At 64.8% G+C, this 56,797-nt stretch carries 48 protein-coding genes, 1 pseudogene and 1 riboswitch (2 of these 50 cut by a window edge); of the genes and pseudogenes, 27 read left to right on the top strand and 22 right to left on the bottom strand.

From position 1 onward, the window contains the following. The 3 genes from gyrB to dnaA all read right to left on the bottom strand — a co-directional run. Positions 1-1,133, bottom strand: partial view of a DNA topoisomerase (ATP-hydrolyzing) subunit B gene (gene gyrB / locus ISG32_RS12375; protein ID WP_194771311.1) — the beginning only. Its footprint begins 1,480 nt before the window's first position; the window shows 1,133 of its 2,613 coding nt (coding positions 1-1,133); the start codon lies at positions 1,131-1,133; its stop codon lies beyond the left edge, outside the window. A gap of 178 nt (positions 1,134-1,311) precedes the next feature. Further along, positions 1,312-2,418: a DNA polymerase III subunit beta gene (gene dnaN, locus ISG32_RS12370; RefSeq protein WP_194771310.1), complete on the bottom strand. Its 1,107-nt coding sequence runs from the start codon at positions 2,416-2,418 to the stop codon at positions 1,312-1,314. 172 nt (positions 2,419-2,590) lie between these two features. Beyond that, a complete protein-coding gene (gene dnaA / locus ISG32_RS12365; RefSeq protein WP_194771309.1) occupies positions 2,591-4,015 on the bottom strand; it encodes a chromosomal replication initiator protein DnaA in 1,425 nt (474 codons plus the stop codon). Between the two features lie 365 nt (positions 4,016-4,380). On the opposite strand from dnaA, the gene rpmH reads away from it, so the two are divergent. The 9 genes from rpmH to ISG32_RS12320 all read left to right on the top strand — a co-directional run bounded on the left by rpmH (position 4,381) and on the right by ISG32_RS12320 (position 13,215). After that, positions 4,381-4,515: a 50S ribosomal protein L34 gene (gene rpmH, locus ISG32_RS12360; protein ID WP_005798102.1), complete on the top strand. Its 135-nt coding sequence runs from the start codon at positions 4,381-4,383 to the stop codon at positions 4,513-4,515. Positions 4,516-4,605: 90 nt separating this feature from the next. Continuing rightward, on the top strand, positions 4,606-5,130 hold the full coding sequence (locus tag ISG32_RS12355; protein WP_194771308.1) for a ribonuclease P protein component: 525 nt from the start codon (positions 4,606-4,608) through the stop codon (positions 5,128-5,130). Next, complete coding sequence (gene yidD / locus ISG32_RS12350) at positions 5,127-5,432, top strand: membrane protein insertion efficiency factor YidD (protein WP_228529770.1); 306 nt, start codon at positions 5,127-5,129, stop codon at positions 5,430-5,432. Before ISG32_RS12355 ends, yidD begins: the two co-directional genes overlap by 4 nt. Next, positions 5,429-7,126, top strand: coding sequence for a membrane protein insertase YidC (gene yidC / locus ISG32_RS12345; RefSeq protein ID WP_194771307.1), 1,698 nt, complete (start codon positions 5,429-5,431; stop codon positions 7,124-7,126). The genes yidD and yidC overlap by 4 nt, the downstream gene beginning before the upstream one ends. A gap of 186 nt (positions 7,127-7,312) precedes the next feature. Then, on the top strand, positions 7,313-8,899 hold the full coding sequence (locus ISG32_RS12340; RefSeq protein ID WP_194771306.1) for an ABC transporter substrate-binding protein: 1,587 nt from the start codon (positions 7,313-7,315) through the stop codon (positions 8,897-8,899). A gap of 116 nt (positions 8,900-9,015) precedes the next feature. Continuing rightward, the gene (gene mnmE / locus ISG32_RS12335; RefSeq protein ID WP_194771305.1) at positions 9,016-10,419 is read left to right on the top strand and encodes a tRNA uridine-5-carboxymethylaminomethyl(34) synthesis GTPase MnmE; all 1,404 of its coding nucleotides are present in this window, start codon (positions 9,016-9,018) and stop codon (positions 10,417-10,419) included. 70 nt (positions 10,420-10,489) lie between these two features. Next, the gene (gene otnI, locus ISG32_RS12330; RefSeq protein ID WP_194771304.1) at positions 10,490-11,311 is read left to right on the top strand and encodes a 2-oxo-tetronate isomerase; all 822 of its coding nucleotides are present in this window, start codon (positions 10,490-10,492) and stop codon (positions 11,309-11,311) included. 230 nt (positions 11,312-11,541) lie between these two features. Beyond that, entirely contained in the window at positions 11,542-12,036 is a 495-nt protein-coding gene (locus tag ISG32_RS12325) for a Crp/Fnr family transcriptional regulator (RefSeq protein ID WP_194771303.1), read from the top strand. 132 nt (positions 12,037-12,168) lie between these two features. Beyond that, positions 12,169-13,215 carry a hypothetical protein gene (locus ISG32_RS12320; protein ID WP_194771302.1) on the top strand — a complete coding sequence of 349 codons (1,047 nt, stop codon included), beginning with the start codon at positions 12,169-12,171 and terminating at the stop codon, positions 13,213-13,215. 106 nt (positions 13,216-13,321) lie between these two features. On the opposite strand, the gene ISG32_RS12315 is transcribed toward ISG32_RS12320, so the two are convergent. Then, positions 13,322-13,879 (bottom strand): adenine phosphoribosyltransferase, encoded by a 558-nt coding sequence (locus ISG32_RS12315; protein WP_194771301.1) that lies wholly within the window; start codon positions 13,877-13,879, stop codon positions 13,322-13,324. Between the two features lie 33 nt (positions 13,880-13,912). Beyond that, a complete protein-coding gene (locus ISG32_RS12310; RefSeq protein ID WP_194771300.1) occupies positions 13,913-15,904 on the bottom strand; it encodes a monovalent cation:proton antiporter-2 (CPA2) family protein in 1,992 nt (663 codons plus the stop codon). Between the two features lie 49 nt (positions 15,905-15,953). Here ISG32_RS12310 and ISG32_RS12305 point away from each other — a divergent pair, with 49 nt between their 5' ends. Genes ISG32_RS12305 through ISG32_RS12290 form a run of 4 tightly spaced genes read left to right on the top strand, consistent with a single transcriptional unit; the run spans position 15,954 to position 19,014 of the window. Further along, positions 15,954-16,958: a KpsF/GutQ family sugar-phosphate isomerase gene (locus ISG32_RS12305; protein WP_194771299.1), complete on the top strand. Its 1,005-nt coding sequence runs from the start codon at positions 15,954-15,956 to the stop codon at positions 16,956-16,958. Further along, positions 16,958-17,545, top strand: coding sequence for a KdsC family phosphatase (locus tag ISG32_RS12300; protein WP_194771298.1), 588 nt, complete (start codon positions 16,958-16,960; stop codon positions 17,543-17,545). The genes ISG32_RS12305 and ISG32_RS12300 overlap by 1 nt, the downstream gene beginning before the upstream one ends. Beyond that, positions 17,542-18,198 (top strand): LPS export ABC transporter periplasmic protein LptC, encoded by a 657-nt coding sequence (lptC, locus tag ISG32_RS12295; protein WP_194771297.1) that lies wholly within the window; start codon positions 17,542-17,544, stop codon positions 18,196-18,198. The genes ISG32_RS12300 and lptC overlap by 4 nt, the downstream gene beginning before the upstream one ends. A gap of 27 nt (positions 18,199-18,225) precedes the next feature. Then, positions 18,226-19,014, top strand: coding sequence for an SDR family oxidoreductase (locus ISG32_RS12290; protein ID WP_194771296.1), 789 nt, complete (start codon positions 18,226-18,228; stop codon positions 19,012-19,014). Between the two features lie 91 nt (positions 19,015-19,105). Here the strand turns inward: ISG32_RS12290 and ISG32_RS12285 are convergent, their stop codons facing one another. Together ISG32_RS12285 and ISG32_RS12280 are read right to left on the bottom strand one after the other, a co-directional pair. Then, positions 19,106-19,573, bottom strand: a complete 468-nt coding sequence (locus ISG32_RS12285; protein ID WP_194771295.1) for an RNA recognition motif domain-containing protein — start codon at positions 19,571-19,573, stop codon at positions 19,106-19,108. Between the two features lie 270 nt (positions 19,574-19,843). After that, entirely contained in the window at positions 19,844-20,176 is a 333-nt protein-coding gene (locus ISG32_RS12280) for an RNA recognition motif domain-containing protein (protein WP_194771294.1), read from the bottom strand. A 342-nt stretch (positions 20,177-20,518) separates the two neighbouring features. Beyond that, positions 20,519-20,728: riboswitch (yybP-ykoY riboswitch) on the top strand. A gap of 14 nt (positions 20,729-20,742) precedes the next feature. Here ISG32_RS12280 and ISG32_RS12275 point away from each other — a divergent pair. From ISG32_RS12275 to ISG32_RS12255, 5 genes are all read left to right on the top strand, one after another. Beyond that, positions 20,743-21,324 (top strand): TMEM165/GDT1 family protein, encoded by a 582-nt coding sequence (locus ISG32_RS12275; RefSeq protein WP_194771293.1) that lies wholly within the window; start codon positions 20,743-20,745, stop codon positions 21,322-21,324. A gap of 124 nt (positions 21,325-21,448) precedes the next feature. Next, positions 21,449-22,579, top strand: coding sequence for a homoserine O-succinyltransferase MetX (gene metX, locus ISG32_RS12270; protein WP_194771292.1), 1,131 nt, complete (start codon positions 21,449-21,451; stop codon positions 22,577-22,579). Beyond that, entirely contained in the window at positions 22,576-23,163 is a 588-nt protein-coding gene (gene metW, locus ISG32_RS12265) for a methionine biosynthesis protein MetW (protein ID WP_194771291.1), read from the top strand. The genes metX and metW overlap by 4 nt, the downstream gene beginning before the upstream one ends. 103 nt (positions 23,164-23,266) lie before the next feature. After that, positions 23,267-24,754 (top strand): M20 family metallopeptidase, encoded by a 1,488-nt coding sequence (locus ISG32_RS12260; protein ID WP_194771290.1) that lies wholly within the window; start codon positions 23,267-23,269, stop codon positions 24,752-24,754. After that, positions 24,754-25,650, top strand: coding sequence for an alpha/beta hydrolase (locus ISG32_RS12255; RefSeq protein WP_194771289.1), 897 nt, complete (start codon positions 24,754-24,756; stop codon positions 25,648-25,650). The genes ISG32_RS12260 and ISG32_RS12255 overlap by 1 nt, the downstream gene beginning before the upstream one ends. 4 nt (positions 25,651-25,654) lie before the next feature. Here ISG32_RS12255 and ISG32_RS12250 read toward each other — a convergent pair whose 3' ends face one another. Next, entirely contained in the window at positions 25,655-26,410 is a 756-nt protein-coding gene (locus ISG32_RS12250; protein ID WP_194771288.1) for an SOS response-associated peptidase, read from the bottom strand. Positions 26,411-26,600: 190 nt separating this feature from the next. Between ISG32_RS12250 and ISG32_RS12245 the strand changes: the two genes are divergently transcribed. Continuing rightward, a complete protein-coding gene (locus ISG32_RS12245; protein WP_194771287.1) occupies positions 26,601-27,059 on the top strand; it encodes a hypothetical protein in 459 nt (152 codons plus the stop codon). Between the two features lie 147 nt (positions 27,060-27,206). Here ISG32_RS12245 and ISG32_RS12240 read toward each other — a convergent pair whose 3' ends face one another. The 5 genes and pseudogenes from ISG32_RS12240 to ISG32_RS12220 form a co-directional block, all read right to left on the bottom strand. Beyond that, a complete protein-coding gene (locus ISG32_RS12240; RefSeq protein WP_194771286.1) occupies positions 27,207-30,041 on the bottom strand; it encodes an ATP-binding protein in 2,835 nt (944 codons plus the stop codon). Positions 30,042-30,302: 261 nt separating this feature from the next. Then, positions 30,303-30,986: pseudogene (locus tag ISG32_RS12235) on the bottom strand (hypothetical protein); the annotation flags it as partial. Next, the gene (locus tag ISG32_RS12230) at positions 30,979-32,436 is read right to left on the bottom strand and encodes a hypothetical protein (RefSeq protein ID WP_228529769.1); all 1,458 of its coding nucleotides are present in this window, start codon (positions 32,434-32,436) and stop codon (positions 30,979-30,981) included. The pseudogene ISG32_RS12235 and the gene ISG32_RS12230, both read right to left, overlap by 8 nt. Then, positions 32,436-33,164, bottom strand: a complete 729-nt coding sequence (locus tag ISG32_RS12225) for a 16S rRNA (uracil(1498)-N(3))-methyltransferase (protein WP_194771505.1) — start codon at positions 33,162-33,164, stop codon at positions 32,436-32,438. The genes ISG32_RS12230 and ISG32_RS12225 overlap by 1 nt, the downstream gene beginning before the upstream one ends. Positions 33,165-33,214: 50 nt before the next feature. Continuing rightward, the gene (locus ISG32_RS12220; RefSeq protein WP_194771285.1) at positions 33,215-34,330 is read right to left on the bottom strand and encodes an aminoglycoside phosphotransferase family protein; all 1,116 of its coding nucleotides are present in this window, start codon (positions 34,328-34,330) and stop codon (positions 33,215-33,217) included. 113 nt (positions 34,331-34,443) lie between these two features. On the opposite strand from ISG32_RS12220, the gene ISG32_RS12215 reads away from it, so the two are divergent. The 4 genes from ISG32_RS12215 (at position 34,444) to ISG32_RS12200 (ending at position 40,166) form a co-directional block, all read left to right on the top strand. Then, positions 34,444-37,260 (top strand): LPS-assembly protein LptD, encoded by a 2,817-nt coding sequence (locus ISG32_RS12215; RefSeq protein ID WP_228529768.1) that lies wholly within the window; start codon positions 34,444-34,446, stop codon positions 37,258-37,260. Between the two features lie 84 nt (positions 37,261-37,344). Beyond that, the gene (locus ISG32_RS12210; protein WP_194771284.1) at positions 37,345-38,766 is read left to right on the top strand and encodes a peptidylprolyl isomerase; all 1,422 of its coding nucleotides are present in this window, start codon (positions 37,345-37,347) and stop codon (positions 38,764-38,766) included. A gap of 46 nt (positions 38,767-38,812) precedes the next feature. After that, the gene (gene rsmA / locus ISG32_RS12205) at positions 38,813-39,601 is read left to right on the top strand and encodes a 16S rRNA (adenine(1518)-N(6)/adenine(1519)-N(6))-dimethyltransferase RsmA (RefSeq protein WP_194771283.1); all 789 of its coding nucleotides are present in this window, start codon (positions 38,813-38,815) and stop codon (positions 39,599-39,601) included. A 376-nt stretch (positions 39,602-39,977) separates the two neighbouring features. Further along, positions 39,978-40,166 (top strand): hypothetical protein, encoded by a 189-nt coding sequence (locus tag ISG32_RS12200; protein ID WP_194771282.1) that lies wholly within the window; start codon positions 39,978-39,980, stop codon positions 40,164-40,166. Between the two features lie 215 nt (positions 40,167-40,381). Here ISG32_RS12200 and ISG32_RS12195 read toward each other — a convergent pair whose 3' ends face one another. From ISG32_RS12195 to ISG32_RS12185, 3 genes are all read right to left on the bottom strand, one after another. Next, positions 40,382-40,810, bottom strand: a complete 429-nt coding sequence (locus ISG32_RS12195) for a barstar family protein (RefSeq protein ID WP_194771281.1) — start codon at positions 40,808-40,810, stop codon at positions 40,382-40,384. A 143-nt stretch (positions 40,811-40,953) separates the two neighbouring features. After that, positions 40,954-41,382: a ribonuclease domain-containing protein gene (locus tag ISG32_RS12190; RefSeq protein ID WP_194771280.1), complete on the bottom strand. Its 429-nt coding sequence runs from the start codon at positions 41,380-41,382 to the stop codon at positions 40,954-40,956. Between the two features lie 154 nt (positions 41,383-41,536). Next, on the bottom strand, positions 41,537-43,846 hold the full coding sequence (locus ISG32_RS12185) for an NADP-dependent malic enzyme (RefSeq protein ID WP_194771279.1): 2,310 nt from the start codon (positions 43,844-43,846) through the stop codon (positions 41,537-41,539). A gap of 395 nt (positions 43,847-44,241) precedes the next feature. On the opposite strand from ISG32_RS12185, the gene ISG32_RS12180 reads away from it, so the two are divergent. From ISG32_RS12180 to ISG32_RS12165, 4 genes are all read left to right on the top strand, one after another. Then, on the top strand, positions 44,242-45,201 hold the full coding sequence (locus ISG32_RS12180) for an acetaldehyde dehydrogenase (acetylating) (RefSeq protein WP_194771278.1): 960 nt from the start codon (positions 44,242-44,244) through the stop codon (positions 45,199-45,201). Between the two features lie 14 nt (positions 45,202-45,215). Further along, positions 45,216-46,241: a 4-hydroxy-2-oxovalerate aldolase gene (gene dmpG / locus ISG32_RS12175; RefSeq protein WP_194771277.1), complete on the top strand. Its 1,026-nt coding sequence runs from the start codon at positions 45,216-45,218 to the stop codon at positions 46,239-46,241. Between the two features lie 269 nt (positions 46,242-46,510). Further along, positions 46,511-47,875, top strand: a complete 1,365-nt coding sequence (locus ISG32_RS12170; RefSeq protein WP_194771276.1) for an MFS transporter — start codon at positions 46,511-46,513, stop codon at positions 47,873-47,875. A gap of 63 nt (positions 47,876-47,938) precedes the next feature. Continuing rightward, positions 47,939-48,742, top strand: a complete 804-nt coding sequence (locus ISG32_RS12165; protein ID WP_228529767.1) for an IclR family transcriptional regulator — start codon at positions 47,939-47,941, stop codon at positions 48,740-48,742. A 600-nt stretch (positions 48,743-49,342) separates the two neighbouring features. On the opposite strand, the gene ISG32_RS12160 is transcribed toward ISG32_RS12165, so the two are convergent. The 6 genes from ISG32_RS12160 to ISG32_RS12135 form a co-directional block, all read right to left on the bottom strand. Beyond that, positions 49,343-50,668, bottom strand: coding sequence for an amidohydrolase family protein (locus tag ISG32_RS12160; RefSeq protein WP_228529766.1), 1,326 nt, complete (start codon positions 50,666-50,668; stop codon positions 49,343-49,345). 2 nt (positions 50,669-50,670) lie between these two features. Continuing rightward, positions 50,671-51,597 carry an ABC transporter permease gene (locus ISG32_RS12155; protein WP_194771275.1) on the bottom strand — a complete coding sequence of 309 codons (927 nt, stop codon included), beginning with the start codon at positions 51,595-51,597 and terminating at the stop codon, positions 50,671-50,673. Beyond that, positions 51,597-52,664 carry an ABC transporter permease gene (locus ISG32_RS12150; RefSeq protein WP_194771274.1) on the bottom strand — a complete coding sequence of 356 codons (1,068 nt, stop codon included), beginning with the start codon at positions 52,662-52,664 and terminating at the stop codon, positions 51,597-51,599. The genes ISG32_RS12155 and ISG32_RS12150 overlap by 1 nt, the downstream gene beginning before the upstream one ends. After that, entirely contained in the window at positions 52,661-54,229 is a 1,569-nt protein-coding gene (locus ISG32_RS12145; protein WP_194771273.1) for an ABC transporter ATP-binding protein, read from the bottom strand. The genes ISG32_RS12150 and ISG32_RS12145 overlap by 4 nt, the downstream gene beginning before the upstream one ends. After that, the gene (locus ISG32_RS12140) at positions 54,229-55,221 is read right to left on the bottom strand and encodes a BMP family protein (protein WP_194771272.1); all 993 of its coding nucleotides are present in this window, start codon (positions 55,219-55,221) and stop codon (positions 54,229-54,231) included. The genes ISG32_RS12145 and ISG32_RS12140 overlap by 1 nt, the downstream gene beginning before the upstream one ends. A 135-nt stretch (positions 55,222-55,356) precedes the next feature. Continuing rightward, positions 55,357-56,797 carry the 3' portion of a M81 family metallopeptidase gene (locus tag ISG32_RS12135; protein ID WP_194771271.1) on the bottom strand. Its footprint extends 56 nt past the window's final position, so 1,441 of the gene's 1,497 nt are visible here — the last part of the coding sequence; the start codon falls outside the window, past its right edge — the gene reads right to left on this strand; its stop codon occupies positions 55,357-55,359.

The following is a 56,797-nucleotide window of genomic DNA, read 5'->3' as shown; positions in this document are numbered from 1 at the left end:
GAGAGCACGCAGCACAGGCCTTCGCGCATGTCGTCGCCGGAGACTTCGACCTTGGCTTTCTTGGCGAACTCGTTCTGCTCGATGTACTTGCCGATCACGCGCGTCATCGCGGCGCGAAGGCCGGTCAGGTGGGTGCCGCCGTCACGCTGGGGAATGTTGTTGGTGAAGCAGAGCACCTGCTCGCCGTAGCTTTCGTTCCACTGCATGGCGACTTCGACGCCGATCTCGGTGCCGGGAATGCCGCCGTAGGTTTCGGCAGGACGCGAGCCGATGGCGTGGAAGGCCGTGGGGTGCAGCACTTTCTTGGTGCCGTTGATGTATTCGACGAAGCCCTTGACGCCGCCGGCGCCGGAGAAATCGTCTTCCTTGCCGGTGCGCTCGTCGTGCAGGCGGATGCGCACGCCGTTGTTGAGGAACGAGAGCTCGCGCAGGCGTTTGGCGAGGATGTCGTAGTGGAAATCGTTGTTTTCCTTGAAGATCTCGGTGTCGGGCAGGAAGCGCACTTCGGTGCCGCGCTTGTCGGTGGGGCCGACGATCTTCATCGGGGAGATCTCCGCGCCGTCGACGTTCTCGATGATGCGGTTCTGCACATGGCCGCGCGAGAAGTCGATCTGGTGGATCTGGCCGTCGCGGCGCACCACGAGCTTGAGCTTGACCGAAAGCGCGTTCACGCAGGAGACGCCCACGCCGTGCAGGCCGCCCGAGACCTTGTAGCTGTTCTGGTTGAACTTGCCGCCCGCGTGCAGTTCTGTCAGTGCGATTTCGGCGGCCGAGCGCTTGGGCTCGTGCTTGTCGTCCATCTTCACGCCGGTGGGGATGCCGCGGCCGTTGTCGATGACGCTGATCGAGTTGTCGGTGTGGATGGTGATGACGATGTCGTCACAGAAACCGGCCAGCGCCTCGTCGATGGAGTTGTCCACGACCTCGAAGACCAGATGGTGCAGGCCGGTGCCGTCCGAGGTGTCGCCGATGTACATGCCGGGACGCTTGCGCACGGCCTCCAGGCCTTCGAGGATCTGGATCGCGCCTTCGCCGTAGCCATCGCTGCCGGATGCCGCGGGTGCTGGCGCGGGCGATGCGCCGTTGTTCGCGGTGGGCTCGTCGGGGGTGGGCTGCGTGTTCTCTGCGGTCATGGAGGAATGCTTTCTCTCGTTCACCAGGCCGCCTTGGGAGGCGGTCCGTGTAAAAAATCGTTCAAAAATTCAGTCCATCAAATGATCAAATGGCTGCCATCGCTCTTGGTGAAGCCATGGCAGCCCTGATGAAATGATGCGTGGATCAGTGCGTCGGTGTGCGTTCCTGAACCTTGGGTCAGATGCGCATCGGCATCACCACGTACTTGAAGTGATCGTTGTCGGGGATGGTCAGCAGCGCGGAGCTGTTGTTGTCCGACAGGTCGACCTTGACCATGTCCTGGCTCATGTTGGTGAGCGCGTCGATCAGGTAGCTCACGTTGAAGCCGATCTCGATGGTGTCACCGCCGTAGTCGATGTCGAGCTCGTCCACGGCCTCTTCCTGCTCGGCGTTGTTGGAGGCCACGCGCAGCAGACCGGGTTCGAGGTTCAGGCGCACGCCCTTGAACTTGTCGCTGGTCATGATGGCGGTGCGCTGCAGGCTGGCCAGCAGTGGTGCGCGGCCGAGCGTGATGCTGTTCTTGTGGTTCTTGGGGATCACGCGGTTGTAGTCGGGGAACTTGCCTTCGACCAGCTTGGTGACGAACTCCATGCCGCCGAACGAGAACTTGGCCTGGTTGTTGGCGAACTGCATCTCGATGGCGCCGTCGGCATCCGACAGCAGGCGCTGCAGCTCGAGCACGGTCTTGCGCGGCAGAATCACTTCCTGTTTGGGCACTTCCACGTCCAGCGTGGCCGACGAGAACGCGAGGCGGTGGCCGTCGGTGGCCACGAGGCTCAGCGTGTTGCCTTCGGCGACGAACAGGATGCCGTTGAGGTAGTAGCGGATGTCCTGCACGGCCATCGCGAAGGAGACCTGACCCATCAGGTTCTTGAGCACCTTCTGCGGCACGCTGAACGCGGGGCCGAAACCGGCGGCTTCCTGCACCAGCGGGAAGTCCTCGGCGGGCAGGGACTGCAGCGTGAAGCGGCTCTTGCCACCCTTGAGGATGAGCTTGTTCTGGCTGGTCTCCAGGCTCACGGTCTGGTCCGAGGGCATGGTCTTCAGGATGTCGATGACCTTTCGCACGCCGACCGTGGTGGTGAACTCGCCCGTGTCGCCGCCGAGCTCGGCGGTGGTGCGGATCTGGATTTCCAGATCGCTGGTGGTGAGCTGCAGGGCATTTCCGGTCTTGCGGATCAGCACGTTCGCCAGGATGGGCAGAGTGTGACGGCGTTCGACGATGCCGGACACCGATTGCAATACTGCGAGGACCTTGTCTTGTGTTGCCTTCAGGACAATCATGTCTTCAACCTTGGTTGGTTTTGGTGTGCAAAAAGAAATGCGAAAAACGTGGCGGGGCGATTCGAGTGCATGGTTGGGGCTTGCTCCCTCTCAAGAGCCCGGCCCGTTCGCCCCACATGGCATTTTGCCTGCGATCTGAAACAAATTTCATGGCAATTCATCACGGATCGAATTACCCCTTGAGCGTCTGTTCCAGCACGTGCAGCTGCTGGTTGAGTTCGGTGAGCTGCTGACGCTCGCCGGCGATCTTGCGCACCGCGTGCAGCACGGTCGTGTGGTCGCGCCCGCCGAACAGCTCCCCGATCTCGGGCAGGCTCTTCTGCGTGAGCTCCTTGGCCAGGTACATCGCGATCTGGCGCGGGCGGGCGATGCTCGCGGGGCGCTTCTTGCTGTACATGTCGGCGACCTTGATCTTGTAGTAGTCGGCCACCGTCTTCTGGATGTTTTCCACCGAAATCTGGCGATTCTGGATCGACAGCAGATCACGCAGCGCCTCGCGGGCGAGCTGGATCGACACTTCCTTCTGGTTGAAGCGCGAATAGGCCAGGATCTTGCGCAGCGCGCCTTCGAGCTCGCGCACGTTGGAGCGCACGTTCTTGGCGACGAAGAAGGCCACTTCTTCGGGCATGTCCGCGTTCTCGGCACGGGCCTTGTTGATCAGGATCGCGACGCGCATTTCCAGCTCGGGCGGCTCGATGGCCACGGTGAGACCGGAGTCAAAGCGCGAGACCAGACGCTCGTGGATGTTGGCCAGTCCCTTGGGGTAGGTGTCCGACGTCATCACGATGTGGCTCTTCTTGGCGAGCAGGGCCTCGAACGCGTTGAAGAATTCTTCCTGCGTGCGGTCCTTGTTCGCAAAAAATTGCACGTCGTCGATCAGCAGCAGATCGAGCGAGTGGTAGCGGGCCTTGAAGTCGTCGAAGGTGCGGCGCTGGTAGGCCTTAACCACATCCGAGACGAACTGCTCGGCGTGAATGTAGAGAACTTTGGCGTCCGGCTTGTCGGCCAGCAGCTTGTTGCCCACGGCGTGCACCAAGTGGGTCTTGCCGAGACCCACACCGCCATAGATGAACAGCGGGTTGTAGAGATGTCCGGGCGACGCGGCGACGTGCATGGCGGCGGAGCGGGCCATGCGGTTGGCGGTACCTTCGACCAGCGAGTCGAAAGTCAGGGCGGGATTCAGGCGCGAGCGGAACGGGCCGGAGCCATTGTCCTCGGCGGCGCTGGCGGCGGGTTCGGGCGCGGCAACGGGTTCCGCCTGGGCCACTGGCTGGGGCGGAATGTATTTGCGGACAACGCTTTCACGCTGAGCGAGCGCCAACTCCAGTGGAATGGGCTGGCCGTACAGGCCTTCCAGTATGGCGGAAATGCGACCCGCGTACTGCGCACGGATCCAATCGAGCTTGAAGCGGTTGGCCACGAACAGGGTGACCTTGGAGAGGTCGGGCTCCACCTTGGCTGCGAGTGGTTTGATCCAGGTGTTGAACTGCATCTCTGGCAGCTCCTGAGAGAGCTGCTCCACGCATGCCTGCCACAGGCCTTGCCCGGCGTCGGAGCCGGACTCGTCGTGGGCGGTGTTGGAAGGTTCCTCAATCATTTCAGGGGAATTCTAGTTGTGGATAGGAGGAACATTGAAGGACCCCCATTGTACCTTCCGCGCGGAGTTATCCACAATTTCTCCGCACATCACCCACACATCTTCCTCATGTCTATTCACCGTTCTGGTGCGATCTGGTTGGCAAATTCGTGCGCCGTTGCGTAAAAATACGACAATTCCCGGGGATTGCAAGATTCTTTCAAGCCTGCAATAATCGCCGGTTTCCCTGAACCCGTTCAGGGTGATCCAGCCCGGGTGAACCATTTTGCTCTTTGAGTACGGAGTGATTTGCTTGGGGATGTCTGGCGGGCTGATCGGCCGATCGAAGCCGGGCCTGTAACTGAACTATCAAGGAATTTTGAATCATGAAACGCACATACCAGCCTTCCAAGACCCGCCGCGCACGTACCCACGGTTTCCTGGTCCGCATGAAGACTCGTGGCGGCCGCGCCGTCATCAACGCTCGCCGCGCCAAGGGCCGCAAGCGTCTGGCTGTCTGAGGTCTTGCTGACTGATGGGTTTGGCTCCTCGCGATGCCAAGCCCCGGTTGCAAGTCCCTCCAATCCGCGCAGGGCGTTGCTTTGGCGCTTATGCACCGGTTGAAAACCCGCCCCCAGTTTCAGGCTGCCATGGCGGGTGGAACTGTTTCCCGCACACCGCACTTCGCCCTGCATCGACTGGGTCTGGTGCTGCCGGACGGTGAAACCCCCAAGGCTCTGGCCGAAGAAACAAGCCAATCGTCAGACGGGTCTGGCAGCGTGCCGCGCGAGCAGCACGCCGCGCAGGCCCTGTTTGTCGTTGCGGCGCACGAAAACGCAGGCCCCTGGCTCGGCGCGATGGTGCCCAAGCGCTGGGCGCGTCGCGCCGTCACGCGCAACGCCATCAAGCGCCAGATCTATGTGGCGGGTGCCGACTTCGAGTCGCAGCTGCCCGTGGCGGCGCATGTGGTGCGTCTGCGCTCCACCTTCGACCGCAAGCAGTTTCCGAGCGCCACATCCGACGCTCTGAAGGCCGCCGTGCGCGACGAGCTCAGGCAGCTCTTCGCCTATGCCGTGCGGCCGCAGAAAAGTCCGAAAGGCCCCAAGGCGCAAAAAGCCTCCGGGGAGAATCCATGATCGTGCGCAACGCACTCATGGCGCTGGTGCGCGGCTATCGGCTGCTGCTTAGCCCTTGGCTGGGCTCGGCTTGCCGTTTCGAGCCCACCTGTTCGGTTTATGCTCTCGAGGCTTTGGAAATACATGGTGCAGCAGGCGGCAGCTATCTGACGATCGCCCGGCTTGCGCGCTGTCATCCCTGGTGTGACGGAGGGCACGATCCAGTGCCGCAGGAGCCACCGCGTGCGACGCGGCTGTTCTCGCGACATGTGCCGCCGCCTTCCTCCTCTTCATCCGCTTCCTCTTCTACGAAGACTTCATGAACGATATTCGCCGCACCATACTGTGGGTGATATTTGCCTTCTCGCTGGTTCTCCTGTGGGACAAGTGGCAAGTACATAACGGCCAGAAAGCCACCTTCTTCCCCGTTCCGCAGGCACAGACCGCCAAGTCGCCAGCGGATGCCGCCTCCGGCGCCGCAGACGCGACCGTGCCGACGGCTTCCGCCGCCGTTGCGGGCGCCGCCGACGTGCCGGGTGCCACCGCTGCGCCAGCCGCTCCCGCCGCCGCGCCGCGCCAGGACGTGGTCGTCGCCAACGACGTGCTGCGCCTGACCTTCGACAGCGAAGGCGGCACGCTCAAGCACGCCGAGCTGCTCCAGTATTTCGACAAGTCCACGCCTCCCCAGCCCGTGGTGCTGTTCGACGACTCGGCCACGCACAAGTATCTGAGCCAGTCCGGCCTGATCGGCGGCACCTTCCCGACCCACAAGACCGCGATGACCGTGCAACCGGGCGCGCGTGAGCTCAAGGACGGTCAGGATTCCGTGCAGCTGCGCTTTGAATCCGCCGAAGTCGGCGGCGTGAAGCTGGTCAAGACCTACACGCTCAAGCGTGGCGCGTATGACGTGGCCGTGCAGCACGACGTCGTGAACAACAGCGGCGCCGCCGTGAACCCGCGTCTGTACATGCAGCTGGTGCGTGACAACACGGAGTCCGGCGACCAGACCCCGTTCTACTCGACATTCACCGGCCCGGCCGTCTACACCACCGAGAAGAAGTACCAGAAGGTCACCTTCAAGGACATCGACAACAACAAGGTCAGCATCGAGAAGACTTCGGATGCGGGCTTCGTGGCGATGGTGCAGCACTACTTCGCGAGCGCCTGGCTGCTGGGTGACGGCACGCAGCGCGAGAACTTCGTGAACAAGGTGGGCGACAAGCTCTACGCCGCCGGCATGATCACGCCGGTGGGCACCGTGGAGCCAGGCCAGACCAAGACGCTCAACGCGCGCCTGTTCGCGGGCCCGCAGGTCGAGCCCGTGCTCGAATCGCTGGCGCCCGGCCTTGAGCTGGTCAAGGACTACGGCTGGCTGACCATTCTGGCCAAGCCGCTGTACTGGCTGCTGTCCGAGCTGCACAAGTTCATCGGCAACTGGGGCTGGTCGATCGTGGCGCTGGTGCTGCTGCTGAAGATCGCGTTCTACTGGTTCAACGCCAAGGCCTACTCCTCGATGGCCAAGATGAAGGCGATCAATCCACGCATTCAGGAAATGCGCGAGCGCCTGAAGGACAAGCCGCAGCAGATGCAGCAGGAGATGATGCGCATCTACCGCGAGGAGAAGGTCAACCCGATGGGTGGCTGCCTGCCTATCCTGATCCAGATGCCGGTGTTCATGGCGCTGTACTGGGTGCTGCAGTCGAGCGTGGAAATCCGCAACGCGCCATGGATCGGCTGGATCCATGACCTCTCGGTGCCCGATCCGTTCTTCATCCTGCCGCTGTTGATGATGCTGTCGTCGCTGCTGCAGACCGCGCTGAACCCCGCACCGCCCGATCCGATGCAGGCCAAGCTCATGTGGATCATGCCGCTGATGTTCTCGGTGATGTTCTTCTTCTTCCCGGCCGGCCTCGTGCTGTACTGGCTGACGAACAACATTCTGTCGATCGCGCAGCAGTGGATCATCAACACGCGCATGGGGGTGCCGCCCCAATTCAACCTGCCGAAATTCAAGTAGTTGAATGGCATGAAAAACGCTTGATCGCTTGAGCGTTTATCCCTAGCTAAAACGCACAAAGGCCGCTACGCGGCCTTTGTCGTTTTCGGTAGCATGCAAGTCTCTTTGTCCGAAATGGCACAACCCTTGCAAGCGGAGATGACTGCCAATTCACGGGCATGAACTCAACATCTAGGAGTCAGGGATATGAATCGAGGAGCGAGTTTCAAGCGGGGAATTCTTGCGGCGGCGCTGCTGGCGGCCATCGGCAGCTCGGCCAGCGCCGTGACCCTGCGCACGGCCGGTGCGAACGACATTCTCACCACCGACCCCATGTCGCAGAACCACCAGACCACGCATGCCTACATGCAGCAGGTCTACGAGAGCCTGGTGCGCTACGACGACAAGTACCAGACCGTCCCTGCCCTGGCCACCAAATGGACGCAGGTCTCCCCCACGCAGGTGCGCTTCGAGCTGCGCAAGGGCGTGAAATTCCATGACGGTGCACCGTTCACCGCCGACGACGTGGTGTTCTCCCTCACCCGCGCGGGCACCAAGCCGTCGAACATGATCGCCTCGGTGGCGAGCATTCAGGAAATCAAGAAGGTCGACGACTTCACCGTCGACCTGATCCTCAAGGGCCCCAACCCGACGCTGCTGCGCGACCTGACCGAAGCGCGCATCATGAACAAGGCATGGGCCGAGAAGAACAACTCGACGAAGTCGCAGGACTACGCGAGCAAGGAAGAAAACTTCGCCTCCCGCAACGCCAACGGCACCGGCCCCTTCCAGCTCGTGAGCTGGCAGCCCGACGTGAAGCTGGTCTTGAAGAAGAACCCGAACTGGTGGGATCAGCCCAAGGGCAACATCGACGAGGTGGTGTTCACCCCCATCAAGTCCGCAGCCACCCGCTCGGCCGCGCTGATCTCCGGCCAGGTCGACTTTGTGGTCGATCCACCTCCGCAGGATCTGGCCCGCATGAAGGCCAGCCCCGACATCAAGATCATCGAAGGCGCGGAAAACCGCACCATCTATCTGGGCCTCGACCAGTTTCGCGACGAGCTCCCCGGCGCCGGCACGCCGGGCAAGAACCCGCTCAAGGACAAGCGCGTGCGTCAGGCCCTGTATCAGGCCATCGACATCGCCGGCATCCACGACCGCACCATGCGTGGCCTGTCGGTCAACGCGGGCGTCATGGTCGCGCCGATGGTTCATGGCTCGACCAAGGAACTCGATGCGCGGGCCTCCAAGTACGACGTCGAAGCCGCCAAGAAGCTGCTGGCCGACGCGGGCTATCCGAACGGTTTCTCGCTGAACCTCGAGTGCCCGAATGACCGCTACGTCAACGATGAAGCCATCTGCCAGGCCGTGACCGCGATGTGGACCCGCATCGGCGTGAAGACCAACCTCAAGACCGCGCCGATGGCCCAGTACGTCACCCGCGTGATGAACGCCGAAGTCAGCGCCTACCTGTTCGGCTGGGGCGTCGCGACCTTCGATTCGCTGTACTCGCTCGACGCGCTCATGGCCACCAAGGATGGCAAGGGTGTGGGCACTTACAACGCCGGCCGCTTCAGCGACGCCAAGCTCGACGGCATGATCAACCAGATCAAGGTCGAGATGGACGCCGGCAAGCGCGACGCGCTGATCCACGATGCGCTCAAGCTGGTCAAGGACGAGTACTACTACCTGCCCGTTCACCACCAGATCCGCCCCTGGGCCATGCGCAAGGGCGTGACCACCCAGCACCGCGCGGATGACCGTCCGATGCCGAATTGGACGACGCTCAAGTGAGCATCACCTGAGCCGCCCGTCGGCTATGCTTGCAAAGCCCGCGAAAGCGGGCTTTTTTCATGCGCTGGCTATGATCGCTGCCAGCATTTGCGCCCATTCGATTTCAGACTCTCACCATGCTTCCACGCCACGCCGACCCCATCGTTGCCATCGCCACCGCTCCAGGACGCGGGGCCGTGGGGATCGTGCGGGTGTCGGGCAAGGGGCTGGCGGGATTCGTTGAGCGACTGCTGGGCCGCAAGCTCAATGCGCGCGAGGCGCACTACCTGCCGTTTCCGGATGCGGCCGGGCAGGCCATCGATCGCGGGCTGGCGTTGTTTTTTCCTGGCCCGCACAGCTACACCGGCGAGGACGTTCTGGAGCTGCAGGCGCATGGCGGCCCGGTGGTGTTGCAGTTGCTGGTGGCACGCTGTATGGAACTTGCGCGCGAGGCGCTGCCGCAACTGCGTCTGGCCGAGCCGGGCGAATTCACGCAGCGCGCTTTTTTCAACAACAAGATCGATCTGGCGCAGGCCGAGGCGATCGCCGATCTGATCGACGCGAGCACCGAGGCGGCTGCGCGCAGCGCGGGGCGCTCGCTCTCGGGCGCGTTCTCCAAGGAGATCCATACGCTGCGCGATGCGCTGATCCATCTGCGCATGCTGGTCGAGGCAACGCTGGACTTTCCCGAAGAGGAAATCGATTTTCTGAAGAAGGCCGACGCAGCCGGGCAGCTGGAGCGCCTGCAGTTGCAGCTTGGCGCGGTGATGCAGCGAGCGCAGCAGGGCGCGCTGCTGCGCGAGGGCATCAAGGTGGTGATCGCCGGTCAGCCGAACGCGGGCAAGAGCTCGCTGCTCAATGCGCTTGCCGGGGCGGAGCTTGCCATCGTCACGCCGATTGCCGGCACGACGCGCGACAAGGTGCAGCAGACCATCCAGATCGAGGGCGTGCCGCTGCATGTGATCGACACGGCCGGGCTGCGCGAGAGCGATGACGAGGTCGAGAAGATCGGCATCGCGCGCGCGTGGGAGGAAATCAAGGCGGCCGACGCGGTGCTCTTCCTCCATGACCTGACGCGGATGAACGACGCTGGCTACGTGGCCGTGGACGCGCAGATCGCCGCCGAGCTGGCCGAGCAGCTGCACGAGAAGGTGCCGGTGATCGATGTGTGGAACAAGACGGACGCGGCCAGCGTGACCGCGCCCGCCGAACTGCAGGCAGGGCGCATGGCGCAGGTGCGGCTCTCCGCACGCACGGGCGACGGGCTGGAGGAGCTGCGCCGCAAGCTCCTGGAGATCGCGGGCTGGCAATCGGCGCCGGAAGGACTCTACATCGCGCGTGCGCGCCACATTGCCGCGCTGCGCGAAGTGGACGCGCACCTGATGGAGTCGGCCGCGCAGATCCACGCGAACAGCCCGGCGCTCGATCTGCTGGCCGAAGAACTGCGCCTGTCGCAGAATGCGCTCAACACCATCACCGGCGAGTTCACGTCGGATGACCTGCTCGGCGTGATCTTCTCGTCGTTCTGCATCGGCAAGTGAGCCGGCGGCCCGCCGCCTGCTGCCCACCGCCCGCTGCCTACTCGCTTGCACCACCATCAGGAGACCGCGCATGCCGCGTTTTGCCGCCAACCTGTCCATGCTCTACAACGAGCTGGATTTTCTCGACCGCTTTGCCGCGGCCGCCGCCGATGGTTTTCAGGGCGTGGAGTTCCTGTTCCCCTACGCCTTCGCGCCGGAGCAATTGGCCGAGCGACTGAGGCGCCATGGGCTCACGCAGGTGCTGTTCAATGCTCCGCCCGGCGATTGGGACGCGGGCGAGCGTGGCACGGCCTGCCTGCCGGGGCGCGAGGCGGAATTTCGCGAGGGCATCGAACGGGCGGTGCACTATGCGCGCGCGCTGGACTGCCCGCGCATCCACGTGATGGCGGGGCTGGTGCCAAGCGGCCTGGAGCGGGCCGAGGCGCACCGCCTCTATGTGAACAACGTCCGTTGGGCCGCACGGCTTGCCGGTGAGCACGGCATCCGCATCCTGCTGGAGCCGATCAATGGCCGCGACATGCCGGGTTACTTCCTGTCGCGACAGGACGATGCCCACGCGCTGGTGGCCGAGATTGGCGAGCCGAACGTGCTGGTGCAGATGGACCTCTACCACTGCCAGATCGTCGAGGGCGATCTGGCGACCCGGATCCGCCGCCATTTGCCGACGGGCCGTGTCGGCCACCTGCAGATCGCCGGCGTGCCCGAGCGGCACGAGCCCGACGTGGGGGAAATCAACTACCCGTATCTCTTCGCGCTGATCGACGGTCTGGACTTTGACGGCTGGATCGGCTGCGAATACCGCCCCGCGCGCGGCGCGGTGGCGGGGGGGACGAGCGCGGGACTGGGCTGGATGAGCGCGTCATGTGCCGACACGACAGCGTCTCGTGCGTGAGCCGACTCCGTCGCGCTCGCAACATGTTCCTGGAGGGCGGCATGCACATTGAATCCGGTCCGCACAAGTGCCGGAAATCATGCGATGCTTGAGTAATCCGCAAGAACTGATTAAATTGTGGGCAAACGTTTCATCATTCGCGCGAATTCGCGTGCTGCGCACCGTGTGGAGACCATTCCGGGTGCGGGCAGGCGGGTGCGATTTTTTACAATCAATTTAGCTTCCATGCCATGAATACGATAGTTACAAGAAGCGATGGCAAGGTGGATCTGCATGGACTGGTGCAGGCCATCAGTCACGCCAACGCGGATGACAGCCTGAACAATGTGCTCAATGCGGAGCAATGGGATCTGCTGGCTCCCTATCTGCTGCCGGTGTCGTTGCCGGCGGGACAGGTGCTGTTTGCGCAGGGCACGAGCGATCGCACGCTGTATCTGCTGGAGAGCGGCACGCTGAGCGTGCACTTCGAGGACGAGAAGCAGCGTCTGCGTCTGGCCATCGTCGGCCCCGGCTCGGTGGTGGGTGAGGGAGCGTTCTTCTCGCACCTGCCGCGCTCGGCCACGGTGCAGGCGGGATCGCCGTGCAAGCTCTGGAGCCTGCCGGCGATGCGTTTCACCGAGTTGTCCAATCGCCAGCCAGCGGTGGCGCTGCACCTGGTGATGGCGGTGGGGGCGGTGCTGTCTAAGCGCCTGGGCAATCGCAAACGCCGTGTGGCCTCTACTTGATTGATAGATATTTGATTTAACTCACATCAAAAAAAGACTGGCTAACTTCTTGGCTGACCAGTAGCATGCGCTTTAGGGTAGCGCTGTACACTTATTTGCGCATTTTTCAAAGCGCTTCATTTCAGGTGCGCCATGTCTTTTTTCAGTTGGTTCTCACGAAGACCCTCTCCGGGCGCTGCGCCGCGCAAGGCGCAGCCAAGCCCGTCCCAAGCGGCCGCCGCTGCGGCTCAGGCACAGGCTCGCGCGCCCAAGCTCGCTGAGCAAGCCGAGCAGTTGGCGCGCAAGAACGTTCGCATGGAGCGTCGCGAGGCGCTCTACATGGTGGTCCGCGACGCGATGGCGCGTGCCGGTGTGTTGTCGGCAGGCTACAAATTCAAGGTGCTGTCGCTTGACCAGAATGGTCAGCAGTTCGTAGTCATGATCGATCTGGCCCGCGAGTACGGTGCCAGCACGGCCCGGCTGGGCGAAATCGAAAGCCTGATCACCCAGAGCGCCAAGGCGCGCTTCGAGATTCTGGTGACCGCCGTCTATTGGCGCATGCACGACAACACGGCCGCGGGTCTGGGCCTGGGCCTGCGCATGCGCCGCGCGGCGGACAAGGAGTCCGCACCGGCCACTGCTTCTGCCACTCCCCACACGATTCGTGCGCCCGTCATGCCGGTGGGCTCATATGAGGCACGCACCTCCGCGCCTGCGCCGCTGCGCGGCAATTCTGGCATGGCTCCGCTGCGCGGCAACTCGGGCTTGTCGCCGCTCAACAGCCTGCGCAGCCCGCTGCTGGACAGCGCGCATGCGCCACTCGCGCCCGTCCGCTCGGCGCCAGTGGCTGCCTCCCGCAACGGCGTCAATGGAGCCAATGGCCTCAATGAACTCAATGGAGTGAACACGATCAACGGCAGCCATGGCGCGAGCGCCGCCGGGGGACTCGGCAACTTTGACCCCATCGAGGACGACGAGGTCGCGGCCTTCAAGCGTGCGCTCAGCGGCACCGGAGCTTCCAATGGCGCGGCGCGTCCGGCGTCGGCTGCCGAACGTCCGGGAACGACCGTGCGCAGCGGACCGATGTCCCGCTCGCCGCTGCTCCAGCCTTCGATTGCTTCCGGCTTCGCGGACACGGAGATGCCTGCCGATTCGGCCAGCTCGGACCTGAGCGCGACCCAGTACGGCGATCTGCAATGAGATCGCAAGCACGCTCTGACGGTTGCTGTGACCTGGGCTGAGCGCAAAACGCAAAGCGTAAAAAGCAGAACGCCGACGATGAGGTCGGCGTTTTGCTTTGTGGCCGTCAGTGGCCCTCGAAATCCACCAGATTGAAGATCTTCAGGCCCGCATCGCGCAGTCGTCTGGAGCCGCCGAGTTCCGGCAGATCGACGATGACCGCGCCCTCGGTCACGGTGGCGCCCAGACGCTCCAGCAGCTTCTTGCCGGCCATCATCGTGCCGCCCGTCGCGATCAGGTCATCGATCAGCAGCACGCGGTCACCGGGCTTGACGGCGTCGGAATGCAGCTCGACGGTGGCGCTGCCGTACTCGAGCTCGTAGGTTTCCTCGACGGTGGTGAAGGGCAGCTTGCCCTTCTTGCGGATCGGCACGAAGCCGACGTTGAGCTCATACGCGATCACCGCGCCGATGATGAAGCCGCGCGCATCGAGCCCGGCGACCACGTCGGGGCGCAGGTTCCTGTCCATGTAGCGGTGCACGAAGGCGTCGATGAGCACGCGGAACACCTTGGGGTCCTGCAGCAGCGGCGTGATGTCGCGGAACTGCACGCCGGGTGCGGGCCAGTCGGGCACGGTGCGCATGTGTTGGCGCAGGTATTCGTTGACGCTCAAAGGATGCTGCATGGTGGGGTGTGTGGTGTTGGGAGGTGGCGGGGATCACTTGCCGCGCAGCAGCAGGTCTTCGGTGAGGGCCAGCGCCTTGGGCAGGCCGCGCAGCACGAGTGTATCGCCTTCGGCCAGCAGCGACGGGTCGGTCGCGTCGGCGCTGACCGAGCCATTGGCGCGGCGCACGGCGACGAACTGGACCTCGCGCGTGCCCAGCGCCAGCTCGTGCAGCGCGCGGCCGAGAGCGGCGGCGCCCGAGGGCAGGGTGAAGGACTTCAGGCGCTCTTGATCGAGCTCGGCGGGGGTGTCGTCGTCCGCGCCGTGGAAGTAGTCACGCAGCAGCTGGTAGCGGCCCTCGCGCTGCTCGCGCACGAGGCGGATCACCCGGCGCATGGGCACGCCGACCAGCGCGAGCGCGTGGCTCGCCAGCATCAGCGAGCCTTCGATGGCCTCGGGCACGACCTCGCTCGCGCCCGCGAGCTGCAGCTTGTCGAGATTGGCGTCGTCCACCGTGCGCACGATCACCGGCACGTTGGGGGCGTGCTTCTTGATGTTGGCGAGCGTCTTGAGCGTGGCGTGCGTGTCCAGATGGGTGACGACCACCGCGCTCGCGCGGCCGAGACCTGCGGCCATCAGGGCCTGCAGGCGGGTGGCGTCACCGTAGACCACCGATTCGCCGCCAGCGGCCGCCTGATGCACACGGTCGGGGTCGAGGTCGAGCGCGAGGTAGGGGATGTGCTCGATCTGGAGCAGCCGCGCCAGATTCTGGCCCGAACGGCCATAGCCGCAGATCACGACGTGGTGATCGGTGTTGATGGCCTGGCGGGCGATCTGCGTCATCTGCAGCGACTGCATCATCCAGTCGCTCGCGGCGAGCCGCATGACGATGCGGTTGCTGTACTGGATGAGCAGCGGCGTGATCAGCATGGACACGACCATCGCCGCCAGAATCGGGTTCATCAGCGCTGGCTGGATGAGCCCCTGCGCCGAGGTGAGCGTGAGCAGCACGAAGCCGAATTCCCCCGCCTGCGCCAGATAGATGCCGGTGCGCAGCGACACCCCCGCCGCGCCGCCCATGAAGCGCGAGATCGCGAAGATCACCAGCGCCTTGAGCAGCATCGGCACGGTCACCATCAGCAGCACCAGCGCCCAGCGCTCGAGCAGGATGTGCCAGTCGAGCTGCATGCCGATGGTGATGAAGAACAGGCCCAGCAGCACGTCGTGGAAGGGGCGGATGTCGGTTTCCACCTGGTGCTTGTATTCGGTCTCGGACACGAGCACGCCCGCGATGAACGCGCCGAGCGCCAGCGACAGTCCGGCCATCTCGGTCAGCCACGCGAGACCGAGCGCGAACAGCAGCAGGTTGAGCATGAAAAGCTCCTCGCTGTGCCTGCGCGCGACGAGGTTGAACCACCAGCGCATCAGGCGCTGGCCGCCGGTCAGCAGAATGGTGATCAGCGCGGCGGCCTTGAGCATTTCGAGCGGCAGCGCCCAGATCAGCTTGTCGGGCGCGGCGCCGAGCGCGGGAATCAAAATCAGCAGCGGCACCACGGCCAGATCCTGGAACAGCAGAATGCCCATCACGCGGCGGCCGTGCTCGGATTCGAGTTCCGCGCGCTCGGCCATCATCTTCACGACGATGGCGGTGCTGCTCATCACCAGCGTGCCCGAGAGCGCCACGGCGGTCTGCCAGCTCATGTCCCAGACGCGACCCACGAAGCGCGACAGCAGCATCAGTCCGATGAACGACAGCAGCATGGTCACGACCACCTGCATGAGGCCGAGGCCGAACACGAACTTGCGCATCGCGCGCAGCTTGGGAAGGCTGAATTCAAGGCCGATGGCGAACATCAGGAACACCACGCCGAACTCGCCCAGATGGCGCACGCCCTCGGAATTGCTGGCCAGCGCAAGCGCATGCGGCCCGATCAGCACCCCTGCCGCCAGATAGCCCAGCATCGGCGGCTGCTTGAGCGTGCGGCAGACGACGACGGCCAGCACGGCGGCAAGCAGATAGAGCAGGGTGAGGGCCAATGAGGACATGACTGATGCTAAACGAGCGAAGGGCGGGTGCGCCCTATAAAATTCCCGAATGTCTACCTCTTTACCAACTTCCACCCGTTCGTTCGACCACGACCGCGCCCTGCATCTGGCGCGCGAGGCGCTGCGGGACGAGGCCCACGCGCTCGTGGCTCTCTCCGACCGTGTGGGAGCGTCGTTCGTCAATGCGGTTGCCCGCATTCTTGCCACTCCCGGCCGCGTCGTGGTCATGGGCATGGGCAAGAGCGGCCACGTGGGCCGCAAGATCGCCGCGACGCTGGCATCCACCGGCACACCGGCCTTTTTCGTGCACCCGGCGGAGGCCAGCCACGGCGATCTCGGCATGGTCACCCAGGGTGACCTGGTGCTGGGCATCTCCAACAGCGGCGAGGCCAACGAACTCACCGTGCTGCTGCCGGTGCTGAAGCGCCAGGGCGTGCCGCTGATCGCGATGACCGGCGGGCTCGAATCGTCGCTCGCCAAGTACGCCGACGTCGTGCTCGACTCCGGAGTCGAGCGCGAGGCCTGCCCGCTGAATCTGGCGCCCACCACCAGCACCACGGCGCAGATGGCGCTCGGCGATGCGCTGGCCGTGGCGCTGCTCGACGCGCGCGGTTTTCGCGCCGAGGATTTCGCGCGCTCGCACCCTGGCGGTGCGCTTGGGCGCAAGCTGCTCACGCTGGTGCGCGACGTCATGCGCTCGGGCGACGAGCTGCCGCGCGTGTCGGCCGAGGCGTCGTTCAGCGAGCTGATGCGCGAGATGAGCGCCAAGTCGCTGGGCGCCTCCACCGTGGTCGATGCGCAAGGCCACCTGCTGGGCATCTTCACCGACGGCGACCTGCGCCGCCGCATCGAGTCCGGCGGCGAACTGCTGGGCGCGAAGGCGGGCGAAGTCATGCACACCAAGCCGCGCACGATCCGCCCGCAGGCCCTGGCCGCCGACGCGGCCGCGCTGATGGAGCAGCACTCCATCACCAGCGTGCTGGTCACCGACGAGCAGAATCAGCTGCTCGGCATGGTGCATATCGGCGATCTGATGCGCGCAAAGGTCATTTGATGAACCCATCCCAAGGCGCTGCGGCCCCATCGCAGACAACGGCGCTGCAACCGACGCTGCGGATCGATCCCGAACTGCTGCTCAGAGCGCAGCCCGTGCGCGTGGTGTTCTTCGATGTGGACGGCGTGCTGACCGATGGCGGACTGTATTTCTCGGAGCATGGGGAGACGATCAAGCGCTTCAACACGCTCGACGGTCATGGCCTCAAGCTGCTGCAGAAGGCGGGCATCACGCCCGCCGTGGTCACCGGACGCGACTCCCCCGCATTGCGCCTGCGTCTGAAGGCGCTGGGCGTGGTGCACGCGCGTTTCGGCACAGAAGACAAGCGCCCGGCGGCCGAGGCGATTCTGGCCGAGCTGGGACTCGACTGGAGCCAGGCCGCCGCCATGGGCGACGACTGGCCCGATCTGCCGGTGATGCGCCGCTCGGCCTTCGCCTGTGCACCGCTGAACGCGCAGATCGACGTGAAGGCCAACGCGCACTACATCACACAAGCGGCGGCCGGACACGGCGCGGCGCGTGAACTCTGCGACCTGCTGCTGGTGGCCAGCGGCAAATACGCGCAACTGCTGGCGGAATACGCATGACCTTCAACGAGCGCATGCGCCGCGTCTGGGAGATCTTCTCCATCTATCTGCCCATTCTGCTGATGGGTCTGCTCGCGCTTGGCACCTGGTGGCTGGTGCGCAACGCCCCCAAGCCTACCGAGCAACCGCAGCAGCGCGAGGTGTCGCACGAGCCCGACTACTACATGCGCGACTTCTCGATCAAGTCGTTCGACGCCACGGGGCGTCTGCAAAGCGAGATCCAGGGCGAGACGCTCAAGCATTTCATGGACACCGACACGCTCGAGATCCAGAAGGCCCGCATGCGCTCGATCAGCCCCGACGGCCGCGTGACGCTCGCGACCGCGAACCGCGCGCTCTCGAATTCGGACGGCACGGAGGTGCAGCTCTTCGGCGACGCCGTCGTCACCCGCGAGGAATTCCGGAAGACCGGCGCCAAGTCGGTCCCGCCGATGCAGTTCCGTGGGGAGTTTCTGCATGTCTGGCCGAACGACGAGCGGGTGAAATCCCATCTGCCCGTGACGCTCACGCGCGGCCCCGACCAGTTCACCGGCGACGCCATGGATTTCGACAACTACAGCCAGGTGCTCAACATGCGCGGCGACGTCAAGGGCAAGATGCAGCCGAGCCGCGTCACTTCGACGCTCACGCCACGCAACAACAACCGGCCCTGAAGCCGGTCCAACGACGGGAGAGCCGCCTTGAACTCCGCACCCCTGGTCTTCATCACCGGCGCCTCCAGCGGCATCGGCCAGGCGCTGGCCCTGCACTACGCCAAGTTGGGCTTCCGGCTCGCGCTGGTCGCACGGCGCGTGGACCTCATGCAGGACTGGGCACGCTCGCAGGGGCTGGGAGAGGAGCGCTGCCGCTGCTATGGGGCCGACGTGGCAGAGATCGACAGCATCGTCGGTGCGGGCGAACGCTGCATCCAGGAACTGGGCCTGCCCGACGTGGTGATCGCCAACGCGGGCATCAGCGTGGGCGTGGACACTGCCGAGCGCGAGGACATCGACCAGATGGCGCGCGTCTACGCGATCAACAACGTGGGCCTGGCAGCCACCTTCCAGCCGTTCATCAAGCCCATGTGCGCACGCGCCAGCGGCACACTGGTGGGCATCGCCAGCGTGGCGGGAATTCGCGGCCTGCCCGGGCATGGGGCCTATTGCTCCAGCAAGGCGGCCGTCATCAGCTATTGCGAGAGCCTGCGTGGCGAGCTGAACACGCAGGGTGTATCGGTGGTGACGATTCTGCCGGGCTATGTGGACACGCCGCTCACGCGGGAGAACCGGTATTCGATGCCGTTTCTGATTTCCGCCGAGACCTTCGCTGAACGCGCGTTCCATGCCATTGCGGCACGCACCAGCTACCGCGTGATTCCGTGGCAGATGGGCATCGTCGCCAAGCTGCTGCGACTGCTGCCCAACTGGGCCTTCGACAGGGCCTTGCATGGGCGCGAGCGCAAGCACCGGGGCACGTCGCAGCCCCAATGACGCTTGGCGCATTGAAGGTAATCATGAAAAAAGGCTCCCGAGGGAGCCTTTTTGCTGGATGGCCTGCATCCCGGTTGCCCGGGACGAGACATCAATAACCGTTGTTGCCGCCGCCGTAGCCGCCGCCACCGCTGCGACCACCGCCGCCGCCACCGTTGCGCGAACCAGCGCCGTAGGGGCTGCGGAAACCGCCTTCGCCGCCACGACCACCGCCGCCGCCACCACCGTAGCCGCCGCCACCACTGCGGCCACCGCCGCCGTAGCCGCCGCCACCGCCGAAGCCGCCACCACCGCTACGGGGGGGGCGTGGCTCCATTGGGCGAGCTTCGTTCACGACGACGCTGCGACCGCCCATGGGCTGGCCATTCATGCCGTTGATGGCAGCTTGCGCTTCTGCGTCGCTGGCCATTTCGACGAAACCAAAGCCCTTGGAGCGACCAGTGTCGCGCTCCATCATGACTTTGGCGCTGGTCACGGCGCCGAACTGGCCGAAGGCCTGTTCCAGATCGCTATCGCGCACCGAGTACGGCAGGTTGCCGACGTACAGTTTGTTGCCCATCAAGGGACTCCTCAAGAACTAAGAAAAAAGTGATGGAGACTCGAAACCGCAGTCGGCTAATCGCACATGTGCTTGGTGCACAAATTTGACGGACCACCGCAACTTTGGCGTGAAAAATACCCCAGCCAAACCATTATGCGCCACAACTTCGAAAAAAATGCAAGATCATGTGAGGCGGAAATCCGAAAACGGAGCATTCCTACAACCTCATACCGACATTTTGAAATCGATGAGATCCGGACTGTCAGCAGCCCGGATCAGCACTGACAATCAGTAGGCGCGGTCGTAGCCGCCGCCATTGCCGCGGAAGCCACCGCGGTCGCCACCGAAGCCGCCGCTGCGGGGTGGGCGTGGTTCCATCGGACGAGCGATGTTGACCACCAGATCGCGGCCACCGAAGTTTTGGCCGTGGGCGCCTTGGATGGCGGCCTGTGCTTCGACTTCATTGCCCATTTCGACAAAGCCGAAACCCTTGGAGCGGCCAGTGTCGCGCTCCATCATGACCTTGGCGCTCAGCACGTTGCCGTATTGACCAAAAGTTTGTTCCAGATCGCCATCACGGAAGGAATAGGGCAGGTTGCCCACGTACAGTTTGTTGCTCATAAAACGAGGCTCTAAGAAATTTTCTGAATAAGAAGCGATGAGCCAACGCAGCCAACAAACCCATAACGACTTCAATGATGCGAAATCGACTAACACCGCAATCGCATATCTGTAACACAGAATGCTGAAACTATTATCAAGCATGACTTCAAGGAAAAAAGCACGCGTTGGCGCGGCTGCAACACTTTGGATGGGGAATTACCCGAGGAAGCGCCTCTTTTTAGGGGTATCTGACTAGAAAACCACCAGCCCGGGAGGCTTTAGGGCGTTTCTCCGCGGCTCTTCATGGGGATTCGGTACTCTCGATGCTCCTCGGCATGCATGGGGGCGTCGCGATACAATCGCGCTGTCTTTGGGGAGTAGTCCGTTTTTGCGGCAACGCAAAAAGGCATGCATCAACAGACTTGGGCCCTCACGGCCTATGGTGCATGAGGCTGGGGTGAAGCAATTTCACCCCCTGGCTGGACGAGACCATTGACTACGTACCGATCCAACAACATTTGGGCCGGAGCCGGTGCGTGGTCAATGCGTTTTGCACTGGTGTCTCCGGCCGAAACACCCACGTCATGGAAGCCTTTCTGATCTCCACCTCCGTCGTCGCGCTCGCCGAGATGGGGGACAAGACCCAGCTCCTCTCGCTCGTGCTCGCCGCGCGCTTTCGCAAGCCGCTGCCGATCGTGCTCGGGATCTTCGTCGCCACCATCGTCAACCACGCGCTCGCGGGCGCGGTGGGTGCATGGATCACCAACTATCTGGGGCAGAACGCCCTGCAGTGGATTCTGGGGATCTCGTTCATCGCCATGGCCGTCTGGATGCTGATTCCCGACAAGCTCGACGAGGATGAGATGGGCGGTCACTCCAAGTGGGGCGTCTTCGGCACGACGGTGGCCGCCTTTTTCCTCGCCGAAATGGGCGACAAGACCCAGATCGCGACGGTCATGCTGGCCGCCAAGTACGTCGGCTACTACTTCTGGGTGGTGGCCGGAACGACGCTGGGCATGATGCTCGCCAACGCGCCGGTCGTGTGGCTCGGCGACAAGATCGTCAAGAAGGTGCCGATCCGCACCGTGCACATGATCTCCGCGGTGATCTTCCTTGTGCTCGGTCTGCTTGCGATTTACAACCCCGTGAAGCAGCTTTTGGCATAATCGAGTCTTCACGCGCCGATTTGCTACAGCTTGCGGGCGCTTTATAAATCCAGCTAAAGACCCGTCCGACGACACGCGACATGCAATCGACCCGGCCTCGTTTTTAGCGATGCCGGGTTTTTTCATGTCCTTCATCGCCACACCACAATTCATGCATTTCGACGAGGCGCTGCCGCTCACCAGCGGTGCCTCGATACGCGACTACACGCTCGCGTACGAAACCTACGGCACGCTGAACGCCGACCGGTCCAACGCCGTGCTCGTGTGCCATGCGCTCAACGCGTCGCACCATGTCGCCGGCGTCTACGAAGGCCAGCCCAAGAGCGAGGGCTGGTGGGACAACATGATCGGCCCCGGCAAGGCGGTCGACACCCACAAGTTCTTCGTGATCGGGGTGAACAACCTCGGCTCCTGCTTCGGCTCGACCGGGCCGATGCACACCAACCCCGACACCGGCGAGATCTACGGCTCGAGCTTTCCGGTGGTGACCGTCGAAGACTGGGTGAACGCCCAGGCGCGGCTGCTGGATCGCCTCGGCATTGAGCAACTCGCGGTCGTTCTGGGCGGAAGCCTTGGCGGCATGCAGGCGCTGTCGTGGACGCTGCAGCATCCGGACCGCATGCGCCACGCCGTCGTGGTGGCGAGCGCGCCGAATCTCACGGCAGAGAACATCGCCTTCAACGAAGTGGCGCGTCGCGCCATCGTGACCGACCCGGACTTCCACGGCGGCGACTTCTACGCGCACAACGTGATCCCCCAGCGCGGCCTGCGCATCGCCCGCATGATCGGCCACATCACCTATCTGAGCGACGACGTGATGAACGAGAAGTTCGGCCGCCAGCTGCGCGAGGGCATCGACCTCAAGTACAGCACGCAGGACGTCGAGTTCCAGATCGAGAGCTATCTGCGCTATCAGGGCGACAAGTTCAGCGAGTACTTCGACGCCAACACCTATCTGCTGATCACGCGCGCGCTCGACTATTTCGATCCCGCGAAGGGCACGGGCGACAACCTCACGCTGGCGCTCGCCAATGCACGCGCCAAGTTCATGCTGGTGAGCTTCACCACCGACTGGCGCTTCTCGCCCAAGCGCAGCCGCGAGATCGTCAAGGCGCTGCTCGACAACAAGCGCGACGTGAGCTATGCCGAGATCGACGCGCCGCACGGGCACGATGCCTTCTTGCTTACCGATTCGCGCTACGTCGGCGTGATGGGTTCCTATTTCGACGGCGTTGCCAAGGAGTTCGCAGCATGACCGAGAAGACCACCTTGCAGGCCATCGCCAAGCTCGTGCCACAGGGCGCCCGCGTGCTCGATCTGGGCTGCGGCGACGGGGCCCTGCTGTCCCATCTGCTGCGCGAGCGCGGCTGCACCGGCTACGGTGTGGAGATCGACGACGCCAATGTGCATGCCTGCGTCAAGCGCGGCGTGAACGTGGTGCAGCTGAATCTGGACGAAGGGCTGGCGATGTTCGAGGACGACTCGTTCGACGTCGTCCTGCAGATCAACACGCTGCAGCATCTGCGCAATGCCGAGGTGATGCTGCGGGAGACCGCGCGCGTGGGCAAGACCGGCATCATCGCCTTCCCGAACTTCGCGCACTGGCCCAACCGCCTGTCCATCCTGCGCGGGCGCATGCCCGTGACGCGGCGTCTGCCCTACCAGTGGTACGACACGCCGAACATCCGCGTCGGCACGTTCAAGGACTTCGAGGTGCTGGCGCTCAAGAACAGGCTGAGCGTGGCGGACGCCTTCGGTCTCAACGAAGCCGGCGACGTGGTGCGCACGCTGCCGAACTGGTTGGCGAGCACGGCCGTGTTCTGTCTGGAACGACAGTAAGTCCGTCGCCAATCAACGCGTCGCTGGCGTGGCTGGGCGGTGTGCGGGACAATGGGGGATCGGCCTGCCGATGCGCAGGCCCCGTTTTTGAGGAGTCGCCACCATGAACGCCCGCACCCCCGCCCAGCATCTGCTGCAAACCGCCGATGCGCTCTCGCACATCAGCCAGAAGTGGGACGATGACATCGTCCGCCAGCTCACCGACTACATCGCGATTCCCGCCAAGTCCCCGGGTTTTGCGCCGGATTGGGAACAGCTCGGCTTCATCGATACCGTGGTGCGCAACGCGGCCGCCTGGGTCGAGGCGCAGAAGGTCGCTGGCCTCAAGCTCGAGGTCGTGCGTTTGCCCGGCCGCACGCCGGTGATCTTCTTCGAGGTCGAAGGCACGCAGCCCGGCTCGAACAACGCGTCCGCACAGACCGTGCTGATGTACGGCCACCTCGACAAGCAGCCCGAGTTCGAAGGCTGGCGCAGCGACCTCGGCCCCTGGACGCCCAAGTACGAGGACGGCCGACTCTACGGCCGCGGCGGCGCTGACGACGGCTATGCGGTCTATGCGAGCGTCGCCGCCGTGCAGGAGCTCAAGCGCCAGAACGTCATGCATCCGCGGATCGTGGGCCTCATCGAGACCTGCGAGGAAAGCGGCTCGGGCGACCTGCTGCCCTATGTCGATCTGCTGAAAAAGCGCCTGGGTGACGTGGGTCTCGTGATCTGCCTCGACTCGGGCGCGGGCAACTACGACCAGCTCTGGCTCACCACCAGCCTGCGCGGCATGGCGAGCGGCACGCTCAAGGTCGAGATCCTCACCGAGGGCGTGCACTCGGGCGATTCGTCGGGCCTCGTGCCATCGTCGTTCCGCATCATGCGCATGGTGCTCGACCGTCTGGAAGACAGCAAGACCGGCCGCCTGCTGCCCGAGAGCTTTCACTGCGAGGTGCCTGCCGACCGCATGCAGCAGGCGAGCGCCACGGCGCAGATTCTGGGCGATGAGCTCTACAAGCGCTTCCCGTGGGCCCACTATGACTGCGGCGGCGCGACCACCTTCGCGCTGCCGACCACGACTGATCCGCTGCAGGCGCTGCTCAAGCGCACCTGGGAGCCGACGCTGAGCGTCACGGGGGCGGACGGCTTTCCGGCGCTCAAGGACGCGGGCAATGTGCTGCGCCCCTACAGCGCGTTCAAGCTCAGCCTGCGCCTGCCGCCGCTGGTGGACGCGGTCGCCTGCCTCGACGAACTCAAGACGCTGCTCGAAGACAGCGCGCCGTATCAGGCCAAGGTCACCTTCAAGCCCGACGGAGCGGCCAGCGGCTGGAACGCGCCGGGCATCGACCCATGGTTCGAGACCGCGCTCAACGCCGCCAGCAACGCCCACTTCGGTGCGGACTGCGGCTACATCGGCCAGGGCGGCACCATCCCGCTGATGAACATGCTGAGCAAGGGCTTCCCGACCGCGCAGATGATGGTCTGCGGCGTGCTCGGCCCCAAGAGCAACGCGCACGGCCCCAATGAATTCCTGCATGTCCCGTACGCCAAGAAGCTCACGGCCGCGGTGGCGCAGGTGATCGCCAGCATGCCGGTGTCGGCGGGCTGATGGAGACGAGCGCGCCCTCGTCCTCGGTCTGGTTCACCGAAAGCGGCGGCGCGCGGCTCGCGGTGCGTGACTGGCTGCTGCCGAACGCCCCCAGGTCGGCCCCCGCGTCGGACCCCACATCGGCATCCGCGCGCGGCATCGTGCTGGTCGTGCACGGCCTTGGAGAACATTCGGGGCGCTACGACCGGCTGGCCGCGCAACTCGTTTCTGCAGGTTTTTGCATGCGCGCCTACGACCAGTATGGCCACGGCCAGTCGGACGGCCCGCGCGGCGGCATGGACCATGCGAAGCGCTTCACCGTCGACCTTGCGCATGTGCTCAACCAGACCATCAGCGGTCTGTCGTCCGACCTGCCGCTGATCCTGCTAGGTCACAGTTTCGGCGGACTGGTGGCGGCGTATTTCATCGCCGAAAAGCGCGCCAGCGTGCAGGCGCTGGTGCTGTCCTCGCCCGCGCTGGATCCGGGGCTGAGCGCGGTGCAGAAGGCGCTGGTGTCCACGCTGCCACATGTCGTTCCCAACCTGCGGGTGAACAACGGTCTCCAGCTCGAATATCTGTCGCACGACGCCTCGGTGATCGAGGCCTATCGGGCCGATCCGCTGGTGCATGCCAAGGTGAGCGCCCGGCTTGCGCGGTTCATTGCGGACGCCGGGCCCGCCACGGTCGCCAAGGCAGCGCAATGGACCGTTCCCACGTTGCTGATGTGGGCGGGTCAGGACCGGCTCGTCGCGCCAGCGGGCAGCCGCGCTTTCGCGGCCAGCGCGCCGGCAGCCGTTGTGCGCTCAAGGGAGTTCGGCGATCTCTACCATGAAATCTTCAACGAGCAGCACGCGGATCCGGTTTTCGCCGAACTGCTCGGCTGGCTGGATGAACGCTTTCCCGGAGCGCAGTCCTGATGGATCAGGTGCGCGGATTGCGCACCACCATGCCGAGGCCCAGCGCGTCCTTGCGGCCCTTTTTCTCGACCGGATTGGCAAGCAGCTTCTGCGCCGGATAGGGGCGCAGAAATTCCTTGGCCTGCGAGGCTCGCGCGTTGAGCCACGCGTCGTAGGCGCCTTCGTTGAGGATCGCGGGCATGCTCTTTTCGCTGCCCGGCGCCTGATAGCGGTTCATCAGACCGTGGGCGTTCGCGTTGATGGTGATGATCGCAAAGCTCAGCAACTCCGACCCATCTTCCGCATTGCGCCAGCGCGACCACACCCCTGCCACGCCCATGGGCAGTCCATCCACGCGCGCGATGCGGGTGGACTGCGGCTTGCCGTTGCGGTAGTCGTCGGTGAAGAACGCCATCATCGGCACGATGCAGCGCTGGTTGCTGAGCCAGGCGTCGCGGAATGCCGTGCCGGTGGACGCGTTGTCCGACTTCACATTGACCAGCTTGACCGCGCGCAGCTGACCGTCCGAAGCCGACTTGGCCCAATGCGGCACCAGACCGAACTGCGCGGGCACGAGCACGCGGGCGTTCGTGGGGAATTCCTCGCCGGCGGCCTTGCGCTCGGCGATCTCGGCATCGGTCGCGCCCGCCAGCGTGCGGGCAATGAAAAAGGATGGCTTGCGCGGCGTGATCAGGCGCTCGCCCAGCTCCGCAGGCGGCTCCACGCGAAACGCGGTGGGGTAGAGGTCGGGCTGCTTGAGGGCTTCGAATAGGGTGCTCATGGCCGTGATCGTACTTGGATGGTGGGCGACTCGGATTTCCGATTTCGCATAAAATCCGCGTTCGGGCTGCCAAGGACGCCCTTCTCGCAAAAGCAAACGCACCTTTTCATCGTCAGCGCAAGCGTCATCCGACCCGCTTGCATACCCTCCAGGCCTCAGCGAGCACGGCCTATATCTCCAAGGAGCTGGTATGCATACCGAAACCGTTTCTTCAACGTCTCCCGAGCGCTGTGCGCTTGAATCCCTGCTGCGCGCCGCCAAACGCCTGCACCGTCAGGCCACCGGCGAATCGCTCGCGCAGTCTCTGCCGGTGCTGCGCAGAATCATCCACACCCACACCATCCGCGACGTGAGCCTGCCCGAGCTGCGCCGCCGCCGCGAGCTCGTGCAGCGCAAGCATGTGCTGCGCATGCTGGCGGCCGAGGCCGGTCATGAGAGCTGGGAAGCCTACCGCCAAGCGGTGCAGGCGATGGGCCCCGACGAACTGGCGCAGCTCGATGTGCTCTCCAGCCATGCGGGCTATCCCAATCACTGGTTCGCCAGCTTCGAGGAAGCCGAGCGGCATGCCGCCGCGTACGGAGGCCGCGCGGTGCGCGCGGGCGTGCAGGGCGTGGTGCTGGCGGTCCAGGGACCCTCTGCGCAAATCTGATCGACGCGTGCCAGCGCAGCCTCGGGCAGTCTGCTGCGTTGAAAATCCTCGTGATAGCTACGACTATCACTGCGGTTTTCGCCTTGAATCCCATCCCGATCTGCATCTGGCCGCTTGACGATCGATTCGTGCAGAGGCTCCCAGACGTTACGCCGGCAATTCGCCGAGCTCCGGCACTCCGCGCCGCTTGGCCACCGCGATCGGCGGGGCCCAGCGGCTGCCCTTGGGCTTCTTGCTGGTGACCAGCGTGATCTCGGCGGGCTCGAAGACTTCGAGGTTGTGGGTGATCGGCGTGGTGAGCACGTATTGGGCGCGCGTGGAGCGCAGGAAGTGGCCGACGAGCTGGATGTTGCGCACGTCGAGGTGGGCGAACGGCTCGTCGATGAACACGAAGCCGCCCGAGCCGCTCTCCTCGTCCTTGAGCAGACCGACCAGCAGGATCAGCGACTTGATGACCTGCTGGCCGCCCGAGGCCTCGCCGTCGTTCAGGCCGATGGTGCCCTTGCCGTCGAACGCGAAATTCACCTTGAGGCCCGCCTGGGCGAGCACGGTGTCGTCGTTTTCGAGCAGCGGCAGATCGGCGGCGACCTCCACTCCGGCGAGGCCGCCGAGTTCCTGAATGTTCTTGCGGTAACGGCGCACGGTGCTGCGCAGCACTTCAATGTAGCTTTCGCGCGCGTTGAGCACTGCCGCTCCGGCCTGCACGTTCTTCACTTGATGGTCGGACAGATTGGCCGTCTGTTCGCGCACCGTCACGTCCATTCGGCGGTGGCGTTCCTCGACCGTGTCGTCGGTCTCCCACGAGCTTTGCTCGAGTTCCTGCTCGACGGAGTGCAGGCGCAGCTTGGCCTGCACTTCGTTGATGTACTCGTCGACCAGCGCGTCGATCTTCGCGGGCGCGAGCCAGCGTGCGGGAAACTGCGAGCGCTGCGACTGGCTGCGCGCGACGCTGCCCAGCTGCTGCTTGCGGCGCGAGGACCAGTCCTGCGCGGCGCGTTCGGATTCGCCACGCGCGCGCTGCAGATCCTTTTCGACGCGGCGGTGTTCGTCGACGAAGGCGCGGTGGCGGTCATGTGCGCGCGTGGTGTCGGTCTCGAGCTGCTGCCAGCGGGCGGCGGCGGCCACGCGGGCCTGCTTGGCGGCGGGCAGGGCGGCTCGGGCCTCGGCGAATTCGTCGCTGCGGCGCGCAAGCTCCTCGGCCGCGCTGTGGCCTTCCAGCGCGCGACGCGTGTCGGCGATCTGGCGCTTGATCGCCATGACCTCTTCATGCACCGGCGCGAGCTGGGCGTCGATGCGCGAGACTTCCTTCTCGGCCGCCGCACGGCGCGCCTGCACGGCGGCGGCGCCGAACTGGTGTTCATGCGCGTCAACCCACATCGAGCGCGCACCGCGCCCGTCATGCATGTAGGCCTGCGGCGTGATCCAGGTGCCGCCAAGTCGCTTGCCCTCGGCGGGGTTGGCGACGCAGCGCAGCTGCTGCATCTGCTGCACCAGCCAGCGCGGCACGGGCGCGGTGAACTTCACATGTTCGAGCAGCGTGCCCGCATCGCCCTTGAGCACCGGCTGGCCGGGCTCGACGATGTAGTGGCGGTAGCGCTCGCGCTCGCCAAGCTCGTAGGCCTCGGCGAGGTCCTTGTCCTTGTCGAGCAGCACTACCCAGCGGTGACCGCGCAGCACGCCCTCGATGGCGTGGCGCCACTTCTCGTCGAGCACTTCGACGACCTCGGCGACCAGCTGATGGCCAATGCCCGCGCCGTTGAGCGCGCGGCGGAATTTCATCACCTCGGGCGGCATCGGCGGCAGGTTCTGGCCTTCCAGAGCGTTGAGCGCCTCCTGCGCGGCCTTGCGGCGCTGCTGCAGGGCGGAGCGCCGTTCGATCAGATCGGCCTCCTTCGACTGGAGCTCGGTGAGATGCGCCTGCAGCTCGTCGGCGTTGCTGCCCTTGTCGACCAGCGCAAGCAGTTCCTGTTCGCGCTGGACGATCTTCTCGAGCGGCGCTTCGTGGCGCTGCGCGGTGTCGAAGGCCGTGCGGGCCTGATCGCGCTCCACGCGCAGCTGCTCGGCTTTCTGCTCGGATGCCGCGCTGTCCTCGAGCAGCGTCAGCAGGCGCTTGTTCTGCACCACGATGTCGGCGAGCGCCGTGCGATGCTGCGTCTTCTGCCGGCGCAGTTCGCGCGACTGCTTGACCAGCGATTCGCGTTCGCTCCACCACGCGAGCACGGGCACGACTTCGGTCGCGAGGCGCTCGCGTTCGGACAGGCGCAGACGCCAGGTCTTGTAGTTGTTCACGCGGTTGGCGAGCTCGGTGAGCTGGGCGCGGCTGTGGTCGAGTTCGTGCTCGGCCTGCGCCATTTCGCGCGCCAGTTCCTGCTGGTGGCCGCGCGCCTTTTCGTAGGCGTCCAGCACCTCCTGATCGCCGAACACGTCGAACACGAGGCGCAGCAGCTCGCGCGGGCTGAATTCGCACAGGCGGTCAGTCTGGCCCTGTTCGAGCGAGAGCACGCGGGCGATGGCGGGCGAGAGGCCCGCGCCCGAGAGCACGCGTCCCCAGTTTTCCACGCCTATGAAGCCGAGGTCCTTCTCGGGCATCTCGCGCAGCTGCTCGATGCTCACGTCGCCTTCCACAAGGCAGTAGCGGCGCTGCCAGTCGCCGCCGTTCTTGTCGATGCGGCAGACCAGCGTGACCTGGTCGCTGTAGATCAGCCGGCGCGCGAAGGGGCGGCTCGAGGTCTGGCGGCCCTGCGGACGGTTGTCCACCACGGCGCGCAGCCATGCGGTCTGCGCGCCTGCGTGGCGTGCGTAGGTCTTGTAGTCACGCGGGGCCGAGCAGCGCAGGCCAAGCAGCGTGCGCATCGCGTCGAGCAGCGTGGTCTTGCCCGAACCGTTCGGTCCGGCGATGGTGATGATGGAGGCGTCGAGCGGCAGCGCCACGCGCTGGCAGTAGTCCCAGTGAACAAGCTCCAGAGTCTGCAGATGGAACATGGTGCGTCAGAACTCCCCGGGGCTGGGTTGGGTGGCGGCGCGCTCGTCGTCGAGATCGTCGATGGCGGCCTCCATGGTGTCGACCACGTCGGGCTCGGGCGGTGGCTCGGTCACGGACTGCTCGTAGGAAGCGCTGGATGTGGCGTGCTCGGTTGGCACTGGAACGGGTGGCACCTGCTGCACCTGCGGCACGACCGGGGCCAGCGCCTGCGGGGCGGGCTCGACCGCTGGAGCGGGTTCGGCGGTGGCCGCAGCCGCGGTGGCGGTGGCGGTGGCGGTGGCGGTGCTCTTCTGCGCCGCTTCCTCGGCTTCCTTCTGCAGCTTTTCGCGGGCCAGCACGTCGGCCAGCGCACCGTCGAGAATGCGCGGCGCGAGCACGTCGTAGTCGAGCAGCACGTCGAGCAGCGGTCCTTCGCCGATCTCGTCCTGGCGGCGCGTGATGAAGCCGTGGCGCTCGAGCAGCTTGAGGTTGCCGTCCAGCCGCATCTTCTTGCCGAGCTGCTGACCGTAGTCTTCAAGCAGCGCCTTGTACGAGATCGTCGGACTCACGAGGCGCGCGACCGGCAGCGGCTTGGCGCCGGGGAACATGTCGTTCTGGCCGACCTCGGGCTCGTCCATGCGGCTGGTCTGGCGCTCGCGCTTGGGCAGAATGATCAGTGCCCACAGCACCACCAGCAGGGCCTGCGCGTCGCGCGGCAGATCGATGTTGTTGTTGCTGTTGAGCCCCGCCTCGCCGAGCACGCTGTTCTGCGCGGCGGGCAGCAGCGCGACGCTCACATGGTCGGCGTAGATGCTGTCCATGAAGCGCAGCCCCGACTGGGCGAGGCGTTGCTCGACCTGCGCGAACAGCTCTGCGTCCACGAGCGCGCGCTTCACGCGCGGGTGGTTGCGGGGCAACCAGCGGCGAGCCAGCAGCTCGGCGATCAACAATGCGGCGTCATCCATAGCGTTTCTTCGGTTCTTTCTTTGCGGGCGCGTGATCTGTCGCCTCGTGCGCCGCATCGTTGTTCGATGTGTCGGTGAGATCGACGAGCGCGCTGGCAGGCACCAGCGTGCCCTGACTGAGCAGCTCGACCTGCGGGTGCCTGATGCGCTTTTGCGTGGCAAGCCACTGCACGCGCCACGGCTGGCGCGCGAACTCGCCGGTCGCGCCCGGCAGCACTTCGGCCTGCGGGTCGCCAAGCAGCGGCATGAGCTGCGCGCGGTAGGCGATCTGCGCGTAGCGCGCGTCGGCGGGGTTGCTGCCGAGCAGCGCATCGGCCACCGTGTGCGCGCTGTCATCGCCCTCGGTGTGCCAGGCGGCGAGCAGCATGTTGAGATCGGCGAGTTCCTTGGGCAGCGCGACGGCCTTGAGCGAGCCTTCGGGCGCTTCCTGGGATTCGGGCAGGGCCTCGTCCTGCAGGGGGGCGGGGCGGTCGCGTTCGAACTCGGCCTCGGTCACGTCGAGCAGCTCGTGCTGCGCGAGCGTGGCAAGCGACGTGCTCATGCCCACGGCGCCGTCGATCAGCAGATGCAGATCGGGCGCGGACTGCAGCCAGCGCTTCACGTCGGTGCTGGTGATGCCGGTGGTGCCGAGCGTCACCCGCTGGCGGTCCATCTGCTGCAGCGCGCGGTTGAACTGGCTGGCCATCGCGAGCAGCCGCGACTGCGCCTGCCCCATGCCGCGCGCGGCGCGCTCCAGCGCGATGTGGCCGTGCGCGTTGGAGATGATGGCGGTGATGGCTTCCGATGCGCGGTCGATCAGCAGCGCCGCGCGGTCGTAGCGCTTGCGCGCCTCGCGCAGGCGGAATTCCGAACCACTGGCGATCGCGTCGGCGAACTCGCCATGCATGCGCGCGAGCTGCGCGTGCAGCAGCTTGACCTGTCCGGCTTCGACGGCGCCGAGCTGGTTCGCTCCGACCACCTGGCCGAGCAGGGCGGCGAGCTCGGAGCCGTCATCGTCGTCATCCGCGGAGGTTTCGTTCGCGAGCGGCGCAAGCATCGCCGCCACGCGCTGCGCGACTGCGGGCAGGGTGTAGCTGCGCTGGCTTTCGTCCCAGACCAGCAGACCCACGTCGCGAAAGCGCTTGAGAACGGTCTCGAGTGCTTCGGGCCGCAGCGCGTGGAACATCTCGTCGATGTGCTCGCGCGGCAGTTGTGCATTGCCCTGGGCGGCCAACTGCAGGAACACCCAGACGCGCAGTTGCACCAGCGCCGCGTTGCCGTGGAACAGGCCGCTCAGCGCGTGGGTGATCTGGGGCTGGCGCGTGAGGTTCCACAACAGCGGCGAATCGGAGGCGGCATCGGCATCGCGAAAGAACTCTGCGACCACGCCGACGTTGTTCGCAAGACCTTCGCCGGGAAGTTCCACCGCCTCCGCCAGTGCGGCGGAGGAAAAATCGGGATCGCTGCGCATCAGGAGAAGACCAGTTGGGAGAGCGAGGCGATGGCGGCGGTTTCGGCGCGCAGCACGCGGTTGCCGAGGCTCGCGGGAGCGAAACCGGCGGCGATGGCGGCGTCTTCCTCTTCCTGAGTGAGGCCGCCTTCGGGGCCATGGAGGATCCAGACGTCCGTGGCGCCGCTGGCCAGTTCGCGCAGCGGGCGATTGCCCTCTCGCAGCGAGAGCACGACGCGCACCGCGCCCGGCGCGAGCGCCTCGGCGGGTTGCTTTTTGACCCACTCGGCGAGCGATACCGGGGCGTCTATGACGGGCAGGCGGTTGCGGCCACACTGCTCGCAGGCCGAGACGGCGATGGCCTGCCAGCGCTCCTTGCGCTTGTCGGCCCGCTCGCCCGAGAGCTTGATCACGCTGCGCGCGGCGGCCAGCGGCTGCACGCTCGCGGCGCCGAGTTCGGTGGCCTTTTCGACCAGCCAGTCCATGCGCTCGTTGGCGGGCATGCCGCTGATCAGATGCACGGCGACCGGGGCCTCGCGCTCGGTGGCGGTGTGGGCGGTCACGTGCACGTCGACGTCGCTGCGGCCCATGCGGGTGACGGTGGCGGTGTATTCGCCGCCTCGCCCGTCAAACAGCGTGACTTCGTCGCCCGGCTGCAGGCGCAGCACTTGCACATGGCGCGCGGCGGTGGGCGGCAGGCTGATGTCGGCGCCTGTGGCAAGTGGCAGAGAACAATGGAAACGCGGCATGGACTTCTGTGGAACCGGGGTGTCGGGGCGGGCGGCTGCTGTGGGCTTCTTCACATCCGCCCGTAGGCGAAACCGTAGGCGGGCTGGGTGCCCTCCACTTCGTCGATGAGCCGCAGCAGCGGCGTCAGTTCGCGATAGCGCGAGGCGGTCTGGCGGATGTAGTGGATGAAGCGCGGCGCGTCGGCCAGATACTTGGGCTTGCCGTCACGCAGCGTGAGCCGCGCGAAGATGCCCGCGACCTTGAGGTGACGCTGCAGCGCCATCCAGTCTACCGCGCGGTAGAACTCGCCGAAGTCCGCACCCCAGCCGCTGGCGCTGTTCGCGCCGAGAATGCCCGCCTGACGCGCTTTCTCCCAGTAACGGACGGTAATGTCGATGACGAAATCTTCTTCCCAGCTGATGAAAGCATCGCGCAGCAGGCTGGCGATGTCATAGGTCACCGGGCCATGGACCGCGTCCTGGAAGTCCAGCACCGCGAGCTTCTGCTCCGGGGTGACCATCAGGTTGCGGGTCATGTAGTCGCGGTGCACGAAGACGGTGGGCGCCTCGAGATTGGTCGTGACGATGGCGTCGAAGGTCTTCTGGATCGTCGCCTGCTGCTTGTCGTTGAGCTCGACCTTGCGGTGCTGGCCCAGATACCAGTCCGGAAACAGCTGCAGCTCGCGGCGCAGCAGGGCGTCGTTGTATTCGGGCAGCACGCCGGGGCGCGAGGCCTTCTGCCAGTCGATCAGCGTGTCGACCGCCTGCAGGTACCAGCCGTGCGCGGGCGTGGGCTGCTCGGGGTGCAGCAGTCCGATCAACGTCTGGTCGCCGAAGTCGGTGATCAGCATGAAGCCGTGCGCCTCGTCCCAGGACAGGACCTGGGGCGAAAGCACCCCGGCTTCCTGCAACAGTTTTTGAACATGAATGAACGGACGGCAGTCTTCCTTGTCGGGAGGAGCGTCCATAATGATGTAACTTGCGCCGCTGGCGCTTTGCACACGCAGATAGCGGCGAAAGCTGGCGTCGGCGGAGGCGGTGCTCACCGTATCGACGAGCAGGCCGTGTGCGGGAGCCAGCGCTGCCAGCCATTGATTGAACAGCTTCTCACGCGCCGGATCGGACCAGGAAACTGCTTTGGAGAGGGCTTCAGTGCCCGCCTGAGTGGGGTGGTTGGGTTGGCTCATGGATAATCCGATTCTACAAACCCGGCCTGCCGGATGCTGATGACCCGGTGCATGCTCCCGCGCGCCGCTGTCCTTCTGACACCTTGGACTGACTTGCTTTGCCCGACGATTTGATGACTCCCGATTACCTGCCCACAGGCGTCAGCGCCTCTTTGGCGGGCACAGCCGCGTCCGCGACCGGCCTGCAGCGCTTCGAGCGCCGGTTGCTCACCCGTCTGGTGGCGGCCGCCGTCTGCGGTGTCGCTTCCGCACCCGTGCTGGCGCAGGATCTGCATTCCATGCAATGGAAGGCCAAGGACGGCTCCCTCGTGACCGAGGCGTTCGAGATGGCGGCCCCGTCGGCCCCGCCAGCGGTGGCGCCGAACGCCGCTCCTGACGCCATTCCTGTCACTGAATCCGCGCCTGCACGGTCGCCGTCGCCGTTGGTGTCCCCGCTGGCCTCGCCCGTGGCGGATGCCGGGGCTGCGCAGACCGTCCAGCTCGCTCAGTCCGACGCCGGCAAGAAGCAACCTGCCAAGGCGACCGCGACCGCGACCGCGACCGCGACCGCCAAATCCGCTGCGCCGGCTCCCGCACCCACGGCCCAGACCACGCTGACCACCCAGCCGGCGGAGGACTCGGAGGTCCTCCCCGCCACTTCGGGCCTGCCGCCTCCGGTGCTGCGCTCGTCCCCGGTGCTGCAGGAGGACATTCCTTCCGCCGTGCGCCCGCAGCTGCCGGTGTTCGTGACCGGCGACCAGGTGACCGGCCAGCCCGACATCAAGGCGGTGATCGACGGCAACGCCGAGCTGCGTCGTGGCGACACGGTGATCCGCGCCGACCGCATGGAATACGACGTGCCCGAAGACCGCGCCATGGCCGAGGGCAATGTGCACATCAACCGGGCGGGCAATGTCTATCAGGGCACGCTGCTCGACCTGAAGGTCGACGCGTTCTCGGGCTTCTTCAGCGACGCGCGCTATCGTTTTCTCGACACCGGCGGCCACGGAGAGGCCTCGCGCGTCGACTTCATCGACAACGACAACTCCATCGTCTACAACAGCACCTACACGACCTGCGAGCGCACCAACGAGGACAGCTGGCGACCCGACTGGATCCTGCGCGCCCGCAAGATCACGCTGGACCGCGGCGAGGACGTGGGCGTGGCCGAGGACGGCATTCTCGAGTTCAAGGGCGTGCCCCTGCTGCCGGTCCCCAGACTCTCGTTCCCGCTCTCGGACAAGCGCAAGTCCGGTTTCCTGCCGCCGACCATCGGCCTGAGCAGCAACAGCGGCGTCGAATACGAGCAGCCCTATTACTGGAACATCGCCCCGAACCGTGACGCCACCATCACGCCGATGCTGATGTCCCGGCGCGGCGCGGCGCTCTCCGGCGAGTTCCGCTATCTGGAGCCGAGCTACAAGGGCGAAGCGTCCGCGATGTACATGCCGAGTGACCAGCTGCGCGACCGCGATCGCTGGGCCTACTCGCTCAAGCACAACGGGCTGATCGATTCGCCGATCGGTGGCCTGGGGCTGAACCTCGACGTCAAGCGGGTCAGCGACGACAACTACTGGCGCGACTTCTCGCAGCGCACCAGCCCGATCGGACTGGGCACCCAGCTCACCCAGCGCCTGCTTGCAGCCGACGCCTCGCTGAACTGGACCCGTGGTGACCATTCCGTCTCGGCGCGCGCGCTCAAGTGGCAGACGCTGCAGGACACCTCTTCGCCCATTACGCCGCCCTATGACCGGCTGCCGCAGGTGCACTACCGCTACGCGCCGCAGGAACTGGCGGGCGGGTTGGATTTCAGCGTCGATGCCGACTACACCAAGTTCCAGGCGGACAGCTACTACACGAGGCAGCCGAACGCCGAGCGTTCGTTCGTCTCGGCGCAGCTGAGCCGTCCGTTTCTGGCTCCGGCGGGCTTCGTGATCCCGAAGGTGATGTTCAACACCACGAGCTACAAGTTCGACACCCAGCTCAGCAACGGTCAGACCAGCCTGTCGCGCACGCTGCCGACTTTCAGCCTCGACAGCGGTCTGGTGTTCGAGCGTGAGACCAGTTATTTCGGCCGCGGCTTCCTGCAGACGCTGGAGCCGCGTGCGTTCTACACCTACACCCCGTATCGCGATCAGAGCATGATCCCGATCTACGACACGGCGCCCAACGATTTCAATTTCGCGTCGATCTACACGGAAAACGCGTTCGGCGGCAATGACCGCATCGCCGACAACAACCTGCTCACGCTGGGCGTGACCACGCGGTTGCTCGATGCCGACACCGGCGCCGAAGCCGTGCGTCTGGGCGTGGCGCAACGCGTGCGCTTCTCCGACCAGGACGTCACCATGCCGGGCGTGAGTCCGTCACGTGATCGCCTGTCCGACATTCTGCTCGGCGCCGGCATCAACTGGACGCCTGAATGGGCGTTCGACTCCGTCGTTCAGTACAACCCCAAGACCAGCCGTTCGACCCGCAGCACCATCGGCGCGCGCTACTCGCCGGGCAAGTACCGCACGGTCAGCGCCGCCTATCGTCTGCAGAAGGTCACCGACTCCATCACCGAGCCGAGCGAGCAGTTCGACATCGGCTGGCAGTGGCCCATCAACGACCTCTGGGGTGACCGCGCGGAGCAGCGCACTCCCGGCGGCCCCGGCCGCTGGTACAGCGTGGGCCGCCTGAACTACAGCATGAAGGACAGCAAGTTCGTCGACACCGTCGTGGGTTTCGAGTACGAGAGCTGCTGCTGGGTGGGACGCGTGGTGCTGGAGCGGCTGCAGAATTCGATCCGCACCTCCAACACGCGCCTGATGTTCCAGGTGGAATTCCTCGGTTTCTCGCGACTGTCGCTGGGCTCGAACCCGCTGCAGAGCCTGCAGCGCAACGTGCCGCGCTACCAGATGCTGAATCAGGGCGTGGCGACGCCAAGCCGTTTCAGCCAATACGATTGACAATGCAGCGGTTGGACGGCGCACGGGCGACTGGACGCGACGACCGCATGGGGCGTGAATCGCCCGTTTACTTTTGAAGATGTCATGAAAATTCGTGCACTGACTTTGGGTCTTGTTTCCGCCGCTGTTCTGTCGTCGGCCGTGCTGCTGCCGATGGCCGCCTCCGCGCAGGGCCTGCGGCCAGCGGGCACACCGCAGGCGCCGCGCCTGACGCCCAGCGTGACGCTGCCCGCCGCAACCGCCACGGGCGGGCGCACCACCACCCGCTCGGCTGATTTCATCGTGGCCGTGGTGAATTCCGAGCCGATCACCAACAACGACGTGCAGATCCGCATGGAGCGCGTGCGCGCCCAGATGGCGGGCCAGGGAGGTGGCCAGCAGCCTCCCGAGAGCGTTCTGGCCAAGGAGGTACTCGAGCGCCTGATCATGGAGAAGATCCAGATCCAGAACGCCAAGGAAATGGGCCTCAAGGTCGATGAATTCGCGGTGTCGCAGGCCGTGAAGTCGGTGGCGCAGCAGAACCAGATCGCCGAAGAGGACATGTTCCGCCGCCTCGCGCAGGACGGCATCAGCAAGGAACAGTTCCGTGGCGAGCTTCGCAACCAGATGCTGGCCCAGCGCCTGCGCGAGCGCGAGGTGGATTCACGGGTCAAGGTCTCGGAGACCGACATCGACCAGTATCTGAGCGAGCAGCGCAATGCCTCCGCGAGCAGCGCGGCCGTTGCCAGCCCGGAAATCAATCTGGGCCACATTCTGATCGCCGTGCCCGAAGGCGCTTCGCCCGAAACCGTGGAGGCGCAGAAAGCCAAGGCGGAAAAGCTGATGGTCGACATCCGCAGCGGCAAGGACTTTTTCGAGGCCGCGCGTGCGTCCTCGGATGCGGCCGACGCGAAGCAGGGTGGCCTGATGGGGCTGCGTCCCGCGGATCGTTATCCGGAGCTCTTCGTCAACGCCACGCAAAAAGCGACCGTCGGCAGCCTGGTCGGCCCGATCCGTTCGCCCGCGGGCTTTCACATCCTCAAGGTCGTGGACCGCTCGCTCTCGGGCGTGCCGTCCGTGGCGGTGCAGTCGCACGTGCGCCACATCCTGCTGCGCATGGGACCCAAGCAGTCCGAGCAGGATGCCGCACAGCGGCTGGAAGACTACCGCCGCCGCATCGAGAGCGGCCAGGCGACATTCGAGGCGCTGGCCCGCGAGTACTCGCAGGACGGCAGCGCACAGAACGGCGGCGATCTCGGCTGGGCCGGGCATGGCCGCTACGTGCCGGAGTTCGAGCAGGTGGTGGAATCGCTGCAGCCGGGCCAGATCAGCCAGCCGCTGCTCTCGCGTTTCGGCATGCACCTGATCCAGCTGCTGGATCGCCGCGAGGTCAAGCTGAGCCAGCGCGAGCAGCGCGAGATGATCCGCGACGTGGTGCGCGAGAAGAAGCTCGACGAGGCCTACAACAACTGGATGCAGGAAACGCGATCCAGAGCATACGTGGAATTCCGCGAGCCTCCTCAGTAAACAGGATCAAGCATTCAACTGGCAGCAACGGCTGCCAATTTTCATTATGAGCAAGCATATTGCGCGCAAGCGCTTCGGTCAGCACTTCCTGAGCGACACGTACATCATCGAATCCATCGTGGACGGCATCGCCCCTGTCGCGGGCGAGCCCATGGTCGAGATCGGCCCGGGACTCGCCGCGCTCACCCAGCCGCTGGTGGAGCGCCTCGGTCATCTCACCGTGATCGAGCTTGACCGCGATCTGGCCCAGCGCCTGCGTGGCCACGGCCAGCTCACGGTGATCGAGTCCGACGTGTTGCGCGTGGATTTCGCCAAGGTCGCCGCCGACATGAACGTGCCCAAGGTGCGCGTGGTGGGCAATCTGCCCTACAACATCTCGACGCCCATCCTGTTTCATCTGCTGGAGCATGTGAACGTCATCCAGGATCAGCATTTCATGCTGCAGAAGGAAGTGATCGACCGCATGGTGGCCGATCCGTCCTCGGGCGACTACGGCCGCCTCTCGGTGATGCTGCAGTGGCGCTACGACATGGAGAACTTCCTGTTCGTGCCGCCCGAGAGCTTTGACCCGCCACCGCGCGTGGACAGCGCCGTGGTGCGCATGGTGCCCAAGGCGAATCCCGCTCCCGTGGACGTGAAGCTCATGGAGGAGATGGTGCAGGTGGCGTTTTCGCAGCGGCGCAAGATCTTGCGCAATACGCTCGGGAAGTGGCTGGAGGCGCGGGGCTTCACCGGGGAGTTTGATGTTCAGCGGCGGGCTGAGGAGGTGCCGGTTGAGGAGTATGTGCGCTTGGCGTTGGAGCTGAAGGGCTCTGCTCCTTCTGCCCGGGGCTGAGAGCGGAGGCCGGGTCTCGCCCCGGCGGGCGAGTAACTTTTCGCTTGCGCGCGAAAAGTCACCAAAAGCGCGCTTTTGAATACGGGGTCACGCGGCAGAACTCACTGCGCGACTGCGTCGCTTCGTTCGGACAACCGCCGCGAGCCAGTGCTTGACCAAGAGGTATTTGCGGCACTTTGCTTCGCTCGTGCCGGGGTGTTTGTTGAGTTGGGTTGGGCGGCAAATGCCCACTGCGCTTTTGAGCGAAGTTGATCCAACTAGCAATTAAAAAACGCAAAACACTGGCGCACCCACATCTCGCGAAGTCGCGAGATGCGCGGCACGAGCGAAGCGACGTGCCGAACACACCTTCGAGTGAACATCTGACTCGCGGCGGTTGCCCGAGCGGCGCGCGAAGCGCAAAGCGAGTTCTGCCGCGGGTATTGAAAAACGCATTTTTGGTGACTTTTTGGGCAAGACCAAAAAGTTACTCCGCCGCCGGGCGGAACTCCCGGCCTCCGCCCTCAAACAAAAAAGCAAAAAGCAAAAAGCAAAAACAAAAAACGCGCCAATTGCTGTCAATTGACGCGTTTTATCAACATCAGGCTGCAGCTAGCCAGTAGCGAGCGTTGAACGGGCTGCTCATCCGCAGGGCCTGCGGGGTGATATCCACGATCCTGTCGGTGGGCATGGTTTCGCCCTTGGATCTGTCTACTACGATTTCGATAGCGGGGGCTCGCCGATTGACGGCGGTTTTGGCCACGCTGGCCCGTTCCACTTGGCCTGAGGTTGCAGAACGGGCTACAGAAAAGAATAGAAGCAGCGGAACGAGATCTTGCGGTCTGCCCAGTAGTCGGCGGCGTCACGGAAGATGTCGAGCAGCTGCTCGCGGGCTTCCTTGTCGAACTTGGGCGTCGTCGGGATCTGCTCGAGCACGATGATGAAGCCAGGCTGTGGGCCGGACTTGTGCAGCGGGTCGGTCATGCAGTCGTAGAGCGCGTCGAAGTTCTTGCCGAAGTGCGTCGGGAACATGAACTGCTGGGCGATCAGGTCGAGGATGTCCTGCTTGGACTGTGCGTGCGCCAGATTGGCGTACAGGAAGTGGTTGCCCATCGCCTGAGCTGCGGTCTGCAGATCCTGGATGCGATAGGCGCGGATGGACTGGACGATGTTGGGGCGCACGCCGCGCAGCAGCGTGTTGTCCTGATCGTGACGAAGTGGCATTTCCATCTCCGTTGCTCTTTCTTGTTAGATATCCACAAAAAGATGAATGTTTCGATTATTTCGGGTGAACAGGGAATTGTGTGCTGATAACTCAGTATCGCCAAGCCTCTGCGTCCTTCTGGAACAGCAGAATAGTGGTTGGTTGACAGTTATTCCTTGATCTCTCGGAAACTCGCGTAGTGGTCGTTGGTGTAGTAACAGGCGTCAGGCACTCTTGGTGGTCCGCCGCAGACGATGCGCCGAGCCCCCCGATTGCGGGCTCCAGGCGTCTTGACGGTGTATTCGTGGTAGTAACCGCGCCGCGCTTTGGGAAGCTGGCGTTCGTAGTTGCCAAAAACAGAACCGTCCTTCTCGTTTGCGAAAGGACCGCCTTCCTTGATCAGTGCATAGGTGGTGCGGGCCTGAGCCGGCAACTCTGCAACCGAAATGGTGGCTGAGACGGGATCAATGGCAACATTCTGACGAGCGAATGCCGTGAGCGGTGCCCCTGAGGACAGCGTCAACAAAGCGTACGCCAAACCTGCCAAACCGGCCTTGAAGCCAGTTCTTTGCGCCGATACGGCGACAGCCTTCAACATCAACGACACCTTTCGGAAACTACGGGTTTACCCGGAATTTCGAGGCAATAGTTTGACTCAAAGACCCACAAAAAGCAAGGGACTGCCCAAAAAATGGGCAGTCCCTTGGTCAACAATCCAGAGCGAAAGTCAGCGCTTGCTTTGGATGATGGACTTATCTTGCCGCATTGGCGTCTGCGACCGTCAGTGCGGTCATGTTCACGATCCGGCGCACCGTCGCGCTGGGCGTGAGGATGTGCACGGGCTCGGAAGCGCCGAGCAGCACGGGCCCGATGGCGATGCCACCGCCAGCGGCGGTCTTGAGCAGGTTGTACGAAATGTTGGCCGCGTCGATGTTGGGCAACACCAACAGGTTGGCGGCTCCCGATAGTGAGCTGTGCGGCATCAGGGCAGCGCGGGCCTTGGGATCCAGCGCCACGTCGCCGTGCATCTCGCCATCGACTTCAAGCCATGGCGCTTGAATCTTGAGAATTTCAAGCGTTTCGCGCATTTTCACGGCGCTTGGCTGGTTGCTTGATCCGAAATTGGAATGCGACAACAAAGCGGCCTTGGGCTTGATGCCGAAACGCATCATTTCCTCGGCGGCCATCACCGTGATCTCGGCCAGCTGCTCGGCCGTGGGGTCGTAGTTGACGTGCGTGTCGACCAGGAACACCTGGCGGTCAGGCAGCAGCAGGCCGTTCATGCAGGCGTAGGTGGCAACGCCCGCGCGCTTGCCGATCACCTGATCGATGTACTGCAGATGGTGGGCGGTCAGGCCCCAGGTGCCGCAGATGAGGCCGTCGACCTCGCCCTTGTGCATCAGCATGGTGCCGATCAGCGTAAGGCGGCGGCGCATTTCGATCTTGGCGACGGGGGCGGTCACGCCCTTGCGCTCGGTCATGCGGTGGTAGGTCTGCCAGAAGTCGCGGTAGCGGTGGTCGTTTTCAACGTTGACCACGTCGTAGTCGACGCCTTCCTTCAGGCGCAGACCAAACTTTTCGATGCGCTGGGCGATGATCTCGGGACGGCCGATCAGCGTGGGACGGGCGATTTTTTCATCGACCACGATCTGGGCGGCGCGCAGCACGCGTTCTTCCTCACCTTCGGAATAGGCCACGCGCTTCTTCGCGGCGGCCTTGGCGGCGGTGAAGATCGGCTTCATCGTCGTGCCTGAGGCGTAGACGAAGGTCTGCAGATGGTCGCTGTAGGCGTCCATGTCGGCGATGGGGCGCAGGGCCACGCCGCTGTCGGCGGCGGCCTTGGCCACGGCCGGGGCGATCTTCATCATCAGACGAGGATCGAACGGCTTGGGAATCAGGTACTCGCGGCCGAAGGCCAGCTGCTCGCCCACGTAGGCGGCCGCCACGACCTCGCTCTGCTCGGCCTGCGCCAGCTCGGCGATCGCGTGCACGGCGGCGATTTCCATCTCGGTGGTGATGGTGGTCGCGCCGCAGTCAAGTGCGCCACGGAAGATGTAGGGGAAGCACAGGACGTTGTTGACCTGGTTCGGATAGTCGGTGCGGCCCGTCGCGATGATCGCGTCATCGCGCACGGCCTTCACGTCTTCCGGCGAGATCTCCGGATTCGGATTGGCGAGCGCGAAGATCAGCGGATTGGCCGCCATCTTCCGGACCATGTCCTGCTTGAGCACGCCACCGGCCGAGAGACCGAGGAAGATGTCCGCATCGGCGATCACTTCGCTGAGCGTGCGCTGCGAGGTCTCCTGTGCGAAGAAAGCCTTGTCCTCGTCCATCAGCTCGGTGCGGTCCTTGTAGACCAGGCCCGCGATGTCCGTCACCCAGATGTTCTCGCGCGGCAGGCCGAGCTTGACCAGCAGGCCAAGACACGCCAGCGCCGCCGCGCCCGCGCCCGAGGCGACCAGCTTGACCTTGGCGATGTCCTTGCCCGCGACCTTGAGGCCGTTGATGATGGCCGCGCCCACGGTGATGGCGGTGCCGTGCTGGTCGTCGTGGAAGACCGGAATCTTCATGCGCTCGCGCAGCTTGCGCTCGACGTAGAAGCAGTCCGGTGCCTTGATGTCCTCGAGGTTGATGCCGCCGAAGGTGGGCTCGAGCGCGGCGATGATCTCCACGAGCTTGTCCGGGTCCTTCTCGTCGATCTCGATGTCGAACACGTCGATGCCCGAGAACTTCTTGAACAGCACGCCCTTGCCTTCCATGACGGGCTTGCCCGCGAGCGCGCCGATGTCGCCGAGGCCGAGCACGGCCGTGCCATTGGTGACCACGCCCACCAGATTGCCGCGCGCGGTGTAGCGGAAGGCGGCGCTCGGGTCCTTGACGATTTCTTCGCAGGGAGCGGCCACGCCGGGCGAGTACGCCAGCGCCAGATCGTGCTGGTTGATCATCTGCTTGGTGGCAGCGATGGCGATCTTTCCGGGCTTGGGGAACTCGTGGTACTCGAGTGCTGCCTTGCGCAGCTGGGCACGTTTATCAACAGGGGTCGGGGCCGTATTCTCGGACATCAAGAGTCTCCAGCAGAGGCAATGCTGACGGTGCATTCCAATGATCTGAGACAGCCGTCAGCGTGAACAGGGGAGCCGATTGTAGGCCGCTTGCCTGTCATTTGGCTGTGGAGTGAAACAGTTGTGATGACCAGATGCGCAATTGGCATGGCGAAATGCCTTTTGTAGCGCGAAAACACCAGTTCATGCGGCTTTGGCACCAAGTCGGTGCTTGCATTCGCCGTTTCAGCCCTGCTCGCAAACCCCCATTCCGGCCTGCCCCATTGCGTGGTCGGCATTCTGTTGAATACTCAATATATGAGAAATACATTCATATGTTGATAATTAAAAAAAACTTCCCTAAACTTCGCATCCTGAAAACACACAGGGCCGGGCCCTGAAAAGGAAGGAGTCAAGTGTCAAACGCTCAACGCAAACTCAAGGCCGCCATCGTTGGTAGCGGCAACATCGGTACGGACTTGATGATCAAGATCCTGCGCCACGGCAAGCACATCGAGATGGGCGCCATGGTCGGCATCGATCCCAACTCCGACGGCCTGGCCCGCGCCGCGCGCATGGGCGTGGCCATCACGCATGAAGGCGTCGAAGGACTGACCCGACTGCCCGAGTTCCAGGACATCGACTTCGTGTTCGACGCCACCAGCGCGGGCGCCCACGTCAAGAACGACGCCTTCCTGCGCAGCCTGAAGCCCGGCATCCGCATGATCGACCTGACGCCCGCCGCCATCGGTCCCTACTGCATCCCCGTGGTGAACGGCGAGGACCACCTCGACGCGCTCAACGTGAACATGGTCACCTGCGGTGGCCAGGCCACGATTCCCATGGTCGCCGCCGTCTCGCGCGTGGCCAAGGTGCACTACGGCGAGATCGTCGCCTCCATCTCCAGCAAGAGCGCTGGCCCCGGCACGCGCGCCAACATCGACGAGTTCACCGAAACCACGTCGAAGGCGATTGAAGTCGTCGGCGGTGCCACCAAGGGCAAGGCGATCATCGTGCTGAATCCGGCCGAGCCGCCGCTGATCATGCGCGACACCGTTTACACGCTCAGCGAGCTGGCCGACGAGGACGCCATCGCCAGGTCCGTCGAGCAGATGGCCGCCGCAGTGCAGTCCTACGTGCCTGGCTACCGCCTCAAGCAGAAGGTGCAGTTCGACCGCATCACGCAACCTATCCGCATTCCGGGTGTGGGCGACGCGCTCACAGGTCTGAAGACCTCGGTGTTCCTCGAAGTGGAAGGCGCCGCGCACTACCTGCCTGCTTACGCGGGCAATCTGGACATCATGACCAGCGCCGGTCTGCGCACCGCAGAACACATGGCCGCACGCATGCTGGCCGCAGAACTTGCGACCGCCTGAGGAGACGACACACCATGAATCCGAACAAGAAAATCTACATCTCCGACGTGACTTTGCGCGATGGCAGCCACGCCATCCGTCATCAGTACAGCGTCGAGAACGCCAAGCAGATCGCCAAGGCGCTCGATGACGCCAAGGTGGACTCCATCGAAGTCGCGCACGGCGACGGCCTGCAGGGTTCGAGCTTCAACTACGGCTTCGGCGCACACACCGATCTGGAGTGGATCGAGGGCGTGGCCAGCGTGGTCAAGCACGCCAAGATCGCCACGCTGCTGCTGCCCGGCATCGGCACCGTCCATGATCTGAAGAACGCCTACGACGCCGGCGTGCGCGTGGTGCGCGTGGCCACGCACTGCACCGAGGCGGACGTCTCGCGCCAGCACATCGAGTACGCCCGCAAGCTTGGCATGGACACCGTGGGCTTCCTGATGATGAGCCACATGACCACGCCCAAGGCGCTGGCCGAGCAGGCCAAGCTGATGGAAAGCTACGGCGCGACCTGCTGCTACGTGGTGGACTCCGGCGGCGCTCTGGGCATGAACGACGTGCGTGACCGCTTCCGCGCGTTCAAGGACACGCTCAAGCCGGAAACGCAGACCGGCATGCACGCCCACCACAACCTGAGCCTCGGCGTGGCCAACTCCATCGTCGCGGTGGAAGAGGGCTGCGATCGCGTGGACGCCAGCCTCGCCGGCATGGGCGCGGGCGCGGGCAATGCGCCGCTCGAGGCCTTCATCGCCGCCATCGACCGTATGGGCTGGAACCACGGCACCGATCTGTACAAGCTTATGGATGCGGCCGACGACATCGTGCGTCCGCTGCAGGACCGTCCCGTGCGCGTGGACCGCGAAACGCTGGCGCTCGGCTATGCAGGTGTCTACAGCTCGTTCCTGCGCCACTCCGAAGCGGCAGCGGCCAAGTACGACCTCAAGACCGTGGACATCCTGGTCGAGCTTGGCAAGCGCCGCATGGTCGGCGGTCAGGAAGACATGATCGTCGACGTGGCGCTGGACATCCTCAAGCAGCGCGCAGCTGCCTGATTCTGGAAGACCCCCCTGAGTCGCTTCGCGCCTTCCCCCGCTCTCGAAACGCGTTGCGTTTCGGGCAGGGGGACGCAGCCAGCGCGGCGGGGCGGCCCTTGCGCGGCTGCCCTCGCTTGGGCCGCGCCAGTTTCGTGCGGCATTTTCGATTTTCGATTCCAGTTTTCGATTTCGTTTTTCCGTTTGACAGCGACAGTACGATTTTTTGGTCAGTACGGTACCTCCAAGTACCCGGTCAGTTTTTTGGTAAGTAGAGACAAGTGAATTCCATGGCGGCAACAACGCAAGCGGGCCACAAGGCCCAGTCCAGCCCAACATCCCCGGACAACCAGATCAGCGACGCAGACCGTCGCCGCGCGCTCTTCGGCAGCGCGGTCGGCAGCACCATCGAGTGGTACGACTATTTCCTCTACGGAACCATGTCGTCCATCGTTTTCGGCAAGCTGTTCTTCCCATCGGACGATCCCGTCACCAGCCAACTGCTGGCGCTCGCGTCGTTCGCGCTCGCCTTCTTGATCCGCCCCATCGGCGGCGTCGTCTTCGCCCACATCGGTGACCGTGTCGGTCGCAAGAAGACGCTGGTGATGACGCTGTCCATCATGGGCCTGTCCACCGTGCTGATCGGCTTGACTCCAACGTACGACCAGATCGGCGTGTGGGCACCGATCCTGCTCACGCTGCTGCGTCTGCTGCAGGGCCTGGCCCTTGGCGGCGAGTGGGGCGGCGGCGTGCTGCTGGCGGTGGAATACTCCCCCGCCAACAAGCGCGGCTTCTTCGGTGCGGTGCCGCAGACCGGCGCGCTGTTTGGTCTGGCGCTGGGCAACCTCGTCACCTCGGGCCTGAGCACCGTGTTCTCGGAAGAGGCCTTTCTGTCCTACGGCTGGCGCATTCCGTTCGTGCTCTCCATCGTTCTGGTGATGGTCGGCATGTGGATCCGCAACAAGGTCGAGGAAACACCGTCGTTCCGCAAGGTCGCCGAGCAGGCCAAGGCCAACCCGTCCGCCGCCGCCGCTTCCAAGAAGCTGCCGCTGACCGAAACGATCACCAAGCACTGGCGTCCGGTGCTGGTCGCCATCGGCGCGAAGTTCGTCGAGACATCGACCTTTTTCCTGTTCGCGACCTTCACCATCTCGTATCTCGTGGGCCTCGGTTACAAGCGCGTCGAAGCGCTCAACGTGGTGCTGATCGCCGCGCTGATCGCCGTGCCGGTGATGCTGTACTTCGGCGCCCTGTCCGACCGCATCGGCCGCAAGAAGGTCTTCGTCATCGGCACGATCGCCATCGCCCTCTATGCCGCACCGTACTTCTGGCTGCTCAATCAGGGCTCGGCGGTGATCTCCACCATCGCCGTCGTGATCGGCTTCTCGATCATCTGGTCCACCTACGGCTCGGTGCTCGGCACCTTCTTCGCCGAGAGCTTTCCGCCCAACGTGCGCTACACCGGCATCTCGCTGGGCTACCAGGTCGGCGCCGCATTGGTCGGCGGCCCCATGCCCCTGATCGCCACGGCGCTGATGGCTCGCTATCATGGCAGCTATGTTCCGGTCGCCATTTTCATCGCGCTGTGCGCGCTGGTCTCGCTGATCGCCATCAGCTTCACCAAGGACCGCACCGGACAACCGTTGGATTCCTGATCCCCAAGGCGTGCGGCATTGCGTCGCGCCGATGGTCATCATGAATCATCGACGCTCCCAGCAATGCCCACGCCTCACATGACCGACAAGACGACAACGACAACAGGCAAAACCGCCAAACCTCTCGCCAGCCAGACCCTGTTTCGCGGTCTCGAGGTCGTGGCGGCCGTCGCCGACGGCTGCCGCACCGTCAAGGATATTTCCGAGAAAACGGGCATCACCTTCAGCACCACGCACCGGCTGGCATCGGCGCTCGTGGAGGTCCGTTATCTGCGCTTCGAGCCGCGCAAGGGCTACCGTTTGGGCAGCCGCCTGGTGGAACTGGGCTTCATGGCCTACCGTGAATCGGCGGTCACCACCACCGCCAGACCCTTCCTCGAAGACCTCGCCGCACAGACGCTCGACACCGTGCACCTCGCCGCTCTGGACGAGGACGAGGGCATCATCTATCTCGACAAGATCGGCGGAAAACGCGCCATCGAAGTCAACACCCGCATCGGCGGACGCAAACCGGTCTGCTGCACCTCGGTCGGCAAGGCGCTGATCCTCGACGATGGCCGCGCCGCGTGGAAAAAGCGCTATCAGCAGGAGTTTGAAAAGGGCCTCGCCGGTCGCCTGACCGAGGACGAATGGCTGGGTGCCATGGCCAACTACGCGGCCAAGGGCTACACGTTCGACATGGACGAGAACGTGGATGGGATCCGCTGCGTGGGGGCGCCGGTTCGGGATGCGAGCGGGGAGATCGTGGCGTCGATCAGCGTGACGAGTACGGATGCCTATACCGATGAGGCGCGGATGCGGGAGGTGATTCCTCTTGTGCAGGAGGTGGCGCGGAAGATATCTGTTCAGCTGGGGGCTGGGGGGTAGTCTTTTTTTGCTGGCTGGCTGGCTGGCTTGTTTGAGGACAGAGGCCGGGAGTTCCGCCCGGCGGCGGAGTAACTTTTCGCTTGCGCGCGAAAAGTCACCAAAAGCGCGCTTTTGAATACGGGGTCACGCGGCAGAACTCACTGCGCGACTGCGTCGCTCCGTTCGGACAACCGCCGCGAGTCAGTGCTTGACCAAGAGGAATTTGCGGCACTTTGCTTCGCTCGTGCCGGGGTATTTGTTGAGTTGGGTTGGGCGGCAAATGCCCACTGCGCTTTTGAGCAAGGTTGATCCAGCGAGCAAATCAAAAATCGCGCAGTGCTGGCGCCCCAGCATCTCGCGAAGTCGCGAGATGCGCGGCACGAGCGAAGCGACGTGCCGAACACACCTTCGAGTGAACATCTGACTCGCGGCGGTTGCCCGAGCGGCGCGCGAAGCGCAAAGCGAGTTCTGCCGCGGGTATTGAAAAACGCATTTTTGGTGACTTTTTGGGCAAGACCAAAAAGGTACTCCGCCGCCGGGCGGAACTCCCGGCCTCTGCCCTTAAAAGGACACCCACAACAAAACCAAGCCACAGAGGCCAAAAGTCTCAGCCACCCACCCTCAACGCGCAGCCAACACCGAAACGCTGGCAGGCCGCCCAGCCAAGTTCAACACAGCATCCGCCTTGGGCGTGGAAGCAATCAACGCACCACGCCTCCAGACCTTCAAACGCGCCGCCCGCAGCCGAATCGCCTCGGACGCGGACCGTGCGTGCAGCAGCACCATGTCCGCGTTGCAGCCCACTTCGAGACCGTAACCTTCCAGGCCCAGAATCTTCGCGGGCGTGACCGTCACCGCGTCAAAGCACTGGCGCATTGCGTTCTGGCTGGTCATCTGGCCCACGTGCAGGCCCATGTGCGCGACTTCGAGCATGTCGCCGCTGCCGAGGCTGTACCACGGGTCCATGCAGCAGTCCTGGCCGAACGCCACGTCGATGCCTGCGGCCAGCATCTCGGGCACGCGGGTCATGCCGCGGCGTTTGGGATACGTGTCGTGGCGGCCTTGCAGCGTGATGTTGATGAGCGGGTTGGCGATCGCGGAGACGCCGGCTTCACGCATCAGCGGCAGCAGCTTGGAGACGTAGTAGTTGTCCATGCTGTGCATCGACGTGAGGTGCGAGCCGTTGACGCGGCCGTTGAGACCCGTGCGCTGGGTTTCGTAGGCCAGGCTTTCGATGTGGCGGCTCAGGGGGTCGTCGCTTTCGTCGCAGTGCATGTCCACGCGCAGGCCGCGTTCGGCGGCGAGTTCGCAGAGCCAGCGCACGCTCTCGGCGCCTTCCGCCATGGTGCGTTCGAAGTGGGGAATGCCGCCGACCACGTCCACGCCCATGTCGAGCGCGCGCACCAGATTTTCCTTGGCGCCTTTTCCACCGTTCGCGCGCAGCACGCCGTCCTGCGGGAAGGCGACGAGCTGCAGGTCGATGTAGGGCTTGACCTTCTCGCGCACGTGCAGCAGCGCTTCGGTGGCGAGCAGGCGCGGGTCGCAGATGTCCACATGGCTGCGGATCGCGAGCAGGCCGCGTGCGGCGGCCCAGTCGCAATAGGCGAGGGCGCGCTCGACGATGGCGTCCTGCGTGAGCAGGGGCTTCAGTTCACCCCACAGTGCGATGCCTTCGAGCAGCGTGCCGCTTTCGTTCACGCGCGGCAGACCGTAGCTGAGCGTCGAGTCCATGTGGAAATGCGCGTCGACGAAGGGGGGCGCGACCAGCATGCCTTCGGCGTCGACCTCTTCGGCACCCTTGGCCGCGAGCGCCGGCTGCACGGCCACGATGCGGCCGGCCTGCACGCCGATGTCGATGTCGGTGCGGCCGTCCGGCAGCGTGCAGTGGCGCACGATCAGGTCCATGGTGGGGGATGTCGTGGGGGACGTGTTTGTGGGCGTCGTCATGATCAACGCTCTCCTTTGCGATAGGGTTTCATCAGCGCCTGGGGGTAGCTGGCGCGGCGCGCCATCACCACGAGGGCCAGGATCGACAGCACGTAAGGCAGCATCAGATAGATCTGATACGGCACGAGGCCGCCGCTTGCGCCCTGCTGCAGTCGCAGCTGGAGCGCGTCGAAGAAGGCGAACAGCAGCGCGCCCAGCAAGGCCTTGCCAGGGCGCCATGAGGCGAAGACCACGAGGGCCACGCAGATCCAGCCGCGTCCGTTGATCATGTTGAAGAAGAACGCGTTGAACGCCGAGAGCGTGAGAAAAGCGCCCGCCATGCCCATGATGGCCGAACCCGCGACGATGGCGCCGGTGCGCACCCAGACCACGTTGATGCCCTGGCTTTCGGCGGCCTGCGGGCTCTCGCCGACCATGCGGATCGCGAGACCCAGCGGCGTGCGCATCAGCAGCCAGTAGAGCAGCGGAACGAGCAGCAGCGCGACCAGCGTGAGTGGGGTCTGCGCGTTGAGCACGGGAACGGGCAGCCAGTCCATGGCCGCGAAGGGCTCGATGGTGGGCGGCGTGTCGACCTTGGGGAACTTCACGCGGTAGGCGTAGTACGACAGCGCGGTCGCGAGCATGGTGATGCCGAGGCCGCAGACATGCTGCGACAGCGCGAGTCCCACGGTGAGAAACGCGTGCAGCAGGCCGAGCAGGCCGCCGACGAGCATCGCCGCGAGCACGCCGGTCCACAGGCCGTGGCCGCCGTAGACCGTGATCCAGCCCGCGAAAGCGCCCGCGACCATGATGCCTTCGATGCCGAGATTGAGCACGCCCGCGCGCTCGCACATCAGCACGCCGAGCGTGCCCAGAATCAGCGGCGTGGCCACGCGCAGCACCGCGACCCAGAACGGCAGGCTGGCCAGAGTATCGATGAGCTCCTGCATCAGCGGGCCCTCCACTGAATGCGGTATTGCGTCATGAGCGAGGCGATCAGCACCGCGATGAGCGCCGCCGCGACGATCACGTCGGCGATGTAGGTGGGCACGCCCACCGCGCGGCTCATGCTGTCGGCGCCCACCTGGATGCCGGCGACCAGAATCGCCGAAGCCAGCACGCCGAGCGGCCGCAGGCCCGCGAGCATCGCGATCACGATGCCGGTGTAGCCGTAGCCGGGCGACAGGTCGAGCGTCACGTAGCTCGCGCGCCCGGCCACCTCGATGGCGCCCGCGAGACCCGCGATGCCGCCCGAGATCAACGCCGTCATCACGATGGTGCGCAGCGTGCTCACGCCCGAGAATTTGGCAGCCTTGGGGTTGGCGCCGGTGGCGCGGATGTCGAAGCCGAGCACCGTGCGCTCGAGCAGCAGCCACAGGGCCACGGCGAGCGCTGCGGCCCAGATCAGCCCGGTATGCAGTCGCGTGCCCTCCAGCAGGCGCGAGAGTTCCAGATCGGACTGCAGCGCCACGGTCTGCGGCCAGCCGAGCGCCATCGGGTCCTTCATCGGACCGTCGAGCAGCGCGGAGACGGCGAGCGCGGCGATGAAGTTCAGCAGCAGCGTCGTCACCACCTCGTCCACGCCGAGCCTGAACTTGAGCAGCGCGGGGCCGAGCAGCATGAGCGCACCGGCCACGGCCGCCGCCAGCATCATCAGCACGTACAGCAGCGGCATGGGCAGATCGAAGCCCGTCCCGCCATGCATGCCTCCCACCGCGACTGCCGCGAGCGCGCCCGCGTACAGCTGTCCTTCCGCGCCGATGTTGAACAGCCGCGCACGGAACGCGACCGCCACGGCAAGGCCGGTGAGGATCAGCGGAATCGCGCGGGTGAGCGTCTCGCTCCACGCGAACTTCGAGCCGAACCCGCCCTGCACCAGCAGCGCGAACGTCGCGCCCACGGGCTTGCCCGCCCACATCACCAAGAGCGCCGCGACCAGCAGCGTGGCCACCAGCGCGCATATTGGCGCCATCACCAACGCCGTTCGCGACAGCGTCTGTCTTTTTTCCAGTCTCATGCGACCGCTCCTGCGCCAGCTCCTGCCATCGCAAGGCCGATGCTCTGACGCGTCCATGCGTCGGCTTCCAGCGCCTGCGTGAGATGGCCTTCGTGCATCACGGCAATGCGATCGCCCATGAGCATCACCTCATCCAGATCATCCGAAATCAGCAGCACTGCCGCACCCGCGTCGCGGGCCGCCAGCAGCTTCTGCTGCACATAGTCGACCGCGCCGATGTCCAGGCCCCAGGTGGGCTGGTGGGCGACGATCAGCACCGGCGGCGTCGCCGCGTCCGAGGCGCTGAGCGCGCGACCGAGCACGAGCTTCTGCATGTTGCCGCCCGAGAGCGAACGCGCGAGCGCGTCGAGCCCGCCGCCGCGCACGTCGAAATCCTCGCTGATCTTCTGCGCCTTCAGGCGCGCGGCCGCGCGCTTGACGAAACCGAAGCGCGTGAGCGCCGTGCGGGGCTGGTGCAGGTATTCCGACACCGCGTTCTCCCACACCGGCAGATCGCCCACCACGCCGGTGCCATGGCGGTCTTCGGGAATGCGCGCCACGCCCAGCGCGACCAGCGGCGAAGGCTGCGTCGGCAGCGGTTTGCCCTGCAGCGTCGCGCGGCCACTGGTGATGGCGACCATGCCCGAGAGCACGCTCGCCAGTGCCACCTGGCCGTTGCCGGACACCCCGGCCACGGCCACGATCTCGCCCGCCCGGATCTCGAGCGAGGCACCGCGCAGCGCGTCACGCCCGGCGGGCGTATGCACCTTGTCGAGCTGGCAGACGACGTCGCCGCGCACCCGTGTGGGATGGCGTACGCCGGCCTGCACGCTGCGCCCGACCATGGCCGATGCGAGATCGGCTTGCGTGGCTCCGGCGCTGGGCATCTCGGCCACGAGCTTGCCGTGGCGCAGCACCGCGATGCGGTGCGACACGCGCAGCACTTCCGCGAGCTTGTGGCTGATGAAGATGATCGACAGGCCCTGCGCCACCATCTGCGAGAGCGTGTCGAACAGCGCCTCGCTCTCCTGGGGTGTGAGCACGGCGGTGGGCTCGTCGAGAATCAGGATACGCGCGCCGCGATACAGCGCCTTGAGGATTTCCACGCGCTGGCGCTCGCCCACGCTCAGGTTGGCGACGCGCGCATCGGGATCGATCACGAGGCCGAACTGTTTCGACACGGCGCCGAGCTTATCGCGCGCCGCCTGGCGGTGCGAGAGCGGCGACCACAGTGACTCTGTGCCGAGCAGGATGTTGTCGAGCACCGTGAGGTTGTCCGCCAGCGCGAAATGCTGGTGCACCATGCCGATGCCCGCGGCCAGCGCCGCGCGCGGATTGCCCGATGGCAGCACCTGCCCATGCACGCGGATGCTGCCCTCGTCGGCCACGTAGTGACCGAAGAGGATCGCCATCAGCGTCGATTTGCCCGCGCCGTTTTCACCCAGAAGCGCGAGCACTTCGCCCGCGCCGAGCGTGAGCGAGATGTCGTCGTTGGCCGTGAGAGACCCGAAGCGCTTGGTGATGTGGCTGAGTTCAAGAACCGGCGCGGGACGATTGTTTGCGCCGGTCCTTCCGTCTTGCTGCATCAGGGCTTGGGTTGTGCGTCGTTGACCTTCACGGCGAACTTGCCCGCCAGAATCTCTGCCTGCTTGTCGGCCACCTTCTTCTTCAGATCGGCTGGCACCTTGGCCTCGAACGTGCCCAGCGGCGCGAGCGACGAGCCGCCCGGCTTCATCATCGAATACGGGCCGAAGTCGGCCGCCTTGAACGTACCGGCCTTCACCTGCTTGATGGCCTCGTCCACGGTCGGCTGCATGTTCCACAGCGCGGAGGCGACCACGGTGTCGGGGTACTGCTCCTGCGTGTTGATCACGTTGCCGATCGCCAGCACCTTGCGTTCCTTGGCCGCATCGCTCACGCCGAAACGCTCGGCGTAGAGAATGTCCGCGCCCTTGTCCACCATGGCGAAGGCGGCTTCCTTGGCCTTGGGTGGATCGAACCAGCTGTTGATGAAGGTGATGCTGAAGGTGACCTTGGGGTTCACGGCGCGCGCGCCGTCCATGAAGGCGTTCATCAGGCGGTTCACTTCAGGAATCGGGAAGCCGCCGACGAGGCCGATCTTGTTCGACTTGGTCATGCCGCCCGCGATCATGCCCGAGAGGTACGAAGGCTCCTGGATGTAGTTGTCGAACACCGCGAAGTTGTTGCCCGTGGGCTTGCCCGACGAACCCGCGACGAAGGCGATCTTGGGGAAGTCCTTGGCGACCTTGCGCGCGGCGGCCTCCACGCCGAACACCTCACCGAAGATCAGCTGCGAGCCGCCGTTGGCGTACTCGCGCATCACGCGTTCGTAGTCGGGGTTGGCGACGTTTTCGGTGGCCTTGTATTCGATCTCGCCGCGTGCCTCGGCAGCCTTCAATGCCAGATGGATGCGGCTGACCCATTGCTGCTCGAACGGCACCGTGTAGATTCCCGCGACCTTGAGCTTGTCGGCGGCGAACACGGAGCTGGTGCCCAGGCTGGCGAGGGCGACGAGGCCGGCGGCAGCGAGGGTGGAACGGCGGGAGAGGGACTTCATCGGGCACTTCCTTTCAACGATTAGAAAGATGAAAAATCTGGGCAAACCCTCAATTATTTCTGCGCTCAGTCCCTGCTGAAGGCTCCGCCTCGGTGATTCTAAGTGCCCATAACCTAAATGTATAAGGCTAAACCCTTATATATCGCGATCAAGCGGGTACACCGGCCGATTCACGCGGGAGAAGACGAATCGCGAATAGTCCGACGTCGTCACGCCGGGGCTGTCGCATTCGACGAGCCCTGCGGACAACGGCACAAAAACGGGTCTGCAATACATGCGCGACTTGAGAAGCAAGTAGCGTGCCTTGGTCGGATCGACGCCCACGCAATGGAACACGCCAAGGTCCCAGGGCTCGTGCGTCTGCTCGGTCACCACGATCTGCGCGCCGCCGATATCGAGCAGCGCCGTGCGGCCCATGTGGCATTCCATGCCGTTGTAGATCGGGCCGGAGACGACGTACTTGCCGTCACTGAGTTTGCGCACCGTGCCGCGCAGTTGCGCGGGCTGCTTGTGCATGCCGAGATGGGCGAGCGAGCGCTTGTTGCCCAGCGCGATGTCGATCTCGGCGCCTTCGCCCGCAGCGAACATCTGCGCCACGGCTTCGGGATCGCACAGCGGACCGACGGCGATGCCCGTCATGCCCAGCGCCAGCGCGGTCTGCAGCACGTCCATGGTGTCGCAGGTGCCGCCCGACATGCAGTTGTCGCCATGGTCGAGCAGCAGCACCGGCTTGCCATTGGCCTGCGCCGCCAGTGCCTGGGCCTTCGCGAGCGAGGTTTCGAGCGGCTCGCTGTCGTAGACGAATTCCGCGCGCCGTTGCCACACCGCCTGATCGGCGAACGCGTCGATGACGACTTGCTGCGCGTTGGCGGAGCCCTTTTTGACCGTGGCGACCACGCTCACGCAGGGCGCGGGAATGTCGGCCAGCGAGAAGCCGCCGAACACCGAAACAGCCGGCAGCCCGTCTTGCTTTTCCATCGCCGCAGCGCGCTCGCAGGCGTCCTTCATCGGGCCGCTCAATGTGGTGCTGCGCAGCGTGTGGCTCATCAGGCGCGTGGGCGTCCAGATCACTTCGTACTGCGCCTCTCCGCGCCACATCTCGAGCAGCAATCGGCCTGCATGCTCGCCGGTCTCGTACATGTCGATGTGCGGGTAGGTCTTGAAGCCCACGATCACGTCGGCGTTGCGCACGATCTTCTCGGTGATGTTGCCGTGCAGGTCGAGCGCTACGCCGATCCGCACGCCCGGTGCCGCGGCGGCGCGCACCCGCTCGAGCAGATCGCCCTCGCCGTCGTCGCTGTTCTCGGCGACCATCGCGCCATGCAGGTCGAGCAGGATGGCGTCGCAGCCAGGCACCGCCTCGACGATGCGGCGCGTGAGCTCGTCATACGCCGCGGCATGCACCGGCCCGCTCGGGTTGGACATGGCGGAGACCGGCGTGACCAGCTCCGCGCCCTCGGCCTCGGCCAGCTCGATGAAGGCCGCCATCGCCGTGCGCATGCCCTTGTTGGCGCGATACGCGTCTTCGCCGAAGGTCGGCGCAAAGGCTTCGAGGGGCGTGGGGACGGGCGAGAAC

This window comes from Diaphorobacter caeni (assembly GCF_015354245.1).
Taxonomy (GTDB): Bacteria; Pseudomonadota; Gammaproteobacteria; order Burkholderiales; family Burkholderiaceae_C; genus Diaphorobacter_A; species Diaphorobacter_A caeni.
This window is presented reverse-complemented; position numbering and strand designations above follow the sequence as displayed.

Excerpts from the sequence above, each read along its gene's own strand:
- ISG32_RS12195 (WP_194771281.1), bottom strand. The coding sequence starts at position 40,810 with ATGGAAATGCCACTTCGTCACGATCAGGACAACACGCTGCTGCGCGGC.
- ISG32_RS12325 (WP_194771303.1), top strand. The coding sequence starts at position 11,542 with ATGAATACGATAGTTACAAGAAGCGATGGCAAGGTGGATCTGCATGGA.
- rpmH (WP_005798102.1), top strand. The coding sequence starts at position 4,381 with ATGAAACGCACATACCAGCCTTCCAAGACCCGCCGCGCACGTACCCAC.
- yidD (WP_228529770.1), top strand. The coding sequence starts at position 5,127 with ATGATCGTGCGCAACGCACTCATGGCGCTGGTGCGCGGCTATCGGCTG.
- ISG32_RS12305 (WP_194771299.1), top strand. The coding sequence starts at position 15,954 with ATGTCTACCTCTTTACCAACTTCCACCCGTTCGTTCGACCACGACCGC.
- ISG32_RS12255 (WP_194771289.1), top strand. The coding sequence starts at position 24,754 with ATGGAGACGAGCGCGCCCTCGTCCTCGGTCTGGTTCACCGAAAGCGGC.
- ISG32_RS12320 (WP_194771302.1), top strand. The coding sequence starts at position 12,169 with ATGTCTTTTTTCAGTTGGTTCTCACGAAGACCCTCTCCGGGCGCTGCG.
- ISG32_RS12190 (WP_194771280.1), bottom strand. The coding sequence starts at position 41,382 with ATGTTGAAGGCTGTCGCCGTATCGGCGCAAAGAACTGGCTTCAAGGCC.
- ISG32_RS12355 (WP_194771308.1), top strand. The coding sequence starts at position 4,606 with ATGCACCGGTTGAAAACCCGCCCCCAGTTTCAGGCTGCCATGGCGGGT.
- metX (WP_194771292.1), top strand. The coding sequence starts at position 21,449 with ATGTCCTTCATCGCCACACCACAATTCATGCATTTCGACGAGGCGCTG.
- otnI (WP_194771304.1), top strand. The coding sequence starts at position 10,490 with ATGCCGCGTTTTGCCGCCAACCTGTCCATGCTCTACAACGAGCTGGAT.
- dmpG (WP_194771277.1), top strand. The coding sequence starts at position 45,216 with ATGAATCCGAACAAGAAAATCTACATCTCCGACGTGACTTTGCGCGAT.
- ISG32_RS12275 (WP_194771293.1), top strand. The coding sequence starts at position 20,743 with ATGGAAGCCTTTCTGATCTCCACCTCCGTCGTCGCGCTCGCCGAGATG.
- ISG32_RS12310 (WP_194771300.1), bottom strand. The coding sequence starts at position 15,904 with ATGTCCTCATTGGCCCTCACCCTGCTCTATCTGCTTGCCGCCGTGCTG.
- ISG32_RS12145 (WP_194771273.1), bottom strand. The coding sequence starts at position 54,229 with ATGCAGCAAGACGGAAGGACCGGCGCAAACAATCGTCCCGCGCCGGTT.
- ISG32_RS12315 (WP_194771301.1), bottom strand. The coding sequence starts at position 13,879 with ATGCAGCATCCTTTGAGCGTCAACGAATACCTGCGCCAACACATGCGC.
- rsmA (WP_194771283.1), top strand. The coding sequence starts at position 38,813 with ATGAGCAAGCATATTGCGCGCAAGCGCTTCGGTCAGCACTTCCTGAGC.
- ISG32_RS12340 (WP_194771306.1), top strand. The coding sequence starts at position 7,313 with ATGAATCGAGGAGCGAGTTTCAAGCGGGGAATTCTTGCGGCGGCGCTG.
- ISG32_RS12210 (WP_194771284.1), top strand. The coding sequence starts at position 37,345 with ATGAAAATTCGTGCACTGACTTTGGGTCTTGTTTCCGCCGCTGTTCTG.
- ISG32_RS12280 (WP_194771294.1), bottom strand. The coding sequence starts at position 20,176 with ATGAGCAACAAACTGTACGTGGGCAACCTGCCCTATTCCTTCCGTGAT.
- ISG32_RS12300 (WP_194771298.1), top strand. The coding sequence starts at position 16,958 with ATGAACCCATCCCAAGGCGCTGCGGCCCCATCGCAGACAACGGCGCTG.
- ISG32_RS12240 (WP_194771286.1), bottom strand. The coding sequence starts at position 30,041 with ATGTTCCATCTGCAGACTCTGGAGCTTGTTCACTGGGACTACTGCCAG.
- ISG32_RS12150 (WP_194771274.1), bottom strand. The coding sequence starts at position 52,664 with ATGAGACTGGAAAAAAGACAGACGCTGTCGCGAACGGCGTTGGTGATG.
- ISG32_RS12220 (WP_194771285.1), bottom strand. The coding sequence starts at position 34,330 with ATGAGCCAACCCAACCACCCCACTCAGGCGGGCACTGAAGCCCTCTCC.
- ISG32_RS12260 (WP_194771290.1), top strand. The coding sequence starts at position 23,267 with ATGAACGCCCGCACCCCCGCCCAGCATCTGCTGCAAACCGCCGATGCG.
- dnaN (WP_194771310.1), bottom strand. The coding sequence starts at position 2,418 with ATGATTGTCCTGAAGGCAACACAAGACAAGGTCCTCGCAGTATTGCAA.
- lptC (WP_194771297.1), top strand. The coding sequence starts at position 17,542 with ATGACCTTCAACGAGCGCATGCGCCGCGTCTGGGAGATCTTCTCCATC.
- ISG32_RS12155 (WP_194771275.1), bottom strand. The coding sequence starts at position 51,597 with ATGCAGGAGCTCATCGATACTCTGGCCAGCCTGCCGTTCTGGGTCGCG.
- ISG32_RS12165 (WP_228529767.1), top strand. The coding sequence starts at position 47,939 with ATGCCCACGCCTCACATGACCGACAAGACGACAACGACAACAGGCAAA.
- metW (WP_194771291.1), top strand. The coding sequence starts at position 22,576 with ATGACCGAGAAGACCACCTTGCAGGCCATCGCCAAGCTCGTGCCACAG.
- ISG32_RS12250 (WP_194771288.1), bottom strand. The coding sequence starts at position 26,410 with ATGAGCACCCTATTCGAAGCCCTCAAGCAGCCCGACCTCTACCCCACC.
- ISG32_RS12230 (WP_228529769.1), bottom strand. The coding sequence starts at position 32,436 with ATGCGCAGCGATCCCGATTTTTCCTCCGCCGCACTGGCGGAGGCGGTG.
- ISG32_RS12225 (WP_194771505.1), bottom strand. The coding sequence starts at position 33,164 with ATGCCGCGTTTCCATTGTTCTCTGCCACTTGCCACAGGCGCCGACATC.
- mnmE (WP_194771305.1), top strand. The coding sequence starts at position 9,016 with ATGCTTCCACGCCACGCCGACCCCATCGTTGCCATCGCCACCGCTCCA.
- ISG32_RS12245 (WP_194771287.1), top strand. The coding sequence starts at position 26,601 with ATGCATACCGAAACCGTTTCTTCAACGTCTCCCGAGCGCTGTGCGCTT.
- ISG32_RS12160 (WP_228529766.1), bottom strand. The coding sequence starts at position 50,668 with ATGACGACGCCCACAAACACGTCCCCCACGACATCCCCCACCATGGAC.
- ISG32_RS12185 (WP_194771279.1), bottom strand. The coding sequence starts at position 43,846 with ATGTCCGAGAATACGGCCCCGACCCCTGTTGATAAACGTGCCCAGCTG.
- ISG32_RS12215 (WP_228529768.1), top strand. The coding sequence starts at position 34,444 with ATGACTCCCGATTACCTGCCCACAGGCGTCAGCGCCTCTTTGGCGGGC.
- ISG32_RS12140 (WP_194771272.1), bottom strand. The coding sequence starts at position 55,221 with ATGAAGTCCCTCTCCCGCCGTTCCACCCTCGCTGCCGCCGGCCTCGTC.
- yidC (WP_194771307.1), top strand. The coding sequence starts at position 5,429 with ATGAACGATATTCGCCGCACCATACTGTGGGTGATATTTGCCTTCTCG.
- ISG32_RS12170 (WP_194771276.1), top strand. The coding sequence starts at position 46,511 with ATGGCGGCAACAACGCAAGCGGGCCACAAGGCCCAGTCCAGCCCAACA.
- ISG32_RS12285 (WP_194771295.1), bottom strand. The coding sequence starts at position 19,573 with ATGGGCAACAAACTGTACGTCGGCAACCTGCCGTACTCGGTGCGCGAT.
- dnaA (WP_194771309.1), bottom strand. The coding sequence starts at position 4,015 with ATGATTGAGGAACCTTCCAACACCGCCCACGACGAGTCCGGCTCCGAC.